Origin of the sequence: Methylobacterium sp. FF17 (assembly GCF_025813715.1) — a bacterium.
In the GTDB taxonomy this organism is placed as follows: domain Bacteria; phylum Pseudomonadota; class Alphaproteobacteria; order Rhizobiales; family Beijerinckiaceae; genus Methylobacterium; species Methylobacterium flocculans.
In genome coordinates, this window is the sequence record NZ_CP107532.1 from 57672 (window position 1) to 114208 (window position 56537).

The following is a 56537-nucleotide window of genomic DNA, read 5'->3' on the forward strand; positions in this document are numbered from 1 at the left end:
CCAGGGCGACCCTGTCGCGACGGACGTATGCCTCCGCGAGAAGGCATTCGACAGCTCCCTTCACCTCGGCGAGACGCTCGAGGGCTGCAGAGCCAGAAGCGTCCACCGCGAAGATCGTGGTGGTTTCGCTGCGCTGACGGAAGCGGCTGATCCGGACATCCGACGCCCGCAGCCGGATGGCCCCGCTGCCCGCCCCGCCAGCTCCGCGCAGCCGCTGCCAGGGTGCGGCGGCGCGCAGGGTCTCGATGAGCGCGAGCCGTCCTTCGCGCAGATGGCCCGGGCGCGTTCCGGCCGGACGACCCGACCGGGTCGCAGCGCGCGGCGCACCCGCCTTCCCGGCTTTCGGGGCTGGTCCCCGATCCGTCATGCCCTGCAATTGCGCAAGGAGGCCCGCCGGGATCGCCGCCCGGGCCGCCGCAACCACGCTCTCGGCCGAAGCTTCGAGGCGTTCGGAACCCTGCGCCGACGACCCGTCCCGCGCCTCTCGGGTCGCGTCATCGGCGCCGGCATCCGTGTCATTCTCGGCGCCGGGAGGCATCCGCGTTGCACGGGGCGCCAGGACGAGGCAGGCCGCCTCCCGGATGTCGTCGGCGTTGAACGCGCCGCGACCGGCATGGGCCGCGGCGAGGCGAGCGACGCGCAGGGCAAGGAGCGGTGCGCGCAAGGATGCAATGCCGAGATGGGCGGCCGCCGCGCACAGGTCGCTGACGGCAGCCTCGGATGGATGCATGATCCCCCCGGCCCCAAACATCTCCTCCGGTGCCCCCGCGCCGGTTTCGCCCCAGGCGATGCCGGTTAGGTCGAGGTGGAAGGCGAGGCGATCCATTAGCGCCTCCGGAGCCCCTTCATCGCCCTCGCCCTCGTCGAGGAGGATCAGGCCGATCCTGGCGGGCGCGAGCCCGCCGCCCAGACTCTGTATCCGCCCCGTGTCGAGGGCGCCCGCAAGACGGGCGGCGGTGCCGGGCGTCAGGCGCTCGGCCATGGGCACGACGAGGAACCCGCCATCGGCCTGCGCCAGAAGGCCGGACTGCGGCACCGGCCGCCCGGCGGCGAGGGTCGCGGCGAGGTCGAGGCCGCCCAGCAGCCGTTCGTCAGAGATCCCGGGCGGCATGCGCCAGAGGCGCCGCCCGGGCGCCAGATGCGCGCGCAGGTGTTCGAGCCAGCGATCCCGAACCGGCCCTGCCCCAGCTCGGACCACGATGCCGCCGCAGCCATGGGGATCGGTGGCGGCCAGGCGTGCCGCTCGCAAGGCCAGGAACCACGGCGCGCTCACGGGGCGAGGATGTCCGCTACGGCGCGTACGACCCGCGCGGTGGAGCCGGATTCATCGAGGGGGTTACGGCGCAGACGGTGGCGCAGGGCCGAGGGGGCGATCCGGGCGAGGTGGTCCCGGCCCACGGTTTCGGCGCCTTCGTAGGCGGCGAGCGCGCGCGCGGTGCGCATCAGGGTGAGTTCGCCGCGCAGGCCGTCCGTGCCCAGCGCCAGGCAGAGCCGGGCCGCCGCCTCCAGTGTGGCGTCCGGGACGGTGAGGCCGGGCAATCGCGCGCGGGCGGCGGTGAGGGTCCGGCGGATGGCGCGGTCGGCTCCCGCATGGGCGGCACAGAACCCGGCTGGGTCACGCTCGTAGGCGTCGCGCCGGCGCACCACGTCGATGCGGGTCGGCAGGTCCGTGGGGGTCGTCACCTCGACGGCGAGGCCGAAACGATCGAGGAGTTGGGGCCGCAGTTCGCCCTCCTCCGGATTGCCGCTGCCGACGAGCACGAACCGCGCCGGATGGCGCAGGCTCAGGCCCTCGCGCTCCACGGTGTTCACGCCCGAGGCGGCCACGTCGAGGAGCAGATCCACGAGGTGATCGTCGAGGAGGTTGACCTCGTCGATGTAGAGGAAGCCCCGATTGGCCCTGGCGAGCAGACCCGGCTCGAAGGCCTTCTCGCCACGGGTCAGGGCGCGCTCGAGATCCAGGGCGCCGACCACCCGGTCCTCGGTGGCGCCGAGCGGAAGGTCCACCACGGGCACGGGGATCCTTTCCGTGCGCAGGGTCGCCTGCTCGCGGCAGCGATCGCAGAGGTCCGCCGGACGACCGGGATCGCAGGAATACGGACAGCCCGCCACCGCTGCCATCGGCGGCAACAGGGCAGCGAGCCCCCGGATGGCCGTGGATTTCCCGGTGCCCCGATCCCCGAACACCAGCACGCCGCCGACCGAGGGGTCCACGGCGGCGATGAGGAGCGCGCGGCGCATCTCGTCCTGGCCGACGATGGCCGAGAAGGGGAAGGTGGCTGGCGCGTGTACGCCTGTCTCTCGGCGCGATGCCTTCGTGCGTCCGGCGGCCCGGAGAATCGGGGTGTTCGCGTTCGAGGATGCAATGGCGGCGGGTTCGCCGGACATCGCTCGGCTCGATCCGTTGGCGATCATGGGCTTGGACTCCCCCTCGGGTCTGCGCCTGCCTTCCCCGCCGTACGGGGGAAGGACGAATGCGTGTCCTACTCGGCGGCGGCGCGCTGCATGCCCATTTGGCCCCAGATCGCGGTGAGAGCCCCGACGAGGTGATCGATGTCGGCGTCCGAGTGAAGCGGCGAGGGCGTGATGCGCAGGCGCTCGGTGCCGCGCGGGACGGTAGGATAGTTGATCGGCTGGACGTAGATGCCGAACGCGTCGAGCAGGGTGTCGCTGATCGCCTTGCAGAGCACCGGGTCGCAGACCATCACCGGCACGATGTGGCTGTCGTTGGCGAGGGTCGGGATGCCGGCGGCATCCAGCCGGGCCCGCACGGTGGCCACCCGCTCCCCATGCCGGGCGCGCTCGGCGCCGCTGGCCTTGAGATGGCGGATGCTCGCCGTGGCCCCGGCCGCCACGGCGGGCGGCAGCGAGGTGGTGAAGATGAAGCCCGAGGCGAAGCTGCGCACGAAGTCGCAGAGCCGGGCCGAGCCCGTGATGTAGCCGCCATGGACCGCGAAAGCCTTGCCCAGCGTGCCCTCGATGACGTCGATGCGGTGGGCGAGGCCCTCCCGCTCCGAGATGCCGCCGCCGCGCGCACCGTAGAGCCCGACCGCGTGGACCTCGTCGAGGTAGGTCAGGGCTCCGTGCGCCTCCGCCACGTCGCAGATCTCGGCGATCGGCGCGATGTCACCATCCATGGAGTAGACGGATTCGAAGGCCACGATCTTCGGGCGCCCGGGGTCCACGAGCCGCAGCTTGCGGTCGAGGTCGTCGGGGTCGTTGTGGCGGAAGATGTGCCGCTCGGCGCGGCTCGCCTTGATGCCCTCGATCATCGAGGCGTGGTTGCCGGCATCCGAGAAGATTGCGCAGCCGGGCATCTGCGCGCCGAGGGTGCCCAGCGCCGCCCAGTTCGAGACGTAGCCTGAGGTGAAAAGCAGCGCGGCCTCCTTGGCGTGAAGGTCGGCGAGCTCGCGCTCCAGGAGCACGTGGTAGTGGTTGGTGCCCGAGATGTTGCGGGTGCCGCCGGCGCCCGCCCCGCAGCGGTCGAGGGCCTCGTGCATGGCGCCGAGGACCGCAGGGTGCTGGCCCATGCCGAGATAGTCGTTCGAGCACCAGACGGTGACGGCCTTCGTGCCCTCCGGCGTGTGGTGGGTGGCGTGCGGGAAGCGGCCCGCCTGCCGTTCGAGGTCCGTGAAGACGCGGTAGCGTCCCTCGCGATGCAGGCCGGCCAAAGCGGAGCCGAAGATCTCGTCGTAGTTCATGCCCGTCCCCTTCCCTCGGTGATCGGCGGGTTCTGACTGCCCGCTCGCGTCGCGTGACCGCCGTGGCGGCGTCTCGGTGGCCGATCCGCCGGAGCGGATCGGGGAACTCAAGGGTGCTCGCCTTCCCCGCCCGCCGACGGGACCGGTGCGGGTATCGGCCCGGTGCGCGCGAGCTTCGGCAGGCTCCACTGCCAGAGGGCGGCCGAGGGCAGCGGCAGCATCAGGAAGCCGTGCTCCAGGGTGGCCAGCGCCATCAGGGTGGCGAGGATGCTCAGGCCCGCGACCTCGTGGGCCGTCGCTCCATCGCTGAAGGCTGCCAGCGCCAGGGCGGCGGTACCAAGTCCGGCGAAGCTTACCGAGACCGGAAACAGCGGGTTCATCGCGCGCACCCGCAGGTAGCCTCGCAGATAGGCTAGGTGCGCGGGCAGGAACTCGGCGTTGAGGTTGCGCACCCCGAGGAACAGGTTGAGGCGGGCCGAGAGGTTCATCCCCCACAGGACACCGTAGGTCCACAGGGCGAAGGGGTTCGGCTCGCCCCAGGTCAGGACCAGGATTGCCAGGCCTCCAGCGATGATGGCCGCCTCGTGCCACAGGCTGGTGGCCGCTGCGGCCTGGAAGCGCGCGAAGCCCCGGGCGCCGGGGGGACACCCGAATGGACGCGGGCCGGAGACGAAACCCATGTAGTAGCTCATCTCCTGCCAGCCCCAGACGAGGAGTGCCGCCGTGAAGGCCGTGTAGGCGCCGGCCTCGCTCGCATCTCCGGCCGAAGCGCCGATCGCCCAGAAGGCCAGTCCGAGCACCCCCGTGCCCGCCACCATGCTGGCCGGGTGCGTGGCGCGCGGGCGATGGTCGAGGAGCAGGATCAGCCCGGTGGAGAACCACCAGACCAGCACCGCGTAGAGGGCGGGGAGCGCGTAGGCCGCCATCCTACCAGACCGGCTCAAGGCGGATCTGTGCCGGCATCGGGTTGTCGAGGGTCGGCAGGGCGTAGAGCCGGGCAAAGTTCACCGCCGAGGCGGCGATCCAGGCGCCGTGCTTGAGGTTGCCGAGAAGGCCGCCCTCGGCCTTGGCGTCGGCGATCTTCTCCGAACAGACCAGGAGCCGGTCCAGGGCCTGCTTGAAGCGCGGGTTCTCGAGGTCGAGGGTCAGCGGGAAGGTCTGCTTGGAGATTTCCGAGGTGATCCGGAAGACCTGGAAGTCGTAATCGGTCGGGTCGACGCCCAAAGCCTCGTGGAAGGCCGGGCGGCAATGGTCGCGGACATACATCGTCGCAAAAACCGCCAGGAGGAAGAACTTGATCCAGTAGCGGTTGACGCCCGAGGTCAGCCTGGGGTTCGCCCGCATCAGCAGGGCGAAGGCCTCGCCGTGCCGGAACTCATCGTTGCACCACTTCTCGAACCACTTGAAGATCGGGTGGAAGCGCCGGTCCGGGTTGCGCTCGAGCTCGCGGAAGATCGTGATGTAGCGGGCGTAGCCGATCTTCTCGGAGAGATAGGTGGCGTAGAAGATGAACTTCGGCCGAAAGAAGGTATACTTCTTCGACTTCGTCAGGAAGCCGAGATCCACGCCGATACCGAAATCCTTCAGCACGTCGTTGATGAAACCGGCATGCCGCGCCTCGTCGCGGCTCATGAAGCCGAACAGCTCGCGGATGTCGGGATTCTTCGCCCGCTTGCGCATTTCCGCATAGAGCACGCAGCCCGAGAACTCGGCGGTGATCGACGAGACCAGGAAGTCCATGAACTCCTTGCGTAGAGCCGGGTCGAGCCCGGACATGTCGCAATCGAACTCGTCGTTGCGCGTGAAGTGGCGCTTGTTCGGGTCGGCGCGCAGTTCCGCGATGAGCTTGTTCCACTCCGCCCGCACGGGCTCGACGTCGGTCCTGTCGAGTTCCTCGAAATTGGTCGTGTAGAAGCGCGGGCTCAGGAACGTGGTTTCCTGCGCGGCCTTGGTCCCCTCGTTCATGGGGAGCTTCGGGGACAGTTTCGGGACGGGCTGCTGGATCGCTGCGGTCACAGGCGCCTCCTCTCGGAAAAGCTGACTTCGTAGAGTTCGGTGAGTTCGAGGTGGCCCGCGAGCTTGGTCCAGAGTCGTTCGAGGCGCCCCGCGCGGGTCACGGTGGCGGTCCGACGCACCACGAGGCGTTCGCCGTAGGGCACAGAAGTCGGGGCATCGTGGACCTGCACGGCGTCGCCGGGCTCGATCTCGAAGGCGGCGTCGAGGACCACATGGGCATGCAGGCTCTCGGGCGTCTGTTCGATCTCGACGGTGCAGGGGACGTCGACGCTGCGGCGTCCGGTCAACCAGGCCATCATCGGGTGCCTCCGGGTTCGGGCATCAGGCGGGCGAAGGCGGCGAAGTTCGTCGGCCCGAAGGCGCCGAAATCGACGCTGCGCCCGGTTAGCGCGTCGTCGAGGCGTAAGGCCCCGTCGTCGTAGCGGGTGAGATGGAACGGCGCTTCGCGCGGCAGGCCGGCGCGAAGCCGCCCCTGCGCGAACCCCCGCAGGGTGGCGCGGATGAAGTTGTCCGCGCCCGGCCGTACGGTGGCGACGAGGTCGCCTCCCTCGGCATCCCGCAAGGTGATCGAGCCGTCGCCCGCATCGTCTACCCGGAGCGCCAAGCTCTGGACGGCGCGGGCCGGCTCCATCCGGGTCAGGCCGACGCCCTCGACGCGGCCGACCGTGACAGCGAGGACGGCGAAGCCGAGGAGGAGGCCGGTCCCGGCCACCAGACTCCGAGAGGTGCGCCCGGCGGCGCGGGCCAAGGGATGCGGAGGCATGCCCATTCCTCCTCAGCTCGCGGCGGCGAGGCGCGGGCCTCGCGCGACGCGGGGGCGCAGCAGGACCGGGCCGGCGGCCTCCTCCGGCGTCTCGCGATGGGCGGCGAGCGCCCGAGCGAGGATCTGCGCCACCGCGCCGCCATCCGCGACGGAGCGCAGCATCGGCTCGGGACGATTCAGGTGCCAGGGGCGGGCATGGGGCCAGAGGTGGAGGTAGGCGACGCGGTTGCCCGGGCGCAGGCGCAAGGGCAGGTCGGCGCTGCCATCCCCATGGTCCCGGCAGGCGGCGGAATCCACCAGGGCGAAAGGCAGGTTCAGGGTCATCGGCAGGGCGATGCCGACCCGCATCACCACCCGGCGGTTGGTGATCGTGTACGTGGTGGTGCGGGCCGAGAGCCAGCCGAGCAAAGCGAGAAGCGCGAGGGCACCGACCCCGACGGCGAGGGTCGGCAGCGCGACGCTCAGGGCCTCTTGGCTCTCGCCTGCCAGGGCCGGCGGCAAGGCGGCCCAGAGGGCGAGACCCGCGAACCAGAGACCGACGGAGCGCAGGTGCAGGGCCCGGAATGCGAGGCCGAACCCGCAGGGGCGACCCTGCCACAGGATGCGCTCGCCCTGGGGCAGCGGAGCCGGCAGGCCGGGGGGCGCGTCGAAGGCGTTGGCGGGAAGGAAGTGAGCGGGACCGGTCACAGGAAAGCCTCCTGTCGGGTCGGGGTTGCGTAGAGGGTACCGCCGCCGAAGAAGGCCATGATCCGCTCCTCCTCGTTGAGGGTGACGGAGTCGGGATCTTTGGTCGGCGGCACGTCGGCGAACTGGTGCGCCAGCAGCGCTTCGCAGGTGACCGTGCGGGAGAAGCGGCCCGTCCGGGCGAAGGTGGCGGGCATGAGGACCCGGCGCCCACCGGCCCCGAGCTCGACTTCGTAGTAGCGCATCAGCGACTCACCCCGGTCGACCCAGAGATCGCAGACCGTGCCCGCGATCTGCCGGTCGGCGCCGAGCACCGGCATGCCGATCGGGTTCGGTCCGTCCTCGTGCACCACGAAGTGATCGGCCACCCGCAGGGGAACGATGCGCTTCTCGCGGTCCCAGGTCTCGTCGTGGGTGTCATCGCGGTGGGCGTAGGAGGCGGGGCCGATGGCGTCGTGCAGGCCGTCCGTATCGGGCTCCAGCGGCGCGCCGGGCCAGACCTCGTGCTTGTGGCCGCGGTAGTTCCACGGCGTGCGCTCCCCGGTCTGCGGCGCGTGCTTCACGTGGCCGTTGGAAAGCAGGAACGCTTTCGGCGACGGGATCAGGAAGGGATCCGGTGGCATGGCTCGGCCGCGCGCGGCCTCCGATTCCAACGGGTAGCCCTCGCGGCGGTCCTCCCGGCGCAGGTAGAAGACGAGGCCGGCAAAGAAGATCCAGAAAGCGTAGAGCACCACCTGCGCGACGTCGACGTAGCCCGTGATTTCACCCTTCGGCATGGCCGGTCTCCTTCAGGCTGATCGGGGGAGGGATCGAGGCGCGGGCATCCCGATGTCGCGGACGAGGGGGCCGATGGCCACCAGCGTCGCGAACAGGAGGGCGATCTCGAGGTGGTAGACGATGAGGTAGCCCGTGGAGGGCAGGTTCATCGCCTCGCCGAGGGTGCCGGTCTCGGCCAGATGCGCGCCGAGATCCCGTAGGATTCCGCTCATTGCGATGGCGAACCCGGCGGCGCTCGACTGCACGGCTCCCCAGGCGCCGAGCGCCAGCCCGGTCTCCTCCGGGCCCGCCTTGGCCATCGAGGCCGTCAGCGTCCCATGGGCGAACAGGCCGCCGCCGAGGCCGATCAGGCCGACCCCCACGGCGAAGAGCCGGGCGGAATCGAGGGGTGCGGCGAAGATCACCGTCGAGAAGGCCGCGATGCCGACCACCGCACCCGAGGCGGCGACCCGGAAGGCGTCCCCGCCCCGGTCGAGCCAGCGCGCGGCGACCAGCAGGCCGAGGCCACCGCCTGCGGCGAGCAGGGCCGTCAGCGCCGTGGTGGCGGCGACCGGCAGGTGCAGGATCTGCCCGCCATAGGGCTCCAGCAGGATGTCCTGCATGGAGAAGGCGGCGGTGCCGAGACCGGTGGCGACGAGGCGCCGGCGCGCGCGGCCCCTGCCGGCATAGAGCGCCCAGGATTCCGAGAAGGCCGGGCGGGCCCGGTCGCGCGCCGTCCGCCCGGGGCTGCGGGGCTCCTGCTTCCAGAGCGCGATCCCGTTGAGCACGAGGGTGACGAGGGCGGCGCCCTGGATCACCTTGATGAGGCGAAGCGCAGAGAAGTCGGCGAGCAGCAGCCCGAAGGCCACCGCGCTCACCACCATGCCGGCGAGGAGCATGGCGCAGAGGAGCGCCACCACGCGGGGCCGCGCATGGGCCGGGGCGAGGTCGGTGGCGAGCGCCAGGCCCACGGTCTGAGTGGTGTGGAGACCGGCCCCCACCATCACGAAGGCGAGCGCCGACGCGACCTGTCCGGGCCAAGTCGGTCCGGTGGTGTCGCCCGAGAGGATCAGCAGGGCGAAGGGCATGATGGCGAGCCCGCCGAACTGCAGCAGCGTGCCGAACCAGATGTAGGGCACCCGCCGCCAGCCCAGCACCGAGCGGTGCGTGTCCGAGCGGAAGCCGACCAACGCCCGGAACGGCGCGAAGATCAACGGCAGCGACAGCATCACGGCGACGATCCAGGCCGGCACCGCCAGTTCGACGATCATCACCCGGTTGAGCGTGCCGATGAGGAGCACGGCCGCCATGCCGACCGTGACCTGGAACAAGGCGAGCCGCAGCAGGCGCCCCATGGGCAACTCCGCCGTCGCCGCATCGGCGAAGGGGAGGAAGCCGGGGCCGACGCGCTGGAGGGCGCGGGCCATGGAGGCGCCGAGGCGGCTCATGGGGTCCGCCGGAGTTCGAAGGACTGGGAGAGGTAGAACCCGCTGTTCACCCGGTGGGATCGGCCGATGCGGACACCCGGCAGGGCAGCGGCCCGGCGGCGCAGATCCGCCTCACCCACCGGCACGATGGCCGGGGCCCGGTCGCCGCGCGGGAAGATCCGTCCGGCCCTGTGCATCAGGGTGAGGAGCGGCGTGCGTGGTGCGACCGTGAACAGGATCGCGGCATCGGTGCGAGCCGCGAAAGTCGCCAGCGCCTGGACGATGTCCGCCGTGGCGTAGTGGATCAGCGAATCCATCGCCACGACGTGGTCGAAGCGGCCGAGGCTCGGGTCGAGCATGTCACCCACCCGGAAGTCGATGTGGCCGGGGCCGACCCGGGCGGTGCGCTCCCGCGCCAGACCGATCAGAGTCGGCGAGACGTCGATGGCGACGACCTCGGCGCCCCGGCGGGCGGCTTCCAGGCTGAGCGCGCCGGTGCCGCATCCGGCATCGAGCAGACGCGTACCGGTGAGGTCGGCAGGCAGCCAGGAGAGGAGGTTCGTCCGCATCGCGTCGCGCCCGGCCCGCACCGTGGCGCGGATCCGCGAGACCGGAGCGTCCGAGGTCAGGCGCGCCCAGGCCTCGACGGCGGTGCGGTCGAAGTAGGTGGTGAGTTGCGAGCGGCGCGCGGCGTAGCTGGGGCTTGTCATCGCGGAGCCCTCAATCGAAGCCGAGGAATTCGAACAGGTCGCGGTCCTTCATGGGGATCGCGTTCAGCGGCTTGCCGCCGGCCCAGAGATGGGCGGCGAGGCGCATGTACTCGGTGGTGACGGCAACCAACTCGGGCGTCGGCTCCATCTCGAACAAGGTCGACTTCTTCAGGCGCGAGCGCCGCACGACGTCGAGGTCGGGGAAATGCGCGATGCGCTCCAGACCGACGGCGGCGTTGAAGCGGTCGATCTCGTCGGTCTTGGCGGAGCGATTGGCGATGACCCCGCCGAGCCGCACAGGATAGTTCTTCGCCTTGGCGTGGATCGCGGCGACGATCCGGTTCATGGCGAAGATCGAGTCGAAGTCGTTGGCGGTGACGATGAGGGCCTGGTCGGCGTGCTGGAGCGGCGAGGCGAAGCCGCCGCAGACCACGTCGCCGAGCACGTCGAAGATCACCACGTCGGTGTCCTCGAGGAGATGATGCTCCTTGAGGAGCTTCACGGTCTGGCCGACCACGTAGCCGCCACAACCGGTCCCGGCCGGGGGGCCGCCGGCCTCGACGCACATGACGCCGTTGTAGCCCTCGGCCACGAAATCCTCGATGCGCAGCTCCTCGGAGTGGAACTGCACGGCCTCCAGGGCATCGATGACCGTGGGGGCGAGACGCTTCGTCAGCGTGAACGTGGAATCGTGCTTCGGGTCGCAGCCGATCTGCAGCACGCGCTTGCCGAGCTTGGAGAACGCCACCGACAGGTTCGACGAGGTCGTCGACTTGCCGATGCCGCCCTTGCCGTAGACCGCGAACACCTTGGCGGTGCCGATCTTGAGGTTTGGGTCGAGTTCCACCTGAACGCTGCCCTCGGGCTGGCGTGCGGCGACGGGATTGCGGATGGCGATGTTCATGCGGCGACCCCTGCGGTGATGCCTTCGACGCGGTCCTCGAGTTCCTCCTCGGCGCGGTCGAGCGCGTCGCGCGTCGCCGCGTCGGGGGTCCAGAAGCCGCGCTGGTGCGCCTCGATCAGCCGGTGTGCGACCTTGGCCGAAGCGGTCGGGTTGAGGGCCGCCATGCGCTCGCGCATGGCGGGGTCGAGGACGTAGGTCTCGGTGATGCGCTGGTAGACCCAGGGCGCGACGCCGTCGGTGGTGGCCGACCAGCCCAGGGTGTTGGTGAGGTGTGCCTCGATCTGGCGCACGCCCTCGTAGCCGTGGCCGAGCATGCCCTCCGTCCATTTCGGGTTGAGCATCCGGGTGCGGGTCTCAAGCGAGACCTGCTCGGTGAGCGAGCGCACCACGCCCTCGCCCCGGGTCTGGTCGCTGATGAATATCGGCACCGCCGCGCCGCGAGCCTTGGCCACTGCCCGGCCCATGCCGCCGAGGCCGTCGAAGTAATGGTCCACGGAGGTGACGCCGACCTCGACGGAATCGAGGTTCTGGTACGCGAGATCGACGGTGGCGAGCACGGCACTCATCAGGGCGCGCTGGGCGCTCGGCACGCCGGTGCGGCCATAGGCGAAGGATTTGCGCCGGGCGAAGGTTTCGGAGATCTCGTCGGCTTCCTGCCAGCGCCCGGATTCCACCAGCGCGTTGACGTTGGCGCCGTAGGTCCCCTCCGCATTCGAGAACACCCGGAGCGCCGCCGTCTCGAGATCGATGCCGTGCTCGACCTGGAGGGCCAGGGCGTGCTTGCGGACGAAGTTCCACTCGGATGGCTCGTCGGCGGTGGCTGCGAGATAGGAGGCCTCCGCCAGGAGCTTCGTCTGCAGCGGCAGCAGATCGCGAAAGATGCCCGAGAGCGTGACCACCACGTCGATGCGCGGGCGCCCGAGGGTGTCCAGGGGAATCAGGGTGGCGCCGCTCAGGCGGCCGTAGCCGTCGAAGCGCGGGGCTGCGCCGATCAGCGCCAGGGCCTGGGCGATGGGGCCGCCCTCGCTCTTCAGGTTGTCGGTGCCCCAGAGCACCAGGGCGATGCTCTCGGGCAGCGCCGCACCTTCGTCGCGATAGCGGGCGAGCAGGCGGGCGGCCTGCCGGGCGCCGTCGGCGAGCGCGAAGGCGGAGGGCAGCCGGTAGGGATCGAAGCCGTGCAGGTTGCGCCCCGTCGGCAGGATGTCCGGGTTCCGCAGCAGGTCGCCGCCGGCGACGGGCGCGATGAAGCGTCCGTCCAGCGCCCGGAGCAGGCCCTGGATCTCGTGATCCTGGGACAACAGGAGATCGGTCGCCCGGAGGGCCACGAAGGCCGCGCGATGCGCATCGGTGAGGGCAATTCCGCCCTGGGCCAGGGCGATATCGATGGTGGCGCCGCCCACGAGAGCCTCGATACCGGCGCGGGCGGGTGCGAGGCTGTGGCTGGACTCCGCGAGGGCGAGGAGGATGTCGGTCCGCTCCTCCGACGGCGTGCCCCGCCCCGCCACGTGCAGGCCGTGCGGGATCAGGCTGTGCTCCAATTCGTGCAGCGCGGCGCCGAGGCGCTGGACCTGGCCGGCGAGATCGGCGCTCCAGGCGGGCTCGGCGGGTACCAGATCGAGGCCGGCTCCCTGGGCTTGGATCAGTTCGGCGAGGTCGCGGCGCTCGGCCACGGCGGCGGGCTCCAGGGCACGCCAGCGCTCGATGGAGGCCTTGAGGTCGATCAGCCCGCGATAGAGGCCGGCCTGGGCCAAGCTCGGGGTCAGGTAGCTGACCAGGGTGGCGGCGGAGCGGCGCTTGGCGAGCAGACCTTCGGAGGGATTGTTGGCGGCGTAGAGGTAGACGTGCGGCAGGGCGCCGATCAGGCGCTCGGGCCAGCAATCACCGGAGAGGCCGGTCTGCTTGCCAGGCATGAATTCCAGCGCCCCGTGGGTGCCGAAATGCAGGACCGCGTCGGCGCGGAAATCCTCGCGCAGGTAGCGATAGAAGGCCGAGAAAGCGTGGGTCGGGGCGAAACCGCGCTCGAACAGCAGCCGCATCGGGTCGCCCTCGTAGCCGAAGCCCGGCTGGACCCCGACGAAGACGTTCCCGAACTGGGCGCCGAGCACGAAGATCTGCGCGCCGTTGCTGTTCTGGCGCCCTGGTGCCGGCCCCCATTGCGCCTCGATCTCGGCCAGATGCCGCTCGCGCCGGACATGATCGTCGGCCGGAATCCGGTGATGGACGTTGGCGGGCGTGCCGAACCGGGTCGCGTTGCCGGCGAGCACCGCCTCGCGCAACGCGTCGACGCTCTCCGGCACCGCCACAGCGTAACCCTCGTCCTTCAGCGCGGTCAGCGTGTTGTGGAGCGAGTGGTAGACCGACAGGAAAGCGGCGGTGCCGATGCTGCCGGCGTTCGGCGGGAAGCCGAACAGCACGATCGCGACCCGGCGCTCGGCCTTCGCCTTCCTCCGCAGGCTCACGAGGCGCTCGATGCGGGCGGCGAGCATGTCGGCGCGTTCGGGATGCACGACCATGTCGCGGGCGCTGGCGCCGAGCGAGCGGCTTGAGCGGCCGCCGAACACCATGGGCGCGGTGGCGCCGTCGAGTTCGGGGATCGCCACCATCATGGTGGCCTCGACCGGCGAGAGGCCCCGGTCGGACGCCTCCCATTGCTCCAGGGTCTGGAACTCCAGGGCGTGCGCGGCGAGGTAGGGCACGTCGAGCTCTGCGAGCAGCGCCTGCGCGCTCGCGGCGTCGTTGTAGGCCGGACCGCCGACCAGGGAGAAGCCGGTCAGCGAGACCAGGGCGTCGATGCTGGGCCGCCCGTCGCGCCGGAAGAAGGCGTCGATGGCAGGGCGGTTGTCGAGGCCGCTGGCGAAGGCGGGGACGACGGCGAGGCCTCGTGCCTCCAGGGCCGCGATGACGCCGTCGTAATGGGCGGTGTTCCCGGCCAGCACGTAGGAGCGCATGACGAGGAGGCCGACGCGACCCTTCACCGGTCCGGCGGGGGCCGGCACCTTCGCGGCGTCCTCGCCGATCCGGCCGGCCATGCGCGGATGGTAGAGGCCGGTCTCGGGATAGCTCAAGGGGGCCGGCGCAGCCGCGATCCGGCGCCAGCCCTCGCGCGGGCCGGCGGCGTAGCGGCCGACGAGGAAGCGCACGAGGTTGGCGATGTTCTCGTCGGAGCCCGAGAGCCAGTATTGCAGGGTCAGGAAGTAGGCCCGCACGTCCTGAGCCGAGCCCGGGATGAAGCGCAGGATCTTGGGCAGCCGGCGGATCATCGCCATCTGGCGGGCGCCGTTGCCCTGTGCGCCGGGCTTGCCGCGCAGCTTCTTGAGAAAATCGAGGGCGCCGCGCTTGGTGCCGTCCATGTCGAATCGGTCGAGGCGCGTCGTTTTCACAACCTCGGACGCAGAGAGGCAGCCGATCATCGCGTCACAATGGGGACGCCGGGCCAGCAGCGCCGGCAGGATCGCCCGCACGTGCTCGTCCATGAACAGCATGGTCGAGATCACGATGTCGGCGCGGGCGATGTCGGCCTTGCAGGCGTCGAGGGCGGCAGGGTCGGTGTCCCAGGCGGCGGCCGCGTGAAAGTCGAGGGCGAGGCCCGGCAGGTCGCGGGTGAGGCGCTGGCGGGCGCGCTCGAGCGCGCTCGCCACGTGATTGTCCATCGTCACGAGGACGACCCGGAGCGCCGGGCGCTCAGCGACCGAAATGCGCTTTGGCATCGTATAAGGTCTCGACGGTGATGAGCGGCAGGGCGCGGTCCCGCGCGAAGCGCTCGGTGTTCGCGCGGGCCTTGCCCCGCACGAAGAACGGGATCTTCTTCAGTTCCTTCTCGGCATCGCTCGCCCAGGTCAGGAGGATCGGTTCGGCCGGTGAAGGGACCGCCTCGACGGCGACCGCCGCTGCCTCGACCGCGTGCCGCGGCAGGTGGGAGGGTGCGGCTGCGCCGTGGAACTCGGCATCCTCGCGGAACATGCCGAGCAGGTGCTCCTCCAGCCCCATCATCAGGGGGTGGACCCAGGTGTCGAAGAGGACGTTGGCGCCCTCAAACCCCATCTGCGGCGCGTAGCGCGCGGGGAAATCCTGGACGTGGACCGGCGCCGAGATCACCGCGCAGGGCAGGCCCAAGCGCTTGGCGATGTGGCGCTCCATCTGGGTGCCGAGCACGAGTTCGGGCGCCGCCGCCTGGATCGCCGCCTCGACGTCGAGGTAATCGTCGGTGATCGTGGCCTCGATGCCGTGGAGCGCGGCCTCGGCCCGGACCTCGCGGGCGAATTCACGGGTGTAGGTGCCGAGACCCACCACCCGGAAGCCGAGTTCGGTGGAAGCGATGCGAGCGGCGGCGAGCGCATGGGTGGCGTCGCCGAAGATAAAGACCCGCTTGTCCGTGAGATAGGTCGAATCGACCGAGCGCGAATACCAGGGCAGGCGCGAGGGCGCGCCGGCGAGAACGGGGGCCGGATCGACCTGCGCCAGGGCCGCGACCTCCTCGACGAATCGGATCGTGGCCTGGACGCCGATCGGCACGGTCTCGACCATCGGCTGGCCGAACGCCTTCTGCAGGTGCAGGCCGGCGGCGCGGGCGATCTCAGGATAGAGCACGACGTTGAAGTCGGCCGCGCCGAGGCGCCCCAGATCGGCGGGCGCCGCGCCGAGGGGCGCCACCACGTTCACGTCGATGCCGAGTGCTGCGAGGATCCGCGTGATCTCCACGAGATCGTCGCGGTGGCGAAAGCCGAGGGCCGTCGGGCCGAGGATGTTGCAGAGCGGGCGGCGCCCTGCGCGAGGCGTGGCCGTGCCGCCGGCCAGGGCCCGGACGAGGCGGTAGAGGGTCTCCGAGGCGCCCCAGTTCTCCTTCTTCTGGTAGGCCGGGAGTTCGAGGGGAATGACCGGGATCGGCAGGTCGAGGGCGCGGGCGAGGCCGCCCGGATCGTCCTGGATCAGCTCGGCGGTGCAGGAGGCGCCGACGATCATCGCTTGCGGATGAAAGCGCGCATAGGCTTCCGAAACGGCGTTCTGGAAGAGTGCGGCGGTGTCGGCGCCGAGGTCGCGGGCCTGGAAGGTGGTGTAGGTCACGGGCGGGCGGGCGTCGCGCCGCTCGATCATGGTGAAGAGGAGGTCCGCGTAGGTGTCGCCCTGGGGCGCGTGCAGCACGTAATGCAGGCCCCGCATGGCGGTGGCGACGCGCATCGCGCCGATATGGGGTGGGCCCTCGTAGGTCCAGAGGGTGAGCTGCATGGCGCTACACCTCCAGCCGGGCGCGGCGCGTCAGCGGCCGTGCGAAGAGTTCGGCCAGATCGCCGGCCTGGTCGTAGCCCTGGATCGGGGTGAACAGCAGCTCGATGGACCACTTGGTGGCCAGGCCCTCGGCCTCCAGCGGGTTGGCGAGGCCGAGGCCGCAGACCGTCAGGTCGGGGCGGGCCGTCCGGCAGCGGTCCATCTGCGCATCGAGGTCCTGGCCCTCCACGACCCGCGTGCCGGCGGGAAGCTGCGCCAGTTCGGCCGCATGGTGCTGGCGGTGCAGATAGGGTGTGCCGACCTCGACCAGCGCGGCGCCCATCTCCCGCGACAGGAAGCGGGCGAGCGGCAGTTCGAGTTGCGAATCGGGGAAGAAGAACACCCGCTTGCCCTCCAGCCGCTGCCGGAAGGGGGCGAGCGCCGTGGCGGCGCGCCCACGCCCCGGCGCCGTGACGCGGTCGAAGCGCTCGCGCGCGACCCCGAACGCCGTCGCGGCGGCCCGGAGCCAGGCCGTGGTGCCTTCGGAGCCGAGGGGGAACGGTGCGGTCAAGCGCGTGGCGCCCCGCGCCTCCAGGGCCCGCGCAGTATCGCCGAGGAAGGGCTGGGCGAGGAGATAGCGGGTGTTCTCGCCGAGTGCCGGCAGGTCCCCGGCCCGGCGCGCGGGTAGGAACGACACGTCGTCGAGCCCGAGTTGCGCGAAGATGCGGGCGAACTGATCCTCGACCACGTCGGCGAGCGCGCCGACCACGAGGAGCGCTGGCGCCGCGTCGACCGGCGCGCGGGGCATCTCCGGTACCAGGGCGGCGAGGCAGGCATCCTCCCCTTGCGTGAAGGTCGTCTCGATGCCGCTGCCGGAATAATTCAGCACCCGCACGGCCGGATGGAGGGTCGTGGAGAGGCGCTGCGCGGCGCGCGAGAGATCGAGCTTGATCACCTCCGAGGGGCAGGAGCCCACGAGGAAGAGCAGGCGGATGTCGGGGCGTCGGGCGATGAGGCGCTGCACCACCCGGTCGAGTTCCTCGTTGGCGTCGGCGAGACCGGCGAGATCGCGCTCGTCGAGGATGGCGGTGGCGAAGCGCGGCTCGGCGAAGATCATCACGCCGGCGGCCGATTGGATCAGGTGCGCGCAGGTCCGCGACCCGACCACGAGGAAGAAGGCGTCCTGGATCTTGCGGTGGAGCCAGACGATGCCGGTGAGCCCGCAGAACACCGCGCGCTGCCCCCGCTCCTGGCGGATATCGCAGCCCGTCTCCAGGGTCGGAAGCGGCGCGTGGGCGTTCATCGCGCGGCCTCCGCGACGAGGCCGGCGGGGGCCGCCTGGAGGCGTGCGGTGCGGAGCTTGAGGACGAACTGCGCCGCGTTGACCGCGTAGGTCGCGTAGGCCGCCAGCGCCAGCACCATCAGGCCGGTCGTATCGAGGGCACCGGTAGCCAGGGCGGCGAGGTAGGCGCTGTGCAGGGCCAGCACCAGCATGCTGACCATGTCCTCCCAGTAGAAGGCCGGGGCGAACAGGTAGCGCCCGAAGACCGCCTTCTCCCAAACCGAGCCCGTGACCATGATCGCGTAGAGCACCAGGGTCTTGGCAACGACCGATGCGTTGGCGGCTCCGGCGCCCTCCCCGGTCGCCAGGGTGCGCAGCACGAGGCCGAGGCTGATGGCGAAGACAAGGAATTGCAGCGGGGCCAGGACGCCCTGCACCAGGGTCCAGGGGGAAGCGTCGCGACGCGCACGCTCGGCGGTGTCGTAGAGCGGTCGCCTGGGCCTGTCCGTTCTCCGGATCATGCGGTCCGCCCCCTCCTGTGCGCCGTTCCGACCGGGTCGGGTGGGCTCGTTGAAGGGAGATTAGGAACACCCTCGAAAAGTGTCAAGCACGCTTTACGTCAAAACACATTTACGAACTTAATGCAGAATAGTTACAGGGATGGCATTGATCTGACAATTTTCGGGCGTATCGTGCCGCTTGTTTTCAACGTCGGCGATGCCGTTTTCCCGGCACGCCAAATGTCTCAGACGAAGCTCAGAACCGTCCGGAATTCGACAGGCAAGATCGAACCGCTCACCCCGCCGTCAGCGACATTGGAGAGGGACCAATGGATGATGTGAGGTCGTTCGGTGATTGCTTGCGCTACGAATCACCCCATCGGGACGTCATCGATCTTCGAGAGTTCGGGATCGGTGCGCAGATCGCGGAATTCAGCCGGAGCCTGCGCCTGCAGGACGATCTGGCCCGGGTCGTCGAGGCCGAGATCATTCCGCGCCTCATGCTCGCCCACCGGGCCGAAGTCTCCCCGCCAGCCTGCAACATACTGCCGAGCCCTGAACAGGTCGCGGCCTTCGCGAGCCTGATGCTGGAGCCGGCCGGGGACGACCTCGATGCCCGCCTGACCGGCATCCTGGCGAGCGGCCTGTCGCCCGACAGCCTCCTCCTCGACCTGCTGGCTCCGACCGCGCGCCATCTCGGTACTCTTTGGGAAGAGGACCTCTGCGACTTCGTCGAGGTGACCCGGGCCATGGGACGCCTGCAGCGCCTGCTGCGCGAGATCAACCGGCGCTTCGGCGCCGAGCCGGCCTGTCCGCGCGAGGGCCGGCGCATCCTGCTCCTGCCCTGTCCGGGCGAGTCCCACAGCTTCGGACTCACCATCGTGGAGCGCTTCTTCCGGGATGCCGGCTGGGACGTGACCTGCATGGCGGCGCAGACGGAGAACGAACTCTTCGCGCGCGTTCGCGACGGCGGGTTCGACGTCGTCGGTCTCTCGCTCGCCTGCGAGGTCCTGCTGTCCCGGATGGCCGAGATCATTGCTGCGATCAGGCGGCATTCGCGCAATCCCACGATCCGTGTCATCGTGGGCGGCCCGGCCTTTACGGCCGATCCCACCGCCGTGGGCCGAGTCGGAGCCGATGCCGGCACCGGCAATGCCCATCAGGCGCTCAATATCGCGGAAAGTCTCCTTGATCTGCCGGCCCGACCCTGCTGAAAGACGATCCGCTCGAAAGGTTCGCCTCACGAAAAAGGCTCGTCCGTTCGGACACTCCCGCCCGACCTCATCACGACGTGGTGACCTGTGACCAGCTTGGCGCTTCCTGCCGCGAGTCAGGCGCTCGCGGCGCTTCAACACTCCCTCGATCCCCTCGACGCGCAGGCGGCGGGGCTGTTGGTGGCCGCCGCCACGGACCTCTCCCTGGTGATCGATGCCGACGGCGTGATTCGCGACGCCACCTTCGGCAACGCGGACCTGGAGGGCGAGGGCTGCGAGACTTGGCTCGGGCGTCCCTGGGTCGACACGGTCACGGTGGAGAGCCGGCCGAAGATCGCCGCCCTCCTGAAGGACGCCGCCCCCGGGGCCGTGACGCGCTGGCGCCAGGTCAACCACATCTCGCCCACCGGCACGGACCTGCCCGTGCGCTACGCCGCCATGCGGCTCGCCAAGGACGGGCAGGTTCTGGTGCTCGGGCGCAACCTGCGCGCCATGGCGTCGCTTCAGCGGACGCTGGTGGAGACTCAGCAGGCCCTGGAGCGCGACTACCTGCGCATGCGCGGCGCCGAGACGCGCTACCGCCTCCTCTTTCAACTCGGCTCCGAGCCGGTCCTGGTGGTGGATGCCGGCACCCGCCGGGTCACCGAGGTCAATCCCGCCGCCGCGCGCCTCATCGGCCGGGCGGACAAGCGCATCGTCGGGCACGATGCCGTCGACCTCTTCGACGCCGGCAGCCTGCGCGACCTCGAAGCGCTCTTCGCCGGCCTGCGCGCCACCGGGCAAGCGGCGGACCTCGAAGCGAAGCTCGGACAGGGGCGCGGCGGTGTCCGGGTCGCGGCCTCGCTGTTCCGCCAGGAGAACGCCACCAGCGTGCTCCTGCGCCTCGCCCCCGGCGAGACGCGGAATGCGGAGCCCGGCTCCACGAGCGCCAATGCCCTCGACGTTCTCCGCAGCCTGCCAGAGGGCTTCGTCGTCACCGATCCGGGCCGGCGCATCCTTACCGCCAACGCCGCCTTCCTCGACCTCGTCCAGCTCGCGACGGAGGAGCAGGTGCGCGGCCAGCCCCTCGAGCGTTGGCTCGGCCGGGAGGAAAGCGAGGCGGGCGCCCTGTTCGCCACGCTGGCGCTGCACGGCTCCGTGCGCCACTTCCCGACCCATGTCCGGGGAACCTACGGCACCCTGGAGGAGGTGGAGGTCGCCGCCGTCTCGGTGACGGGAGGAAGCCAGCCCTGCCTCGGCTTCACCCTGCGCGCGACCCCGCGCCGGGCCGCCACGGTGACGGGCGGACGGGAGCTGCCGCGCTCCGTCGAGCAGATGACGGAACTCGTCGGCCGCGTCTCGATGAAGACCCTGGTGCGTGAATCGACGGACCTGATCGAGCGCCTCTGCATCGAGGCGGCGCTCCGCATCACCCGCGACAACCGCGCCTCGGCGGCGGAGATGCTCGGCCTCAGCCGCCAGGGCCTTTACGCCAAGATGCGCCGCTACGGCATCGGCGACCTCGATGCCCCTGACGACCTGAGCTGACGGACAGTCGGGAGCTGCTGCATCGCCGTTGCCCTACGGCATACGTGTAAATCAAACTTGACACTCGGTGTTGTTCATCTTTAGCGTCGCGGTCATGGCAACGCCTGCACCCAGCGCCCTTGTCGAACTCCTGAAGCCGATCACATGGTTTGCACCGATGTGGGCCTTCGCCTGCGGGGTGATCTCGTCGGGGGCCTCGCCGAGCGGGCAGTGGCCGGTGATCGCCGCCGGGGTCATCCTGGCCGGTCCCCTGGTCTGCGCCACCTCGCAGGCGGTGAACGACTGGTACGACCGCCACGTCGACGCGATCAACGAGCCGCACCGGCCGATCCCCTCAGGACGCATGCCGGGCCGCTGGGGCCTCTACGTCGCCGCGGGCTGGACCGGCCTCTCCCTCCTGGTCGCGGCGGCCCTCGGGCCCTGGATCCTCGGGGCCGCCCTGGTCGGCCTCGTGCTGGCCTGGATCTACAGCGCGCCTCCCCTGCGCCTGAAGCGCAACGGCTGGTGGGGCAACTCGGCGGTCGCCCTCTGCTACGAGGGCCTGCCCTGGTTCACCGGGGCGGCGGTGATGGCGGCGGCGGTGCCGGACGGGCGCGTGCTCCTCGTCGCCCTGCTCTATTCCATCGGCGCCCACGGCATCATGACCCTCAACGACTTCAAATCCGTGGAGGGGGACCGGCGCACCGGCATCCGCTCCCTGCCCGTGCAACTCGGGACGCTGGGCGCCGCGCGCCTCGCCTGCCTCGTCATGGCGGTGCCCCAACTTGCGGTGATTCTCGCGCTGTTCGCCTGGCAGCGGCCCTGGCACGGCGCGCTCATCGGCGCCCTTCTCCTCGGGCAGTTCGTGCTGATGGGCCGGCTGCTCGCCGCGCCCCGTGCGCGGGCGGCCTGGTACAACGGGACCGGGACCACGCTCTACGTGCTCGGCATGCTGGTGGCGGCCTTCGCCCTGCGGCCCCTCGCGATGGGAGCCCCGTGATGGCCGCCGCTCCCTTCGGCTGGGCTTCCATCGTCCGCCTCGGCCTCGTGCAGACGGCGCTGGGCGCCGTGGTGGTCCTGATGACCTCCACCATCAACCGCGTGATGGTGGTGGAACTGGCGCTGCCCGCCATCGTGCCCGGTGGCCTCGTCGCCCTGCACTACGCCGTGCAGGTCCTGCGCCCGCGCTGGGGCTACGGCTCGGACCGGACCGGCCGGCGCACGCCTTGGATCGTCGGCGGCATGGCGGCCCTGGCGCTCGGCGGCTTCGGGGCGGCCGTCGCCACGGCGCTCGCCGAGACGCATCCGGCCGCCGGCCTCGCCCTCGCGGTGCTCGCCTTCCTCACGGTGGGGATGGGCGCGGGAGCCGCCGGCACCTCGCTCCTCGTCCTCCTCGCCACCGGCGTCGCGGCGCAGCGGCGGGGCGCGGCCGCCACCATCGTCTGGGTGATGATGATCGCGGGCTTCGCGATCACCGCGCCGCTGGCCGGGCATTTCCTCGATCCGTTCTCGGGCGCCCGGCTGATGGCGGTCTCCGGCACCGTCTCGCTCATCGCCTTCGCGGTCGCCGTCCTGGCGGTGCGCGGCGTGGAGCCGGCCCGGACGGACCGGGGCGAGGCCGGGACGCCGAAGCGCCCCTTCGCGCAGGTTCTGGCCCAGGTCTGGGCCGAGCCGGAATCGCGCCGCTTCACGGTCTTCATCTTCGTGGCGATGCTCGCCTATAGCGGGCAGGAGCTCATCCTGGAGCCCTTCGCAGGCCTCGTCTTCGCGATGTCGCCGGGCGTCACCACCAAGCTCGCGGGCCTTCAGCACGGTGGCGTGCTTGCCGGGATGCTGATGGTGGCCGGGCTGACCATGGGCATCGGCGGCCCCGTCCTCGGCTCGCTCAAGCTCTGGACGGTGCTCGGCTGCGCCGGCTCGGCCCTGGCGCTCCTCGGCATCGCAGGGGCCGGCCTCCTCGGCGCGGACTTTCCTTTGCGGGTGCCGGTGTTCGCGCTCGGGCTGTTCAACGGCATCTTCGCGGTGGCCGCCATCGGCTCGATGATGGCGCTCGCCGGGGCCGGGGGCGAGGCCGAGCGCGGCACCCGCATGGGGGTCTGGGGCGCGGCGCAAGGGCTCGCCTTCGGGGCCGGCGGCTTCCTCGGCACCGTGGCGGTCGATGCGGCGCGCCTCGCCACGTCCCGCGTCGTCGACGCCTATGCGGGCGTGTTCGCGGCCGAAGCCGTGCTGTTCATGTTCGCCGCCGTCCTGGCGCTGCGCATCGCCCATGCCCCCGCGACGCGGGGGTCCGGGACCCGCCGCGCCGCATCCGCTTTCGAGGCAACGCTCACCGCGAGGTAACGTCATGGCACGAGGTGAAGGGATGTTGGCCATCAGGGACACCGACCTCGAGACCTACGACGTGGTGGTGGTGGGCGGCGGCCCGGCCGGCGCCACGGCGGCGACCGACCTGGCCCGCGCGGGCCGGCGCGTCCTGCTCCTCGACAAGCCCGGCCGGATCAAGCCCTGCGGCGGCGCGATCCCGCCTCGCCTGATCCGCGACTTCGCAATCCCCGACCACCTTCTCGTCGCCCGCATCCGTTCGGCCCGGATGGTCTCGCCCAAGGACAGGCGGGTGGACATGCCCATCGGCGACGGCTTCGTCGGCATGGTCGACCGGGCCGATTTCGATCCCTGGCTGCGCGCCCGCGCGGCGGAGGCCGGGGCGGTGCTGCGGGCGGCGACCTTCCGGCACATCGAGCGCGACGAGGACGCCACCACGGTGCATTACCTGGAGGATGGCTTCCCGCGCGCCGCGCGGACCCGCCTCGTGATCGGGGCGGACGGGGCGAGTTCCCCCGTGGGACGGGCCGAGATCCCCGGCCACGCGCACATGAAGCAGGTCTTCGCCTATCACGAGATCGTCCGTCTGCCTGAGACGGGCGGCCACGACGTCGAGGCGACGCGCTGCGACGTCTATTACCAGGGCCGGCTCTCGCCGGATTTCTACGCCTGGGTCTTTCCCCACGGCGACACCGTGAGCATCGGTACGGGGAGCGCCCGCAAGGGCTTCTCCCTGCGCGGTGCGATCCGGACCTTGCGCACCGCGACGGGCCTGGAGGGCGGCGAGACCGTACGCCGCGAAGGCGCCCCCCTCCCCCTCAAGCCCCTGCGCCGCTGGGACAACGGCCGCGACGTGCTCCTCACCGGGGACGCCGCCGGCATCGTCGCCCCCGCCTCCGGCGAAGGCATCTACTACGCGATGCTGGGTGGCCGTCTCGCCGCCGAAGCGGCGGGCGCGTTCCTCGCGACGGGCCAAGCCCGGGCCCTCGGCCTCGCCCGGCGCCGCTTCATGCGCCTGCACGGGCGGATCTTCCTCATCCTGCGGATCATGCAGGGGGTCTGGTACCGCAACGATGCCCTGCGCGAGCGCTTCGTCGCGATCTGCCGCGACCGCGACGTGCAGCAGCTGACCTGGGATTCCTACATGAACAAGGAGCTGGCCCGGGCCAAACCGGTCGCCCATGCCCGCATCTTCTTCAAGGACCTCGCCCACCTCTTCAGCTGGGTCTCGCCGTGACGGGGGCCATGGACGATTGGGGGCCGACCCTGGTGGCGGCCGGCGCGGCCTTGCTCGTGGCCCTGGCCGGCGGCCTGCTGACCACCACCGGCCCCTGGTATCACGCCCTGCGGCGCCCCGCCTGGAAGCCGCCGGACTGGGCCTTCGGCCCAGTCTGGACCACGATCTTCACCCTGACGGCGATCTCGGCGGTGCTGGCCTGGAACGCCGATGCGAGCGCGTCCGCCCGCGCCGCCCTGGTCGGTGCCTACGTGGTCAACGCCGTGCTCAACATCGCCTGGAGCGGGCTGTTCTTCCGCCTGAGGCGGCCGGACTGGGCCCTCTTCGAGGTCGTGTTCCTCTGGCTGTCGATCGCGGCGCTGATCCTCGTCACCGCGCGGGTTTCGAGCGGCGCCGCGCTCCTGCTCCTGCCCTATCTCGCCTGGGTCGCGGTCGCGGCCCTGCTGAACCGAGCGATCGTCCGGCTCAACGGCCCGTTCCGGAGGGCCTGAGCGATGGCGGACCTGTTCGCAAGCGGACGCATCGTCGACGCCATCCTGATCCTCGTCGCGATCGAGGGGCTCGGCCTGATGCTGTGGGCCCGACGCGGAGGCTGGCCGATCCTGTGCAACCTGACCTCCGGCGCCGCCCTGATGCTGGCCGTGCGCGCGGCGCTGACGGGCGCGCACTGGACCCTCGTCGCCGCCTGCCTCGCGGTCTCCGGCCTCGCGCACGGCACCGAGATGGTGCTGCGCCTCGGCGCTCCTCGCCTGAACCCGCGTCCCTGACGATCCCGAGCCTGACGATCCCCGCCCCATCCGGAGAGCTGTCATGAGGAATCGCCGCACCACGCTTCCCCTGGGGGCCGGGTTCAGCCTGGCGCTCGCGGTCGGCCCCGCCCTCGCGCAGGACGCGGACCTGATCCGGCGCGGCGCGTATCTCACCACGGCCGGCGATTGCGTCGCCTGCCACACGGCCCCGGGCGGCAAGCCCTTCGCGGGCAACTACGTGCTCAACACACCGATCGGAAAGATCCGGACCCCCAACCTCACCCCCGACAAGGAGACGGGGCTCGGCGACTGGAGCGCCGACGATTTCTACCGGGCCTTCCACGACGGCATCACCAAGGATGGCTCCTACCTCTACCCGGCCTTCCCCTTCGCCTGGTACACCAAGGTGACCCGCGCGGATGCGGATGCGATCTTCGCCTACCTGCAATCGCTGCCGGCCGTGCGCGAGCCGCGTCAGCCCTCCGAGATCCCGTTTCCCTTCAATATCCGCACTGCGCTCATCACCTGGCGCACCGCCTTCTTCACGGCGGGCGAGTTCAAGCCGGACCTGGAGGCGAGCGCCGCGGTCAATCGCGGGGGCTACCTCGTGGAGGGGCTCGGCCATTGCGGCATGTGTCACAACGCCAACAAGATCGTCGGCAACAGCGGCCTGGCGGGTAAGCTCGGCGGCGGCGTCATCGACGGTTGGTACGCGCCCAACATCACCCCCGACGACCACAGCGGCATCGGAGCCTGGAGCGACGACCAGGTCGTGACCTATCTCAAGACCGGGACCGCGCCCGGCACCCTGCCCGGCGTCGCCGCCGGGCCGATGCGCCAGACCATCGAGGAATCCCTCTCCAAGATGACCGAGGCCGACCTGAAGGCGATGGTGGCCTACCTGCGCACGCAGAAGGCCAAGGAGAGCTACAAGGTCAAGGATCTGCAGGCGTTCAACGCGGCCGGTGCCCCGGGGGCCGGCACCTATCTCAGCTACTGCTCCTCCTGCCACAAGCCGGACGGCAAGGGCGTCGAGGGGGCGATTCCGGCGCTGGCCGGCAACAGTTCGGTCCAGGCGAAGGGCCCGGAGACGGTGATCCGCGTCATCCTGGGCGGGCTCGCCGCCCAGAACGGCTACGCTCCGATGCCTGCGATCGGCGCCGGCATGACCGACCGGGAGGTCGCCGACGTCACGGACTACGTCCGCAACGCCTGGGGCAATGCCGCCCCGGTGATCTCGGAGGGCGGCGTCGTCGCCACGGCGCGGACCACGACCGAGACGATGATGGCCGGAACCGCGCCCTGCGCCGAGATCGCCCAGCCCGAGATCGCGAAGGCGATCGCCGATGCGGGCAGCGCGCAGCGCCTCAAGGGCTTGTCGCAGGAGAACTTCATCGCGGTGATCGATGCCCTCCTGCCCCCGATCCGCGCGGCGGTGCCGGACGCCAAGGGGGACGATGTGGTCAACGGCCTGACCACCGCCTTCTGTCAGGCGGCGCGCGACGAGCCGGCCTACGAGAAGGCCGGCTGGCACACGGTGATCGGTAGCTTCTCGAGCATCGTCTACAGCCAGCTCAAGAACCCCGAGATCCGAGCCTCCGCCGGCACGCCCGCCCGGAGGCCGTAAGGGGCCGGGGCGGCCGCGCGGCCGGTCAGTGCTCGGTCCCGGGCCGGTTCTCGCGGGGCGGACCCCCATGCGTCTCGACGAACGCGGATCGCTCCGGGCTCTTCTTGCGGGCGGCGACGCGGATACGCATCACCAGAAGCGCCGCGATGGCGATGGCGAACGTCGCGAGGGCGAGGCCGAAGATCAGGGATTGATCCTGCATGGTGGTCTCCGAGTTCCGGGTTCAGGTCGGAAGCCGTTTCGGAGGATGCAGGTTCCAGCTTGAGCTTGAGGATTTATTTGGACGTTGATGTATTTGGAATGCGAATGCCCAGCGATGCTGGTCGAAGGCGGGAAAATGAGGATTTGATAATTCCGATGTGCCGGGCTGAGCCGTGTCACGCCCTCGGCAGCATCCGGTCGCTGATGATCCGGCGCTGGATCTCGCTGGTGCCTTCGAAGATCGTGGTGAGGCGGGCGTCGCGCCAGTAGCGCTCCACCCGGCGCTCCGTGGTGTAGCCGTTGCCCCCGTGGAGCTGCATCGCCTGATTGGTCACCCGCACCGCCATCTCGGTGGCCACCAGCTTGACCATCGCGGATTCGCTCTCCGCCGGCTCGCCGGCATCGAGGAGGTGGGCCACCTGGTTCCAGAAGGCGCGGGCCTGGGTCACGTCGGCCGCCATGTCGGCGAGCGCGAAGCGCAGGGCCTGGAAGTCACCGATCGGGTGGCCGAACTGCTCGCGCTCCTGAAGGTAGAGCTGGGTGTCCTCCAGGGCGGCGCGGGCGACGCCCACGGCCCGGGCCGCCGTGTGGACCCGCGCGATGTTGAGCCCGCGCTGGACCGAGGCGAAGCCTCCCGAATCCGCGTCGGCGCCCTGGTCGCCGTAGAGGCCGGTGAGGCGGTCGCTCTCGGGCACCCGCACCCCGTCGAGGTCGAGCTCGAAGGTGAGGAAGCCGTGATAGCCGATCTTGTCGATCACCCGGCCGGTCATGCCCTTCGGGAAGGTTCCGGGCTCCTTGACCACGAGGAAGGGTTCGAGCCCGGCCGAGCGCGGCTCGCCCGGCTCCGGGTCGCGGGTGCGGGCGAGAACTTCGATGAAGTCGGCGGCCTTGGCGAAGCCCGCCCAGCGCTTGGTCCCGGTGAGCACCCAGGTGTCGCCCTCGCGCACCGCGCGGGTCTGCACGCCGGCGAGGTCCGAGCCCGCCGTCGGCTCCGACAGGGCGATGCCGCCGATCCACTGGCCCCGGGCCGACTTCTCGAGGAGGCCGCGCCGGCGGCCCGGATCGAGGGTCTGGGTGCCGAGGCCCTGCCCCCGGGCCAGGATGCTGCCCACCGACAGCCAGGCTCGCGCCAACTCCTCCGAGACGAGGCAGTACTCGAACACGCCGAGCCCGAGGCCGCCCTGTTCGGCCGGGATCGTGATGCCGAACCAGCCCTTGGCGGCCATCCGGTCGATGAGGTCGCGCGGCATCTCGGCCTTCTGCGGGTCGAGGGTGTCCGCGAGCGGCATCACGACCTCGTGGGCGAAGGCACGGGCCTCGGCCTGCAACGCGATCCGCGCGTCCGTCCGCCACGGCGTCAGGAGTTCGGGCGGGCGCGGGGCCACGCGATCGGACTTCGGCATCGGTAACCCCCTGATCGCTCGACGCGGAGCGCCCGCGCGCCGCATCTGCGTCCGGCGAAAGCTAGGGCGCGGAGGGCCGAAAGCGAAGGCAGCGGCGTCGCCAGCGTGGTGTCGGAGGCCGCGATCCACGGTCTGTCCCAGCCTCCCGACCCGCGTTGCGCCGTCCGTCCGTTCGGCGTAGGCACGGCCCGGACAGCCCGTCCCGGCTGTCGGTACGCCAGGGGGAGCGGACGTCTTGACCTCGACCGCATGGTCTCCGCGCGAGGCGGAGCTGACCGCCTGCGACCGCGAGCCGATCCACCGCCTCGGCACCCTTCAGCCCCATGGTTTCCTGGTCGCCTATCGGTCAGAGGACCGGCGCATCGTGCAGGCGAGCGCCAACGCGCCGATCCTGGCGGGTCGACCCGAGGCGTCGCTCCTTGGCGCCGACGTGGTCGAGGTCTTCCCCGACCTTCACCTGCGCGCCGCCGCCGAACTGGTGGCCGAGCGCGACGGCGCCCAGTTCCTGCGCACCGTGACGCTTGCGACCGTCGAAGGCCCCCGCGCCTACGATCTGGCGGTGCACCGCTCCGGCGACCTCGTCGTCCTGGAATTCGAGGCGGTGGCCAGCGAAACGGTCTCCGAACACAGCCTCGACGCGCTCTATCCCCGTCTCAACCGTTTCGTGGAAGGTCTCCACGAAGCTGGCTCCGTGGAAGAGCTGTGCCACCTGCTGGCCATCGACATCCGCCACATCACCGCGTTCGACCGCGCTCTCGTGTACCGGTTCGACCGCGACGGGCACGGCACCGTCGTGGCGGAGGACGGCAACGGCGTGCTGCCGTCCTACCTCGACCTGCGCTTTCCCGCCTCCGACATCCCGGCCCAGGCGCGCGAGCTCTACCGGCGCAACCGCCTGCGCATCATTCCGGACGCGGCCTATGTGCCGGTGCCGATCCTGCGGGCGCCGGAGGCCGCGGGCGACGAAGCCCCCGACCTGCCCCTGGACCTCAGCCAGTCGATCCTGCGCAGCGTCTCGCCGGTGCATGTCGCGTACATGCGCAACATGGGCACCATGGCCTCGATGTCGGTGTCGATCCTCGTCGACGGTGCGCTCTGGGGACTGATCTCCTGCCACAACCGCACGCCGCGCCGCGTGCCGCTCCAGGCTCGCAACGCCTGCGATTTCCTCACCCGGATCTTCGCGCTCCAGCTCGCGGCCAAGGAGCGCGGCGCCGAGTCCGAGCAGCGCCTGGCGCTCGGGGCGATCCAGGTTCGGCTGCTCGGTCACATGGCGGAGGAGGAGAACTTCCTCGACGGCCTCCTCAACCATGCCGACGACGTGCTCGCCCTGGCGGGAGCGTCCGGCGCGGCGGTAGTCACGGCCGAAGGTTGCCGGCTGATGGGCGCGACGCCCAGCGCGGCGGAGGTCCGGGGACTGTACCGCTGGCTCTCGGACGGTCCCGGCGGGGCCGACCTCGTCGCCACCGACGCCCTGGGCGAGGCCTATCCGCCGGCTCGGGATTTCTCAGACCGGGCGAGCGGGCTTCTCGCCATCTCGATCTCGCAGAAATATGCGAGCTACGTGCTCTGGTTCAGGCCGGAGGTCGTCCGCACCGTCAAGTGGGGCGGCGACCCGACCAAGGCGGCGATCCCCGATCCCGCGGGTGGGCCGGACCGGCTGCACCCGCGACAATCCTTCGAGATCTGGAAGGAGACGCTGCGGGGTCGCGCCCTGCCCTGGTCGACCGCCGAGACGGAGGCGGTCAAGGAACTGCGGGCCTCGGTGCTCGGCATCGTGCTGCGGCGCGCCGAGGAACTCGCCGCCCTCAGCGAGGAACTGCAGCGTTCCAACAAGGAACTGGAAGCGTTCTCCTACTCGGTGAGCCACGACCTGCGCGCGCCCTTCCGGCACATCGTCGGTTATTCCGAACTGCTGCGCACCCGCGAGGGCGCACGGCTTTCGGAGAAGGGACGTCACTACGTCGACACCATCGTCAAGGCCGCGTTCTCGGCCGGGACCCTCGTCGACAACCTGCTGCGCTTCTCGCAGATGGGGCGCAACGCCCTGAACCCGGCCACCGGCGACCTGAACCTCCTGGTGGAGGAGGTCCGCCGGACCACATTGCGTGACGTGCCCCCCGAGCGCGTGATCCACTGGACGATCGGCCCCCTCGGACAGGTCCATGCGGATCCGGCGATGCTGCGCCTCGTCATCGAGAACCTGCTCTCGAACGCGGTCAAGTACACCCGCGACCGTGACGAGGCCCGGATCGAGATCGGTCGCCTCGACCCGGTACCGCCGCCGGACGGGAGCCCCGAGGGCGAGGCCGGGCAGGAGGCGGTGTTCTACGTGCGCGACAACGGCGTCGGCTTCGACATGGCCTATGTCGGCAAGCTGTTCGGCGTGTTCCAGCGGCTGCACCGGGTCGAGGAGTTCGAGGGCACCGGTATCGGCCTTGCAAACGTCCGGCGCATCGTCGAACGACACGGCGGGCGGACCTGGGCCGAGGGTATCCTCGGAGAGGGCGCGACGTTCTACTTCACGCTGCCGTCGTCCCGGGCGCTGGCGAACCCGAGGGCCGTGCCGCGACCGCGCCCACCGTCGACGCCGAAGGAGGCGCATTGAACGATGTCGGACCTGAAGCCGATCCTCCTCGTGGAGGACAACCCGAATGACATCGAACTGACCCTCGCCGCCCTGGACAAGAGCCAGCTCGCCAACGAGATCGTGATCTGCCGGGACGGCGCGGAAGCCCTCGACTATCTCTATCGGCGCGGCGTGCACGAGGCGCGCGATGCCCGCGACCCCGCCGTGGTGCTCCTCGACCTCAAGCTGCCCAAGGTCGATGGGCTCGAGGTGCTGGCCAAGGTGAAGGGCGACATCCGCACCCGGTCGATCCCCGTCGTGGTGCTGACCTCCTCGCGCGAGGAAACCGACCTGGTGCGCTCCTACGATCTCGGGGTGAACGCTTTCGTGGTGAAGCCCGTTGGGTTCACGGAATTCTTCGAGGCGATTCAGGAACTCGGGGTGTTCTGGGCGGTGCTGAACGAACCGCCGCCGCACCGGGGGGGAGGCTGGCCATCGAACTCGTGAGAGACGGTGCTTGGGAGTCGGGCGCGCGCGAAGGGTTCGGCCCGACGCCGCTGCGGATCCTGCTTCTGGAGGACAGCGACCTCGACACGGAGCTTCTCGGCGCGGTGCTCGATGACCTCGGACATCCCTACAGCCTCGACCGGGTCATGACGCAAGCGGCCTTCACCCAGGCGATCGCGGGCGGCGGGCACGACCTGATCCTGGCCGATTACGTCCTGCCGACCTTCGACGGCCTCAGCGCCCTCGGCATCGCCCGGGCGCAATGCCCCGCGATTCCCTTCGTTTTCGTCTCGGGAACCCTCGGCGAGGACGTGGCGGTCGAGGCCCTGAAACGCGGGGCCACGGATTACGTCACCAAGCAGCGGCTCGACCGCTTGCCGCGCACCATCATGCGCGCGCTTGCCGAGGCGAAGGCCCGGGCCGAGCGTGAGCGCGCCCAGCGAGACCTGCGCGCGCTGAACGAAACCCTCGAGGCTCGGGTCGAGGCACGGACCCGCGAACTCGCCGAGGCCAATGCCGAGCTGCACCGGCAGATCAGCGAGCGTACGCGCGTCGAGGAGGCCCTGCGCCAGTCGCAGCGCCTGGAGGCGGTGGGACAGCTCACCAGCGGTGTCGCGCACGACTTCAACAACCTGCTCACGGTGATCTCGGGCAACATCGAGTTCCTGGGCCGTGCGGTAACCGACGACCGCTCGAAGCGTCGCCTGGAGATGATGCGGGGCGCGGCCGACCGGGGTGCGCGGCTGACCGCGCAACTCCTCGCCTTCTCGCGGCGCCAGCGACTGGAGCCGACGCCGGTGGCGTTGAACCAGACCGTCGCTTCGATGCGCGACCTCCTGCAGAGCTCCATCGGTGGCGGCGTCCGCATCGAGACGACGCTGCAGCCCGATCTCTGGTCGGCTCTGGTGGATGCCACCCAGATCGAGCTCGTGGTCCTGAACCTGGCGATCAACGCCCGCGACGCCATGGCGGTGGGCGGGTGTCTCACCATCGAGACCGCCAACGTCACCCTGACGGACCCGCCGACCCGACCCGAGGAGCCGACCCCCGGCGCCTACGTGATGGTGGCGGTGAGCGACACCGGGACCGGGATCGCGCCGGAGGTGCTGACCCGGGTCTTCGAGCCGTTCTTCACCACGAAGGCGGTGGACAAGGGTTCCGGGCTCGGGCTCGCCCAGGTCTACGGGTTCGTAAAGCAATCGGGGGGCGGGATCCGGATCGACACCCGGGTCGGGGAAGGCACCTCCGTCCGCGTCTATCTCCCGCGCGCCGAGGCTGGCGCCTCCCTGAACGAAGTCCCCCCGCCGGAGGTCGATTGCGTCGCCCGGCGCGCGCCGGACGAAGCGCCCGTCCTCCTCGTCGTGGACGACGACAGCGCGGTCCGGGAGGTCACGACCTCGATCCTCGCGGAACTCGGCTACGCGATCCGTCAGGCGAGCTCGGGCCTCGCGGCCCTGCAGGCCCTGGAAGCCGACCCGTGCGTCGATCTCATCCTGCTCGACTTCGCCATGCCGGGCATGAATGGTGCCGAGGCGGCCTGCGAGATCCGCCGACACTGGCCGCACCTGTCCGTGATGTTCGTCACCGGCTACGCCGACACCGATGCGCTGATGCGGGCCGGCGATGTCGGGGCCGAGCGGATCGTGCAGAAGCCGTTCCGGAACGGCGAACTCCAGCGCAAGGTCGCGGCGGTCCTGGCCCGCTCGCCCGCCGCCCCGGGCCTACGCCTCGTCTCGAGCCGTGCCGGCGCCTGAGCGGCACCGGATTGCGTAGGGCGGGGTAAAGAGAGCCGCGTTCCTCCCGCGGGGCAGTCAGGCTCCGCCGAGTACCTGCCGGACGCTGGTCCAGGGGTGGGGGCCGTAGCGATCGTTGTCCAGCGGCGCGAGCTTGCCGCGGCCGCTCGACATGTCGCGCAGGTATTGCAGGCCCTGCCAGATTGGAAAGACCGCGTCATTTCCGGGCGTCAGCCGGCGCAAGATCCGGATGATGAGGGACAGGCGGCCGAGGCCGCCGGCCCGCCAGAGGCCGAACGGCGTTCCGGTGATGTCGCTCATCGTTGCCGCGAGGTCACGTGGGGTCGCCACGTCCCCGGCGATCCGCAGGATGCGCGGAGCGGCCGGGTCGAGGGCCGCTGCGGCGGTGTAGTGGGCGACATCGTCCCGCGCGGTAAAATCGAGGGGCTGGTCGGCGTTGCCCCAGTACAGGACCTTGCGCGGCGCCTTCAGGATGATCGGGGCCTGACCCGTCAGCAGGTCCGAAAAGGCGCCGTTGAGGATCGAGGTGGCTCGGATCGGCGCGCGGTCGACCCGCTCCATGAAGGTCCGGCGCAGATCGAGATTGCGGTTGCCCCCGGGTTCGGTCCCGGTGAAGTCGAGGGAGAAGTCGGACGGGATGAAGCGGGGCACGCCCGCCGCTACGGCTGCATCGAGCAGCCTCCCCTGCGCCTCCAGGATGACGGGGGCGAGGCCGTTCAGGGACGAGACGACGCAGGCCGCACCCCGGCACGCCTCGGCCAGGGTGGCGGCATTCCCGTAATCGACCGTGACCCGCGTGAGCCCCGGGATGTCGGGCGCATGGCGCGGGCCGTCGCCCGCCGCTCGCACCAGCGCGCGGACCTCGCTTCCCTGAGCGATCAACGCCCGGGCGATCCGGCCGCCGAGGTCGCCCCCGAGACCGGCGAGGACGATGGTCTGCGTCTTGGGATCCGGGCTGTCCATGGAATTGCGTGTCCTGTCCGCCGCGACGGCCGCGTCACCGCCGGGCCTCGATCGATCCCGGTGGGGGACAACACCGCGCGCCGGCATCGGTGCCGCCGGGCCGTCGCAACGATCAAGCCTCCGGCTGCTCCCAGTCGAAGGCGCGCTCGACCGCCCGCCCCCAGGCGGCGGTGATCCGCCGGCGCTCGACCGCGTCCATGTTCGGTTCCCAGCGCCGCTCGACGCCCCAGTTGCCCACGAGGTCGTCGGTGCCGCGCCAGTATCCGGTGGCGAGCCCTGCTGCGTAGGCGGCGCCCAGCGCCGTGGTCTCGGTGACGCGCGGGCGCAGGACCGGCACGCCGAGGATGTCGGCTTGGAACTGCATCAGGGTGCCGTTGGCGACCATGCCGCCATCCGTGCGCAGTTCGCGCACGGGGATGCCGGAATCCGCTTCCATCGCCTCCAGCACTTCGTGGGTCTGGAAGGCGGTGGCCTCCAGGCAGGCCCGTGCGATGTGTCCCCGGTTGGCGAACCGGGTCAGGCCGATGATCAGTCCGCGCGCGCCCTCGTTCCAATGCGGCGCGTAGAGCCCCGAGAAGGCCGGCACGAAATAGACGCCGCCATTGTCCGCGACGGTGGTGGCGAGGTGTTCGACCTCGGCGCTGTCCCGGATCATCTGCAGGTTGTCGCGCAGCCACTGCACCAGGGCCCCCGTGATGGCGATGGAGCCTTCGAGGGCGTAGACCGCCGGCTCGCCGCCGCGCTGGTAGGCCACCGTCGTCACGAGACCGCAGGTGGAGGGGACCGGAGTTCCGCCGGTATTCATCAGGGCGAAGCAGCCGGTGCCGTAGGTGTTCTTGGCCTCGCCCGGGCGGAAGCAGGTCTGCCCGAACAGGGCCGCCTGCTGGTCCCCGAGGATACCGGCGATCGGCACGCCGGCGAAGGGCGTCCGGGTCTCGCCATAGACTTCGGAGGAGGAGACGATCGTGGGCAGCATCGCGGGCGGGATGCCGAAGGCGGCGAGCATGCCCGGGTCCCAGGCCAGGGTGTCGAGGGCCATCAGCTGCGTGCGGCTCGCGTTGGTCACGTCCGTGAGGTGCAGCCCGCCCTCCGGTCCGCCGGTCAGGTTCCAGACGAGCCAACTGTCGATGGTCCCGAACAGGACGTCGCCCACCTGCGCCCGCTCCGCCGCACCCTCCACGTGGTCGAGGAGCCAGCGCAGCTTGAGGCCCGAGAAGTAGCTCGCCAGGGGCAGGCCGGTGAGCGCGCGGAAGCGGTCGCGCCCGCCCGCCCGGGCGAACTCCGCCACGAGGCGGTCGTTGCGGGTGTCCTGCCAGACGAGGGCGTTGTGCAGGGGCGCGCCGGTCCGGCGGTCCCAGATCACCGTCGTCTCGCGCTGGTTCGTGATGCCGATGGCGAGGAGGTCGGACGGCGCAAGGCCCGCCGCCTCGAGGGCTTCGCGCATCACGGCCTGGACGTTGCGCCAGATCTCCGCCGGGTCGTGCTCCACCTGTCCCGGACGGGGATAGATCTGCGCGTGCTCGCGCTGCCGGCAGGCGACGATGCGTCCCGCCTGGTCGAAGACGATGAAGCGGCTGCTCGTGGTGCCCTGGTCGATGGCGCCGACATACCGGGTCATGGTGATCGTCCTGCCTTGCGGTTTCGGAGCGGTCGTCAGGCGGGCTGCGTGGGGACCGGCCCGGCGACCGCGTGGCGGGCGAGGTAGTCCGCGAGCCGCGCCGAACCCTCGGGCGAGGTCCGCAGGCCGAGCTTCGAGCGCCGCCATAGGATGTCCTCGGCCGTGCGGGCCCACTCGGCGCGCACGAGGTAATCGACCTCCGCCGCCGTGAGCCCCCCGTCGAAGGCTTGCCCCAGGTCCGCGAGGCTCCGTGCGTCGCCGAGGATGGTCCGGGCCTTGGTGCCGTAGGCTCGGGCGAGACGTCGGGCGGTCTCCGGCGGCAGGAACGGCGCAACGCGGGCGAACTCTGCCAGGAAAGCCTCGAAATCCCCGTACGCGAAATCTCCGCCCGGCAGGGGCGCGTCCCCGGTCCAGGCTGGACCGAGCGAGCGCGTGCCGCGCGCGAGCCGTTCGAGGGCGTGCTCGGCCAGGCGCCGATAGGTCGTGATCTTGCCGCCATACACCGAGAGGGCGGGCGCCTGCCCGGCCGGCGCATCGAGGTCCAGGAGGTAGTCGCGGCTCACCGCCGAGGCGTCGGCCGCCGCGTCGTCGTGGAGCGGGCGGATGCCGGCATAGCTCCAGACCACGTCCGCGGGTCCGATCGTGGTCCGGAAGGAGCGGTTGATCGCCGCGCAGAGGTAGCGGACCTCGTCCTGCGCGATCGCCACCGGGCCGGGCGGCCCGTCATGGGGCACGTCGGTAGTCCCGATCAGCGTGAAGTCGCGCTCGTAGGGGATCGCGAAGATGATGCGCCGGTCGGGCTGCTGCAGGATGTAGGCCTGATCGCCCGCGTAGAGCGCCTTCACGACGATGTGGCTGCCCTTGACCAGCCGCACGGCCGCGCGGGCGTCGAGCCCCAGGTTCGTCTCCAGCGTCTGCCCGACCCAGGGGCCGGCGGCATTGACGAGGGCGCGGGCCCGGACGTGCGCGCGTCGGCCCGTCGCACCATCGCGCAACTCGGCGTCCCAGACGTTCCCGACCCTCCGCGCAGCGCGCAACTCGGTGCGGGTGCGGATCTCCGCGCCGCGTGCCTGGGCGTCCATGGCGTTCAGCACCACGAGGCGGCTGTCCTCCACCCAGCAATCCGAATAGGCGAAGCCCCGCGTCAGGCGTGCCTGCAGGGGCGCGCCGAGGCCGGATCGCGTCAGGTCGACCATCGCCGAGCGGGGCAACGTCCGCAGGCGGGCGAGGTGGTCGTAGAGGAAGAGCCCGAGGCGCAGCATCCAGGCGGGCCGCAGGCCGGCCTCGTGCGGGAGCACGAAGCGCAGGGGCCAGATGATGTGGGGCGCCAGGCGGAGCAGGCGTTCGCGCTCGGCCAGCGCCTCGCGCACGAGGCGGAACGCGTAGGTTTCGAGATAGCGCAGGCCGCCGTGGATCAGCTTGGTGCTGGACGAGGAGGTGAATTCGGCCAGATCCCCCCGCTCGCAGAGCAGGACCGTCAGCCCCCGGCCGGCGGCGTCGCGGGCGATGCCGGCGCCGTTGATGCCGCCTCCGATGACGAGGAGGTCGTAGGTCGGCACCCGCTCCCCGGCGGTCGCATCCGGCGCCATGCTTCGCTCCCGCCCCCGGCGATTCGACCGGATGCCGGAGGATAGCGCAGGCCAGATCATGCAGGAATGCCCGAGTGCCACAGGCGTGACCCGGTCGCCGTAAACGCGCTGGGGCGCCATGTCTGTGCTGGGGCGCCATGTCTGCGCGGGGGCGCCATGTCCGCGCGGCGCTGGCCCACGCGCCCGCAATCCCCTATGGCACCGCACGCGCCACGCCCGGCCCCTTGATGGCCTCACGACGCCGTGGCCCGTGCGCGGCCGATCGACGGCGCCGGGCGCCATCGACGACGCTTGAGGCTCGTTCCGTGAAGCCGCCCGAGGATTCCATGCCGTCCGCTTCCGACTCACGCCCGCGCGCGTTCCTGCGTGACGCCCTGGCCGGGCTCGTCTCCACCTTCGCGCTGATTCCCGAGGTCATCGCCTTCTCCTACGTGGCGGGGGTGCCGCCGCAGGTCGGTCTCTACGCGTCCTTCGTGATCGCCCTCGTGATCGCCTTCACGGGCGGGCGCACGGCCATGATCTCCGCCGCCGCCGGCTCGATCGCCCTCGTGGTCGGCAGCCTCGTGCGCACGCACGGCCTGGATTACCTCCTCGCCGCGACCGTGCTCGCCGGCCTGATCCAGGTCGTCTGCGGCCTCTGCCGACTCGGCATCCTGATGCGTTTCGTCTCGCGCTCGGTTGTGGCGGGCTTCCTCAATGCCCTCGCGATCCTGATCTTCGCCGCCCAGCTACCCGAGCTGATCGGGGTCGGCTGGTCGGTCTATGTCCTCGTGGCGCTCGGCGTCGCGATCATCTACGGCCTGCCCCGGATCACCAGCGCGGTGCCCTCCCCCCTCGTGGCGATCCTCGTGCTCACCCTCATCAGCATCGGGCTCGGCCTCGACATCCGGCGGGTCGGCGACCTCGGCGACCTGCCCACGAGCCTGCCCGCCTTCGCCCTGCCGGCGGTGCCGCTGACGCTGGAGACCCTGCGCATCATCGCGCCCTATGCCTTCGCCATCGCCTTCGTGGGCATCCTCGAATCCCTGATGACGGCGAGCGTCGTCGACGAGATGACCGGCACTCCCTCGAACAAGAACCGCGAGACCAGCGGCCTCGGGATCGCCAACGTGGCCGCCGGCCTGTTCGGCGGGATCGGCGGCTGCGCGATGATCGGCCAGACGGTCTCGAACGTGAAGTACGGGGGGCGCGGGCGGCTCTCGACGGCGTGCTCCGGGATCTTCCTGCTGCTGCTCATGGTGGTGCTGAAGCCCTGGGTCGCGCAGATCCCGATGGCGGCCCTGGTGGCGGTCATGATCACGGTCTCGATCGCGACCTTCTCGTGGTCGTCCCTGCGGGACGTGGTGCGCCACCCGAAGCTCTCCTCCACGGTGATGCTCGCCACGGTCGCCGTCGTCGTCGCCACCCACAACCTGGCGCTGGGAGTCGGCGTCGGCGTCCTGCTCAGCGGCCTGTTCTTCGCCTTCAAGGTGTCCCAGCTCGTGCGGGTGACCTCGACCCTCAGCCCGGACGGCGCGACGCGCACCGACACCGTCGTCGGGCAGATCTTCTTCGCCTCCGCCGATGCGGTCGCCGAGGCGATCGACGCGGCGCCGGCCGCGCCCGTGGTCCGGATCGATGTCGGCCAAGCCCACATCTGGGACGTTTCGGCGATCGGGGCCCTCGAACGGGTGGCGGGCCGCCTGCGCGCGCGCGGGTCGCGGGTGGAACTGATCGGCCTGAACGAGGCCAGCGCCAGCATCATGGGCCGTCTCTCGCCCGACATGGCGGGTCCGTCGGGACCGCTGGTCGGCTGAGTCCGGCCAGCCCGCTGGATTAAGCGACCACGAGATTGAGGGCGCGGGCGGCGGGGGCGAGCTCCACCCGCCGGCCCCACTCGAAGGCGAGGAAGTCCTGCTCGATCCCGTCGGCGAACACAACGCCGCCCTCGTTCATTCTTGAGGTGACCGCGAGCGCCGCCCCGGCGACCTTGCCCGCCCGCAGGGTCGTCCCGGTGGCCACGCTCGCGAAGGGCTCGCGCACCCAGTAGCCGACCGCCGGCTCCCCGGCCCCGATCGGAAGGGTGAGGTGCGTCGCCTCGCCGATCGAGCGGGCCCAGCCGGTCAGCCCCGTGCCGGACGCGACGATAAGCCCGCTCGACGACTGGTCCTCGGCCACACCATCCGCCTCGATCCGGTAGCGCGCGGATTGGTGGCTGCGGTGGCCGACGAAGATCTCGTTGAGGGCGACGAGGCGCTGCCCGGTATCGAGGACCGCCTGCACCATGGTGCGCCGCTCGATCGCGGCCGCGCCCGCGACGCTGGCGGGGAGCAGCGCGCCGAGCCGCTCCACCGTGACCCGCGCCAGCACGCCGTCGTGCAGGTCAGGGGCCGGATTGACGCCGATCACAGGCTGGTCGCCGAGGTATTTCGCCACGTTGGCGACGAGGCCGTCCTGCCCGACCGCGATGATGACGTCGTCGGGCGCGAACAGGAAGCGGTCGAGGTCGCCGCGCCGCGCCATCGTCTGGCGCCAGTCCGCCGGAACGGCGGCCCGGGCCTGCCCGAGCACCGCGTGGAAGCGCGCATGGCGCGCCTCGATCTCGGACAGGCTCTGGCCCCGGCTCTCCAGGAAGAAGCGGACCTGGCCGCGCGTGGCATGCCGGGCGACCAGCGCCTCGTAATCGGTGTCACGGGTCACGAACACGGCGCGCGGGGTCTGGGCCGGCATGGGAGCGTCTCAGCGTGGGGCTGCGAGCGGCGCCGTCCGGCGGAACTCGCCGAGGACGGAGGCCAGCAGGTCGGGCGTGATGTTGACGTGCTCGATCGTGTCGAGCTTGCCCGCGAGCTCGCGGGCGGCGAGCCCGAGGAGGACGGCCGGCGGAAGGTCGCGATAGATGCCGGCGCGCCGCTGCTCGGCCTCGGCCCGCGCACCCTCGACGAGGCGGATGCGTTCGGCGTCCGCCGCCGCCTCCAGCCCCTGCGCCTCGGCGAGGCCGGCCGCGCGGCCGCGGGCATTCTCCGCCTCCTGCGCGATGAGCAGCGTCTCCCGCCGCGCGAGCTCCGTGCGCGTCTCCAGCTCGTTCTCCGCGATGGCCCGCTCCTTCTCCACCGCGAGGGCGCGGCGGGCGAAGGTCGCCGCATCGGCCTTCTGCTGCAGACCCTCGAAGGTCGGCGTCTGCAGCGCGCGCTCCAGTTCGCTCGACGGCGCGAGGTGGTCGAGGCGGACCGAGACCACCGCGACGCCGATCTCGGCCAGGGCTGGGGCCGCCCGGAGGATGTCGTCGAGGATGATGCGCAGGGGCGCCGGCCCGGCATCCAGCAGCGTCCCGACCGGGCTCGCGCCGATCGCCTGCAGGACGGTCTGCCCCGCGATGCCGCTGAGGCGCGCCTCGATACGCTCGACGGGCTCGGCCCGCAGCCGGCCGGTGCGCAGGTCGATGGAGAAGTCGACGCGGCTCGCCAGCATCTCCGGATCGACGACGCGCCACCCGATCGTCCCCTGCGCAACGACCGTCTGGAAGTCCCGGCTGCGGGCGCGCACGAACAGCGTCATCTCGCGATCGTCCATCGGCACCTCGCTGATGCTCGCGGTCTCCGGCCGAAACCAGAAGACCAGGCCCCGGCCGCTCTGCCGGATCTGGCCGTTGCGGTAGCGGATGACGTGGGCGCTCGCCTCGCTCCTCAGCTGGGCGACCGGACCGAGATTGCGGATCGTGGCCATGGATTCTTCTCCAGGGTTCAGAGCGGCTTGGTGAAACGGAAGCGTTCGGCCGGGCGGAACGAGGTCCCAGCCTCGCGTTCGCCCGTGGGCGCGAGCCAGCCCCGGTCGAGCATCCGGCGGCGGAAGGCCGGCTTGTTGAGGGTGCTGCCGAGGATCGCCTCGTGCACGTCCTGCAACTGGCGCAGGGTGAATGCCTCCGGCAGCAGCGCGAAGCCGACCTCGGAATAGTCGAGCTTGCCTCGCAGCCGGAGGATCGCCTGGGCCAGGATGTCGGCGTGATCGAAGGCGAGGGACAGGGGGGCGCACCGCTCCCGGTCGCCCTCGGCGAACGCCGCGACCGGTCCGCCCGCCTCGCCGGACCAGGGCACCTCGATGATCGCCGCCGACAGCTCCGCCAGCCCTTCCAGGGCTTGGACGAAGGCGGCCTCCGGCATGAGCGCCAGATAGGCCACGGTGACGATGCGCATGCGCGGATCCCGGTCGACCGCACCGAAGGTGTAGAGCTGCTCCAGGTGCGCACCGGAGGAGCGCATGGGGACGAGGCCCGCCTTCTCGCGAAGGACGCGCTCGGCCGCTGCCTCGAGGGGCTCCTCAAGTCCGACGAAGCCACCCGGCAGCGCCCATCGTCCCGCATGTGGGTGCTCCCTGCGCTGGAGCAGGAGCACGGCCGGACGTCCCGCGCGCACCCCCAGGAGGACCAAGTCCACCGTGAGCGCCGGGCGCGCGAAGGCGTTCGGATCGTACGCGTCGAGAAAGTCGTCCTCGCCCATGGCAGCACCATATATCCAACTTGCATCTAACTAAGATGCAGGTTGGATATATGTCAAGCTCCGAGGTGGCCTCACATCCGCGGGGGCTCGCTGGGCAGCACCCGCGCCTCAGACCGGCAGCACGTTCGTGTACTTGACCTGTCCGAGGGCGAAGCTCGACTCGATCGATCCCACGCCGCTCAGGCGCGTGAGCTTGTCCTTCAGGAAGCGCTCGTAGGCGGAGAGGTCCGGGACCACGACCCGCACGAGGTAATCGTGTCGCCCGGTCATCAGGTAGCACTCGACGACCTCCGGCCAGCGCGCCACGGCTTCGGCGAACCGGTCGAGTTCCTCCTCCCGCTGCCGCTCCAGCTTGACCGACGCGAACACGCTGATGGCGAGGCCCACCTTGGCCTGATCGACTAGCGCGACGTAGCCCTTCAGGATGCCGGCCTCCTCCAGCATGCGCACGCGGCGCAAGCACGGCGAAGCCGACAGGCCGATGCGGCCGGCGAGATCCTGGATCGTCATCCGCCCGTCGCGCTGGAGTTCGGTCAGGATCTTCCGGTCGATCGTGTCGATCCGTCGTTCTGGCATGATCGTCCTCATAAAAGGGGTCGTGTTGGTGGATCCTGCCAAAGTCTTCCACCTCAGCGGCGAATTTGACAAATGGCGCCCCAGGACCGGTGGCAGGATCACAGCCTCTTCGACGAGGCCGACACGATGCACAGCGATCCGCGCCTGCCCTACCTGTCCGAGCTGGAGCGCAAGGCGCTGTGGCTCTCGACCTGGATGATCCACAACGCCAATCACGTCAGGCCGAACCCGGACGGCATGAAGGTCGGCGGGCATCAGGCCTCTTCGGCCTCGATGGCGACGATCCTGACGGCACTCTACTTCGCCGTGCTGCGTCCGGAGGACCGGGTCGCGGTCAAGCCTCATGCCAGCCCCGTCTTCCACGCGATCCAGTACCTCGCCGGCCAGCAGACGCGCGCGAAGCTCGAGAATTTCCGAGGGTTCGGCGGCGCGCAATCCTACCCGTCGCGGACCAAGGACAGCGACGACGTGGATTTCTCCACGGGCTCGGTCGGCCTCGGCGTCGCCCAGACGCTGTTCGGCGCCATGGTGCGCGACTACGTCCGCGCCCACGGCTGGGGCCTCGACCGGCCGGAGGGGCGAATGGTGGCGCTGGTGGGCGACGCCGAGATGGACGAGGGCAACATCTTCGAGGCGCTGATGGAGGGCTGGAAGCACGGCCTGCGCCGGACCTGGTGGATCATCGACTACAACCGCCAGAGCCTGGACGCAGTCATCCGGGAGGGTCTCTACACCCGCTTCGAGGAGATCTTCCGCTCCTTCGGCTGGGATGTCGTCGTCCTGAAATACGGAAGCCTCATGGACGCCGCCTTCGCGGAGCCCGGCGGCCCGCGTCTGCGGGACTGGATCGACACCGCCCCCAACCAGCTCTACGCGGCCCTGACCTTCCAGGGCGGCGCGGCTTGGCGCCGGCGGTTGGAGGCCGACCTCGCCGACGATGCGGAGGCGCTGGCGCTGATCGGCCGCCGGTCCGACGCCGACCTCGCGGCCCTGATGGGCAACCTCGGCGGCCACGACCTCACGAACCTGGTCCGCGCCTTTGAGGCGGCCGACGGCGACCGGCCCACCGTGTTCATCGCCTACACCGTGAAGGGCTTCGGACTGCCGCTCGCCGGCCACAAGGACAACCATTCCGGCCTGCTGACACCGGCCCAGACGGGCCTCTTGCGCGACAGCATGAACGTGAGGGCGGGCCACGAATGGGAGCCCTTCGAGGGGCTCGGGCGCTCGCCCGAGGACCTGCGGCGTTTCATCGAGGCTGCGCCGTTCTTCCGGGAGGGGCCGCGCCTGCGCGATGCGCCCGTATTGCCGGTGCCGGCGGACTTCCCCTGCCCGCGCCAGCCGCTGCAATCGACGCAGGCGGGGTTCGGGCTGATCCTGAACGAACTGGCTCGCTCCGATGCGCCGATCGTGGAGCGCATCGTCACGACGTCGCCGGACGTCACGGTCTCGACCAACCTCGGCGGCTGGGTGAACCGGCGCGGCCTGTTCGCCCGCGAGGAACTGCGCGACCTGTTCAAGTCCGAGCGCATCCCCTCGACCTTCACTTGGGATTTCTCGGCCAAGGGCCAGCACATCGAACTCGGCATCGCCGAGATGAATCTCTTCCTCCTGCTCTCCGGGCTCGGGTTGTCGCACAGCCTGTTCGGCGAGCGCCTGATCCCGATCGGTACGCTCTACGACCCGTTCATCAGCCGTGGGCTCGATGCGCTGAACTACGCCTGCTACCAGGATGCGCGCTTCATCCTCGCCGCGACCCCGTCGGGCGTGACCCTGGCGCCGGAGGGCGGCGCGCACCAATCGATCGGTACGCCGCTGATCGGGCTTGCCCAGGACGGCCTGTCGAGCTTCGAGCCGGCCTTCGTGGACGAGTTGTCCGTGCTGATGGCGCATGCCCTCGACCATGTGCAGGTCGAGGGGCCGGGGGGCGGTTCGGTCTATTTCCGCCTGTCGACGCGAAGCCTCGCCCAGCCGCAGCGCACGATGTCGCCGGCCCTGTCCGACGCCATCGTGGCGGGCGCCTACTGGCTGCGCGAACCCGGACCGAACGCCGAGGTCGTCGTTGCCTATACGGGTGCGGTGGCGCCCGAGGCCATCGAGGCCGTGGGGCTGATGGCGGAGGACCGGCGCGATATCGGGCTCCTCGCCATCACGTCGGCCGACCGCCTGCATGCCGGCTGGACGGCCGCGCAGCGCGCCCGCGAGGCGGGGCATCCGGGGGCCCGCAGCCATGTCGAGGCCCTCCTCGCGGGCCTGCCGCGGCATTGCGGGCTGGTGACCGTGATCGACGCGCATCCGGCGACCCTGGGCTGGCTCGGCGCGGTCGCGGGCCACCGCACCCGCGCGCTCGGCGTCGAACGCTTCGGACAGACCGGCACGGTCGCCGACCTCTACCGACACTACGGAATCGACGCACGTGGGATCGCCAACGCAGCCCACGCGCTGGCGCCCGAACGCCCGATCCGTCTGCGAGCCGTGTGACTGCGATTCCCGCCAGGTTCTCCGCCGATCCGCCCGGCACCCCGCACGGATCCGGCGGACGGTCCGTCTCCTCGGCGGCGGAGCGGCTGGCGACCCCGGTTGGGGCGCCAAGATGTCGATGCATCAAGCCCTTACGGAAAAGTTGGACCCGATTGACTCCAACGGGATTGCTAGGCTTTTTCGGCTTCAGTCCAACACACTTAGCCCGGCTTGCGTGCCTCGCCGGCCCTAGCAGCCCTCCCCCCGATCCCCCTATCCCGTCCGCCCCGCATCAGCCTCCGGACACCATGCCCGCCACGCCCAAGATCGTCCCCGCCGACCCGAAGCTTTGGCGCGAGGGCTTCCTCGCGCTCAGTCCTGGCGTGTCGCCCTGCCCTGGCCTCACGGGCACGAACTGAACCCCCATTCACGCGAAGGGCATCGAGTTTCTTGACCGGTGGGCGGATCAGGCCGTGCCACTCGGCTGGACGACGCTGGATTGCTGAGGCGTTCACCCCGATGCCGGCGCCATCCGCGGGGATTTCTGCGGCGCCCTGCTGATAAGCACCGAGCTTGTGACGGCGGTTGCCGATCAGCGGATGAGGCTCAAGAACACGACGTTCTACCGGAATACGCCTGCCCGGCCGGCGGGCGCGGTGCCGCTGTGGCAGCGCGGCCGGTGACGCGAGAGCGGCATCAGATCCGCCTGCCTCGTCTCCGAGAATGGCGCGATCGGTGCGATGTTCGGCCCGCCGGAAACGCGGCAGCCCTCGTCGATTGCGCGAATATGGCAGCACACGCCCATGTGTCGGCGCGGCTCGCGCCTGACGGCCGACGGTTCTCTCAAGGTTTCGCGAAGACCGGGACATCGCGGCTTGGAGTTACCGCTTCGGTTGGGCGTCGGAAGCTCGATCTTGGCGCAGCCAGGTCGAGATACCGTCGCTGCGAAAGGAAGCGCTGGCGTGAGGGGTGGCAAGCGCAGGATTGCTGCCGACGATGGAACTGCTGCCGACCGGCGAGCGAACTGCGATGGGGGTGGTCGATGACACGACGCCAGCGCGATCGTGCACCGTGACCACGGTTCCGGCGGGATACTGGTTCGGGTGCGAAAGGTTCACACGTCGCCCAGCCGAAAGGGGGTGAGCGGTGACGAGACGGGTGTTCGGAGGCGGCAGGGTGTAATCCGCATCCGGCATCGCGGTAAACACACCGGGCGCGTACCGGACATCCAGCTTTCCAGCGAGTCCGCGCGATGTCCCGAATCCCTGGTTGTGGATCGGATCGGTGACCGTCGCGTCATGGCGCAGGTCGTCGATCCGGTTCCCTCTGGTGCCCGCCGCGAGATCGCCGATCAGAACACCCATCGGTGCATCGGGAGCGCTCTTGGTGATGCTGACGCCCGTCACGGTGTTCTCGATCACGTTACCGCGGGTCACGCCGTCGGCCGTATCATCAAAGCGAATGGCCGAAGGTGGAAGGAAGCGTACCATCTTCCCTGTCGATGTATCACCCACGCGTCGGATATCGATATTCTTGATCAAGTTGTGTTGAGTGGGGGCTCGGGACTGACTGCCTCCGAAGACGACGGCGCCGCCGCCGCCAATCCCATCGACGGTAATGTCGTGCGCTTCATTGTACTGAGCACCGTGAACGTACTTCAGTGCCCAGAGCTGGATATCCTTGAAGCCCAAACCCACAATCTTCAGGCGGCAGCCGCTCGGATGGTCGACACCCTCATCGCATTCCGAAATCATTCCGCCGAGGATGAGACCACCGCCGGCATTCGGATCCTTCGGATAGCCGATGAAGGTTATCCCGTCGGTCTGATATCCCGGCCCTGTCGCGATCGTTGCGGCACTACTTTTCAGACGGTGGATCTGCGGGTTCCGAATGATGAAATTCTCCGAAACCGAATACCGTCCATCGATGGATAGCTTGTCGTCGTCGATACCGATGCCGGTCAGCTGACCGCTATTCGGATCCTTGGGCGACGGTACGTCGAGGGTGCAATCGTGGATGTGCGGGTTCTCGACGATCCAATCCCGGGCGCTGTCGATCTTGAGCACGAAGCCCGCGCAGAAGCCGGTGGCCTCGAAGCCGACGATGCGCTGGCCACGTCCTCCCCGGATGCACAATCCATGAACCCAGCTTCGCTGCTCGGCATGGAAGACGAGCTTGATGTTCTCCCAACGGAAGCCGTCGATACGCTCCACGTAGATCAGATGGCCGTCCGCAGCCGCGGGGTCCGTTGGACGCGTCTTGCTCGTGAAGGTGTCGGCGGCATGGAAATGGAACTCGCTGCCGTCCCCCGGATCGGCGACGAAGCCCGGAAAACCGGTGGGAGGGCGGATCTGCGCGCGCCAGCGATAGGCTTTCCCCGCCTCGAGCTTGATCGGTTGCGCAAAGCCCGCTGCCGCACGCATCGCCCGCGCAAGCCGCTCCATGTCGTCGAGCGAGCCGTCGCCCGTGAGGTATCCCGAAGCTTGGACGAAACCAAACTCCGAGCGAGGAGCAAGGGGCCTCGCCGGCGCGGGCTCCGCCCGAACCGTGCGCGCGTCCAGTCCGAGCAACGTTGCGGCGACCGCACCCGTGGCCGCTCTTCCGAGATCGCGCTTCGTAAGCCGTCCGCTCGCTATGCCAGCCTCCATCGATTCCGAACGCCGTCTCACCGAACGGCACCGGTCTCCCCTGTGCTGAGCGATAACGCGTCGGTAACGCATTCTGTCGAATGCGGACCGCTTATGTCAAAAGAAGGTGCTAGGTTCGAGCCGGTGGCAAAGCCACCAGAATAGTAGCTGATCACAGAAGTCTGAAGATGCCAGAAGCCCGTTCGTCTTACGGGTTCAGCGATCGTTCAGTGCCGCGTGAGGACATCGGACATATTTCGGGGACAATTAATATGAATAGAACTTTCATTTGCGTGAGTACGCTTGATTTCATGCTGTCTCTGAGTGGCGCACTCGCATCTCCCCTGCCTGTCGCCAAGGTTCCACCCCGGAAACCTGAGCTCGCACAGTTTTATGGCGGCTACGGGGGCTATGATCGCTACCGGGAGGAACGACGTATCGAACGTCGTATTTCCAAGGACCGTTGGAACGAAGAACGACGTATCGAACGTCGTATTTCCAAAGATCGGTGGAACGAAGAGCGAGCGATCCATAGGCGAATACAGAAAGATCGCTACAACGCCGAGCGTTCTCGATACAGATATTGAATTGCCAGTATTCGCGGGAGCAGCGGAAGAGACCGGCGCCGCAGCGAGCCAGGTGCTCGGCGCGGCCTCGGAGCTGTCGCGGCAATCAGAGCACCTCAACACCGAGGTGGACGTTTTTGGCCACGGTTCGTGCGGTCTGAGACGGCCCGATGAAGCAGGGGCAGCATTCTGCCGCCTCGCCTCACCGGCTCTCCCGGCGGACGCCTCGAGGAGCGTTCAGGCGTGCGCCGTCGGCAGCTCGGACACCTGCGTGGTGTAGCGCGGGTTGCGCATCTCGACCTTCGTTGACCCGTTGCTCTTCTCAATAAGCTCCGCCCGGGCCGGCACAATGAAGCCCCGGCCAAAACGTGCGTCGTAGGTATCCATAACCGACAGCGGTGCGGTACGCTCGCGGTCGAGTTGGCCGATCAGCGTACCGGGCGCCATGGCGAGCGTCATCGGGTCCGGTGTGACCACGGCCTTGCTGTAGCGCCAGGGCCGAGCAACGGGCGCCTCGCGTCAGATGGACGACACACCATGGGCGATTGATCCGAGCCGGTCCTTACCCTGGCCGAGCTTCTCGGTTACTGGCGTATCATGACGCCAGTGCATCGACGAACGCGTCCCACCCGTCGGAACTGTGCATCAGCCTGACCGCAACGAGGTCATGCCAGGACTGGTAGGGCCGCGACGCCTCAGCTGGCAGTACCTCACCGGTTCGGGTCTCAAGTTCGAGATAGCGCTGCCATTCCTGCCCGTTCTGAGCGTATTCCCGCCGGGCGATTTCCTCGCGAGCCCGGTCGAAGAAATCCGGGCGGAATTTGTAGTGAAGGAGTGCGCAGGACAGATCCGCTAGGGCCACTGGAGAGCATCGGTGAGATCCGAGCCGTTCGACCCGGCCACCGCCGCGAAGTCCCGGAACCTTGCCGAGCGTCTGCTGCTTCCCGCCGAGGCTCCGCGAGCGCACTCCACCTGCATACTCGCGGTAGGGAGGTGTCACCGTGGGGCAACGACTCACATCGGCATCGAAGTACCGGCTCGCTTCAACGTGATCCGGGAAGGAGCTGATCGTCGCGAGGCTTTCGGGAAACAGGTCGATCATCGGCCCCGCGATACCGTCAAAGCCTCGGCCCCGCAGGTAGGTCCAAAGATCCGACACCGTGGCACGGTCGCAATGGGGGTAAACAAACCGCTCATCGGCATCCAGCCGCAGGCACAGCGTGTCGGCGTACTCGGGGCGGCGCGCGATCGGATCCAGCCATTCCACGCCCGCGCCCGCACGACGATAGGACGCACGGGTCATGAGCAGTTCAACGTCGTTCATCGCGGCCAGATACTCGGCGGTACCATCTTCCGAGCCGTTGTCGACGATCACGAACCGGCGGACCCCAAGCTGGCGGTGATGATCGAGGAACGAGGGCAGGTTGGGCATCTCGTTGCGGACCTGCGTCAGAACAATGACGTCGGCCATCTCGGCGACGCGTGTCACCGGGGCCAGTTCGTGGCTGCGATCGGCCGTGTGCAGCCTGCGGCGACGGGTCCAGTACCGCGCTTGCGCACCGGCGACGTCTCCCAATTGAACATCGCGCCATTCCAGAACTGTGGAGAGTGTCTCCGGCACCGCAGGCCAGTCCTGCGTATCGCGCGCGATCGCGCCTACCTCCGCGAGCGCTTCTTCGCGGCGATCGAGGCGGACGAGGGCAGTGGCCCGCTGTGCTCGCAGGCGCAGTGCGTTCGGTCCTTGGGCGGGCAGTGAGCCGTCGGCAAGCTGCGCCTCAACCACCGCTATTTCTTCCGATAGTGTATGGGTTTGGGATGCGCGAAGCTCATTAATGAGGGTGGCTACCGCGGGGCGGTCCGTGAACAGGAGCGTCAAGGCGTTCCAGGTGTCGGGACTGAAATAAGCAGAGCGGTTGTGGAGTACGCGCCGCAGATGCGACCCGGCGCTCGCGTCATCTAAGCAATTCCGAGCGAGCATCTGACCGAAGGCCAGAAGACTGGGCACGTCGCCGGAGGCCCGCACCAGCGTCTCGTCCATCTGTATCAGAGCGTTGCTATCGAGGGATGGGGGTACGTGCACCGACAAGCGTGCAGCATCGTCCCGGACCGCACGGGCGGCACCGAAGGCCCGCATAGCGCAGAGCGCTCGGATCAGGCCGAGATGACCCGCTGGACTGCTGGGCTGGCGGAGACGCAACTCAAGGTAGTCTGAGCACGCATCCTCGAGCAGTCCGGCGCGCAGGTAGACGCTCCCTCGGGAGGCGAGAATGTCATCGAACCTCGGCGTGTCCCTGAACTCCTCCATTGCTTCGGTCCAGGTCAGGATCGCCCGCGGCCAGTCCTCGATCGTCTGATGCAGACGCGCGGTGTAACGGAAGAAGTGCCAGCGCCAGCGCGGTTTCTGCGAAAGCGCCCGGTAAGCGTCGAGCGCCTCGCCGATGCGGCCGCAAGCGAGCAGATGGTTTCCGTAGGCAATCCATTGCTGGGGATCGAGCGTGAAGGCGGAGGCGCAGCGCTGCCACAGCGCAGTCTCATCCTCCTGCCCAGCGATCAGATCGGGTAGGGGGCTTCCAAGTTCCGGGCGCACGGATGTTGGAGCCCCCTCAGCCTCGTGCAGGGCGGCCCGAAGCGCGTCGAGGTCGGCAATCACGATCCGTGTCAGCGCCCCTCCCGCGGTCACCGTCGTTTCCATGCTCGTTCCCATTCAGCCGTCCAGGGCGGCGTCCGCAGCGTCGAAGATGTGCCTGCCTGCGAAATCGCCTTCAAGGGCGCGGGTTACATCCAGGTCGGGCGCCGCACCGAAGACGCCGAACTGCTTCCGCCACCTTTCTGGGTGGCGGCTCGCAATGCAGAAAACGTAGACGGCGCAGCCCCGATCTGTGTTCCACGACAGGTAGAGCGGCGTGAAGCCTTGCTCGGCGAGCAAGCGGGCCGTCGCGTGCGGCGAGAAACGCCAATAGTCGCCGTACGTTGTGTGCAAGGGTTGTAGCCATGGCACAACCAGTATGACGGTGTCCCGCGACAACTCGGTGAGCGTCCGCACAGCGATGCGAAAATCCCATACATGCTCGAGCGTCGTATGGTTGAACACCACATCATAACGCAGCCGATGCTCCTCGGGGCTTGGCTTCTCCAGATTAAGGAAGATTTCGTTCTGCCAGCCCTGCAGGCCACCCTGATGACCATTGAAATTGCTGATCATGTAGCCAGCACAAGAGGAAAAATATTGACTATAGGTACTTCCCTCTTTGTCTTTGTCTTGCCACGCGCTAACCTTAATGACTTCGCCAGTATAGATCGATGCGAAGCGAGAGAGTTCGCGATTTGACCAAATTCTGGGAGTTCGGAACGCACGGGCTGCGAAATTCATTGGAAATGCATCCGCTTTAGGATGAGCCGGTTTAGAAACTATTGAATGCGGCAGCAAGCCCAGAGGCGATAGGCAGGGTGGGTTCGGGCAGATCATCGAACAGCGCTCATAGGGCATCGAACACGCATCCGCGACCTCATCGTCGCGGAAGGGGTGTGGCGAGGTCGCCTGTTCCGCCCGTGGATGGAAGGTTCAGCACGCTCGTGGACCGGCATCAACCGTGATCGGTCAGCATGTTGGAAGCATAAATTGATGCCCCGGCGTCTGCGTGCCGAGGCGCGGGCGAAAGCCGCGGGTCTGATTGAAGCCCGTAGTCCTAAGGCTGACGCCATCGCGGATGCGGAAGCCCGGAGCGAGTCGCTCGGGGCGCGGGATAGCCAAGACCAGTTCTGGACCGCGGTGGCGATAGCCATCGCTGAGGTCAAGGGCGAGGAGATCGGCGCCGGCGAGGCGCATCGGTGGCCTGATGCCTTGGCGCCTGCGCGACGAGGCTCGAGCGAAGTCCGCGGACCTAATCGCGTCCCATGGCCCCGAGGACTACGCCATCGCGCGCGGGCAGGCCCGAAGCGGAGCGCGAGGCGCGCGCGGCAGCCGCGACCGCTTCTGGACCGCCGTGGCCATCGCCATCGCTGACGCCGAGGGACGGGAGATCGGCGTGCGCGGAGCGGATCGTTGGCCGGGCCCGGAAACGCAAAAGCCCGGCGCGCCATGACGGCGGCCGGGCTGATTACCCTTCCGCACGTTAATTCTTCCTGCCAAGATCGTGGGAGAAATAATTAACGTGAGGCCCATTGAGATGGCTGTTGCCCGGATTGCCAGGGACGAATGGGAGGTCGAGCAACGCTTGGCCGAGTTGGGTACGAACAAGGCCGAGATGATCGACATCGCGCAGCGGGCTGTCGCCGCTCGTGCGGACTCGACGGAGGATGATCCCCTCGCTGGACCGGGATTGCTGTCGTGGATTTTTGGAACGCGCGCGATGCGGCGGACCTTCCGGGCGTAGGCATGGAAGCGCAACAGCGCTCACAACATCCCGTCCGTCGTGAACCGGGCCACTCGTATCAAACTGATCTTCCAGAATGCGGACAGCGCGTGCGACCCCCTGCGCGACCCGAGGTCGATCTCGGACAAGAAGAAAGCTTCGGAGCGGCTGGTAGCGGGGTCGCAACTCAACTTGTTCCCCGAGGACGAGGAGGCTGGCGAAGAGTTCGCCGACGTTCCGAGCACTGCCTTTTATTACTTCTTGGCGGTCGGCGAGGATGGGACGGTAACGGCAGAGCTTTCATCGCCGCGGGCGATCGAAGGTGGCCAGTTCGCCGGTTTTCATGAGCGGATCTTCATCGTCAATCCGGGCGATATTAATCGGCTTCAGATCTTCGATGACTCAGGCGACATTCCCGATCAAGACTTTGACGTAGTTGTAACCAGCAAGTGATATGTTCAATCCATCAAGACTGGTCATCGCACGGCATCGGCGGCGGATGTCGAGTAAGGGGCTGGCGGAGGCCGTTGGCCTCACGCTGGTTCATGTCTCGCGGCTTGAGAACGGGAACCATGAGCCTGAGCAAGAAACGTTGTCTGCCATAGCGAAGGCACTCGGCTTCCCAGTCGAGTTCTTCTGTGGCGACGAGATCGATCCCGTCACGAAGGAAGGGGTGAGCTTTCGCAGTATGACGGCGATGAAGGCTGCCGAGCGGGACGCGGCCATTGCCGCTGGGCATATCGCCTATCTCTTAGCGGATTGGACCGCCGCTCGATACAATTTGCCCGCGACTGATCTCATGGAGGCCTCCGAAGAGCGTGATCCTGCTCGCGCGGCACGGTGGCTCCGGCAACACTGGGGTTTAGGTGAACAGCCGATCAAGCACATGATCAAGATGCTTGAAGCCAAGGGCATTCGCGTATTCTCGCTGGCTGAGAACACTGCAACGCTCGACGCTTTTTCATGTTGGCGCGGCGATACCCCGTACATCTTCTTGAATACGGCCAAGTCAGCGGAGCGGAGTCGGTTCGACGCGGCACATGAGCTTGGGCACCTGGTGATGCACAAGCATGGGGGGCCACAGCAAGGGAAGTCGGCAGAGCACGAAGCACAGCTATTTGCTGCTTCATTCATGATGCCGCAGTCGGATATTGAAGCCAAAATCCCTCGTGCGCTCACGCTAGACCAGATTGTCGTAGCAAAGCGGCGCTGGGGTGTTTCCGGCGCAGCGTTGGCCTATCGTCTTAACAAAGTCGGCATCCTTTCGGATTGGCTCTATCGAGGCATGGTCATCGAGATGGGCCGGCGGGATTATAGAAAGAACGAGCCCAACGAGATGGAGCGCGAAGAGTCTGTGGTCTGGCAGAAAGTGTTTAGCGATCTGTGGTCGAAAAAAATTACTAAAGACACGATTGCTAAAGAACTTCACGTGCCGATATCCGAAATTGAGAATCTCATATTTGGGCTTGTGATCAGGAAGGGCGCCAATCCTGAACAGCGCAAGGAGAGCGGGCCGCCCCCTGGCTTGAAGCTGGTGGGCTAGGCGCAAACGAAGAACCCGCCACGGCCGGAGCCGGGCGGGTGAAGGCAGTGCAGATTAACTGCCCTGTCGGGCTACATGCCGCCGCCGGGGCTGCCGCCGCCCGCGCTGCCCGTGCTACCGGCGCGCGACGGCTGCGCCGCGTTGCCTCCTGCCGCTGAGTTCGAGGTGATCGTATCGGCGCCAGTGGCACCGCGTGATCTCACGCGTGTCGGACGGCCGCCCGTATTGTTCTGCATGCTGGTGACGACGCCGCCGCCCCGCTTCTTCGTGCGCGAGCGAGCATCAGCCTCTGTGCTCATTTGCACGAGGACGAAGGAGGACAGCGCCAAGGCGCATGTCGAAAGCATCAGCGTTTTCATGGTGGCTCCTGTGTTCGATAGGGAGAACTCGGATCGACGCTGAGAGTATCCGCGCCTCAGGAGCAATTTACGGCGGCTACGAAAAACCCGCCTCGGATTGCTCCGGGCGGGCCTGATCGGGATGGGTCGAGCCGAGGGCGACTGGAACGGTGTCCCCTCCACCCGGAAGCGGATCACCGTCTCGTTGCGGGAGAGCGGCCAGAGATACTGGGGCACGAGGTTGCAGGCGTAGACCGGCACGGCTCGGTATGAGGCAGCCCCGGGCTCGAAGTAGCTCGGCACGTCCTCCACGAAGGTGACCACGTGCTCGCCCAGGCCGCGCGGCGGGCGCTCGTAGTCGACATCGGCCAGCTACTTCCGGTGCGTGGCGCTGTCGTACATCACCCGGTCCACGTGCCCCCGGCAGTCCCGGGTGTAGCGGATCGTCTGCCGGATGATGAGCTTGCCGCCCGGCTTCACGATGGGGGTCACCACCTCCGTCTTGAGTACGTCGACCGGGATGTGCCGGTCGGCGAGCCACCAGCAGATCAGCGCCAAGGGGATCAGGATTCCGGCGCAGATGACCCCGAGGCAGGCATAGCCGATCACGCGCAGGCTCATTTGCCACCCCGGAAGATCTGGAAGAGGCCCATCCCGTTTTTGGCCGCCGTGACGACGTGGCCGAACGCCGTCGCGGCCGTCACGAAGCACCAGGCCAGGATCTTCGCGGCGGTCCGGGACGAGGTGACGAAGTCCACCGCGCCATCGAGGTTCATGAGCTCGCGCGGGTTCTTCTCGGAGATCCACGCGACCGTCTTCGGGTTTAGGCTCAGCAGCGCCTGGAGCTTTGCCGCGTCGGCCTCGTCGATTGAGTTCAGCAGGGACCGCAGGTGCTTCGGCAGCCGCATGGTCGGGGTCATGGCCGCCTACGAAGCAGGAATGGCTCAGACCGCCTCCGCGCCAAAGTGCGAATGCAGCGGCGCGGCTGAAGGCTCCTGGCGATGGCTGTGCCAGCAGTACTTCGCGTCTGTCGCATTTGGGGGGGTGGATGCGGCCACCAGATCGCGACGGCGCGCTTCACTTGAGGCAACGTTCGCTGAGCCCGTGCAACCTGGGTCAGCCCAAACCTATGCGCATTTTCCTCTGTCACGGATGACGGCGATGGCCATTCGCGTCCTTCGAGATCGAAAAGCCGCGACGCCAGAAGGGGCAAACAATCGGTTGAAGGCCATTCGAGGCGTCTTCAGATGGGCCACGTCGAAAGAGATCGAACTGGTCGCAACAAATCCGGCCCGCGACGTCAGCAAGATCATCGTCGCCACGGACGGTCACCACACTTGGTCAATCGCCGAGGTCAAGCATTACATCAAGCGCCACCCGAAGGGGACCAAGGCAAACCTCGCGCTCTGCTTGCTGCTGTTCGCGGGTGGCTGACGCTCGGACGTCGTCCTGTTCGGGCCTCAGCATTTTGAGGGCGGCTGGCTGCGCTACACGCAGCACAAGGGCCGCAACAAGAACCCGATGACTTTGGAGGTTCCGGTCCTGCCTGTCCTGGCTGCCGCGATCAGCGCCACGCCCGTGATCGGCACAACAGCCTTCCTCGTGACACACGCCGGCAAGCCGTTCACGTCAAACGGCTTCGGCAACTGGCTGAAGGATCGATGCGTAGAAACAGGTCTGCCGCACTGTTCTGCGCACGGCCTACGGAAGGCTGGCGCAACGATCGCTGCCGAGAATGGGGTGACCGTGAAGCAGCTCATGGCGATGTTCGGATGGCGCACATCGCAGATGGCCGAACTCTACACGAAGAAGGCCGAGCAGAAGCGCCTGGCGCACGGCGGCATGGCTTTCATCGACTTAGAGCGAACGGGCGACCTGTTCCTAAAATGAGAAGTACGGCGCCCCACTCCGAGCCCCTGCGTCCAATTCCGCTGTCCCACTGCTGAATAATGCAATAAGATCAACCACATAGCACAGTGGCTGGCGACCCCGGTTGGGCTCGAACCAACGACCTGCCGCTTAGAAGGCGAGTGGTCTAAAAGACGTTCCCGGCCCGTTCCACTCCCGCTTCACAGGGGAAAAGCCTCTCCCCTCGCCTCGCCAACTGACTGCGTCCCAAGGCGAAAGCGTAGGAATTGCCTGTTTACTTCCAAGCGCCCCTTAACCGTTTCGGGCAAAAACTGTTGCGCGCCAGATTCTTGTTCGGTTCTCTGATGTCGTCCTAGCGTCGTCCTAGCTCGGACGACCGGGAGGGCACCTTGGCCAGCGAGCGCATCGACATCCGCCAGACGACCATCGACAAGGCGAAGCGCGACGCCGCGGCCGGGGTGAGGCGAGAGATCAACGACACCGAGTGCAAGGGGCTCGTCCTGCGGGTCCAGCCGACGGGGTGCGTCTGG

Annotated in this window: 52 protein-coding genes (2 of these 52 cut by a window edge); 20 read left to right on the top strand and 32 right to left on the bottom strand. The window is 69.1% G+C overall.

The window, feature by feature from the left end:
• From OF380_RS00280 to bchF, 16 genes are all read right to left on the bottom strand, one after another.
• Positions 1-1273, bottom strand: the 5' portion of a protein-coding gene (locus tag OF380_RS00280) for a magnesium chelatase subunit D (RefSeq protein WP_264048793.1). The gene continues 425 nt to the left of window position 1, outside the view; the window shows 1273 of its 1698 coding nt (coding positions 1-1273); it begins with the start codon at positions 1271-1273; the stop codon falls past the left edge of the window.
• A complete protein-coding gene (gene bchI, locus OF380_RS00285; RefSeq protein WP_264051514.1) occupies positions 1270-2241 on the bottom strand; it encodes a magnesium chelatase ATPase subunit I in 972 nt (323 codons plus the stop codon). Before bchI ends, OF380_RS00280 begins: the two co-directional genes overlap by 4 nt.
• A gap of 242 nt (positions 2242-2483) precedes the next feature.
• Positions 2484-3701, bottom strand: a complete 1218-nt coding sequence (gene hemA, locus OF380_RS00290) for a 5-aminolevulinate synthase (protein WP_264048795.1) — start codon at positions 3699-3701, stop codon at positions 2484-2486.
• Between the two features lie 107 nt (positions 3702-3808).
• Complete coding sequence (gene puhE / locus OF380_RS00295; RefSeq protein WP_264048796.1) at positions 3809-4627, bottom strand: putative photosynthetic complex assembly protein PuhE; 819 nt, start codon at positions 4625-4627, stop codon at positions 3809-3811.
• Position 4628: 1 nt separating this feature from the next.
• Positions 4629-5666: a magnesium-protoporphyrin IX monomethyl ester (oxidative) cyclase gene (gene acsF, locus OF380_RS00300; RefSeq protein ID WP_264051515.1), complete on the bottom strand. Its 1038-nt coding sequence runs from the start codon at positions 5664-5666 to the stop codon at positions 4629-4631.
• Between the two features lie 47 nt (positions 5667-5713).
• Positions 5714-6016, bottom strand: coding sequence for a hypothetical protein (locus OF380_RS00305; protein ID WP_404810519.1), 303 nt, complete (start codon positions 6014-6016; stop codon positions 5714-5716).
• Positions 6013-6480, bottom strand: a complete 468-nt coding sequence (gene puhC / locus OF380_RS00310; RefSeq protein ID WP_264048797.1) for a photosynthetic complex assembly protein PuhC — start codon at positions 6478-6480, stop codon at positions 6013-6015. Before puhC ends, OF380_RS00305 begins: the two co-directional genes overlap by 4 nt.
• 12 nt (positions 6481-6492) lie before the next feature.
• Positions 6493-7167: a photosynthetic complex putative assembly protein PuhB gene (gene puhB / locus OF380_RS00315; RefSeq protein ID WP_264048798.1), complete on the bottom strand. Its 675-nt coding sequence runs from the start codon at positions 7165-7167 to the stop codon at positions 6493-6495.
• Positions 7164-7940 (bottom strand): photosynthetic reaction center subunit H, encoded by a 777-nt coding sequence (puhA, locus tag OF380_RS00320; RefSeq protein ID WP_264048799.1) that lies wholly within the window; start codon positions 7938-7940, stop codon positions 7164-7166. The genes puhB and puhA overlap by 4 nt, the downstream gene beginning before the upstream one ends.
• Positions 7941-7952: 12 nt before the next feature.
• The gene (locus tag OF380_RS00325; RefSeq protein WP_264048801.1) at positions 7953-9368 is read right to left on the bottom strand and encodes a PucC family protein; all 1416 of its coding nucleotides are present in this window, start codon (positions 9366-9368) and stop codon (positions 7953-7955) included.
• Positions 9365-10057, bottom strand: coding sequence for a magnesium protoporphyrin IX methyltransferase (gene bchM, locus OF380_RS00330; RefSeq protein ID WP_264048802.1), 693 nt, complete (start codon positions 10055-10057; stop codon positions 9365-9367). The genes OF380_RS00325 and bchM overlap by 4 nt, the downstream gene beginning before the upstream one ends.
• A gap of 10 nt (positions 10058-10067) precedes the next feature.
• On the bottom strand, positions 10068-10961 hold the full coding sequence (gene bchL, locus OF380_RS00335; protein ID WP_056479443.1) for a ferredoxin:protochlorophyllide reductase (ATP-dependent) iron-sulfur ATP-binding protein: 894 nt from the start codon (positions 10959-10961) through the stop codon (positions 10068-10070).
• A complete protein-coding gene (locus tag OF380_RS00340; RefSeq protein ID WP_264048803.1) occupies positions 10958-14668 on the bottom strand; it encodes a magnesium chelatase subunit H in 3711 nt (1236 codons plus the stop codon). The genes bchL and OF380_RS00340 overlap by 4 nt, the downstream gene beginning before the upstream one ends.
• Entirely contained in the window at positions 14643-16184 is a 1542-nt protein-coding gene (gene bchB / locus OF380_RS00345) for a ferredoxin:protochlorophyllide reductase (ATP-dependent) subunit B (protein ID WP_264048804.1), read from the bottom strand. The genes OF380_RS00340 and bchB overlap by 26 nt, the downstream gene beginning before the upstream one ends.
• Before the next feature lie 4 nt (positions 16185-16188).
• On the bottom strand, positions 16189-17466 hold the full coding sequence (locus OF380_RS00350) for a ferredoxin:protochlorophyllide reductase (ATP-dependent) subunit N (RefSeq protein WP_264048805.1): 1278 nt from the start codon (positions 17464-17466) through the stop codon (positions 16189-16191).
• Positions 17463-17966: a 2-vinyl bacteriochlorophyllide hydratase gene (gene bchF, locus OF380_RS00355; RefSeq protein ID WP_264048806.1), complete on the bottom strand. Its 504-nt coding sequence runs from the start codon at positions 17964-17966 to the stop codon at positions 17463-17465. Before bchF ends, OF380_RS00350 begins: the two co-directional genes overlap by 4 nt.
• A 338-nt stretch (positions 17967-18304) precedes the next feature.
• On the opposite strand from bchF, the gene OF380_RS00360 reads away from it, so the two are divergent.
• From OF380_RS00360 to OF380_RS00395, 8 genes are all read left to right on the top strand, one after another.
• Complete coding sequence (locus tag OF380_RS00360) at positions 18305-19159, top strand: cobalamin B12-binding domain-containing protein (RefSeq protein ID WP_264048807.1); 855 nt, start codon at positions 18305-18307, stop codon at positions 19157-19159.
• 87 nt (positions 19160-19246) lie between these two features.
• Complete coding sequence (gene ppsR, locus OF380_RS00365; protein ID WP_264048809.1) at positions 19247-20686, top strand: transcriptional regulator PpsR; 1440 nt, start codon at positions 19247-19249, stop codon at positions 20684-20686.
• A 94-nt stretch (positions 20687-20780) separates the two neighbouring features.
• Positions 20781-21665 (top strand): chlorophyll synthase ChlG, encoded by an 885-nt coding sequence (gene chlG / locus OF380_RS00370; protein ID WP_264048810.1) that lies wholly within the window; start codon positions 20781-20783, stop codon positions 21663-21665.
• Positions 21665-23005 carry a BCD family MFS transporter gene (locus tag OF380_RS00375; protein ID WP_264048811.1) on the top strand — a complete coding sequence of 447 codons (1341 nt, stop codon included), beginning with the start codon at positions 21665-21667 and terminating at the stop codon, positions 23003-23005. Before chlG ends, OF380_RS00375 begins: the two co-directional genes overlap by 1 nt.
• 22 nt (positions 23006-23027) lie before the next feature.
• Positions 23028-24224 carry a geranylgeranyl diphosphate reductase gene (locus OF380_RS00380; RefSeq protein WP_264048812.1) on the top strand — a complete coding sequence of 399 codons (1197 nt, stop codon included), beginning with the start codon at positions 23028-23030 and terminating at the stop codon, positions 24222-24224.
• Between the two features lie 8 nt (positions 24225-24232).
• On the top strand, positions 24233-24715 hold the full coding sequence (locus tag OF380_RS00385; protein ID WP_264048814.1) for a TspO/MBR family protein: 483 nt from the start codon (positions 24233-24235) through the stop codon (positions 24713-24715).
• Positions 24716-24718: 3 nt separating this feature from the next.
• Positions 24719-24991, top strand: a complete 273-nt coding sequence (locus tag OF380_RS00390; RefSeq protein ID WP_264048816.1) for a hypothetical protein — start codon at positions 24719-24721, stop codon at positions 24989-24991.
• A gap of 43 nt (positions 24992-25034) precedes the next feature.
• Positions 25035-26600: a c-type cytochrome gene (locus tag OF380_RS00395; protein WP_264048817.1), complete on the top strand. Its 1566-nt coding sequence runs from the start codon at positions 25035-25037 to the stop codon at positions 26598-26600.
• A gap of 25 nt (positions 26601-26625) precedes the next feature.
• Here the strand turns inward: OF380_RS00395 and OF380_RS00400 are convergent, their stop codons facing one another.
• Positions 26626-26802 (bottom strand): hypothetical protein, encoded by a 177-nt coding sequence (locus OF380_RS00400; RefSeq protein ID WP_264048818.1) that lies wholly within the window; start codon positions 26800-26802, stop codon positions 26626-26628.
• Positions 26803-26977: 175 nt separating this feature from the next.
• The gene (locus tag OF380_RS00405; protein ID WP_264048819.1) at positions 26978-28204 is read right to left on the bottom strand and encodes an acyl-CoA dehydrogenase family protein; all 1227 of its coding nucleotides are present in this window, start codon (positions 28202-28204) and stop codon (positions 26978-26980) included.
• 235 nt (positions 28205-28439) lie between these two features.
• On the opposite strand from OF380_RS00405, the gene OF380_RS00410 reads away from it, so the two are divergent.
• Genes OF380_RS00410 through OF380_RS00420 form a run of 3 tightly spaced genes read left to right on the top strand, consistent with a single transcriptional unit; the run spans position 28440 to position 33034 of the window.
• Positions 28440-30812, top strand: coding sequence for an ATP-binding protein (locus OF380_RS00410; RefSeq protein WP_264048820.1), 2373 nt, complete (start codon positions 28440-28442; stop codon positions 30810-30812).
• A gap of 3 nt (positions 30813-30815) precedes the next feature.
• The gene (locus OF380_RS00415) at positions 30816-31280 is read left to right on the top strand and encodes a response regulator (protein WP_264048821.1); all 465 of its coding nucleotides are present in this window, start codon (positions 30816-30818) and stop codon (positions 31278-31280) included.
• Positions 31277-33034 carry a response regulator gene (locus OF380_RS00420; RefSeq protein WP_264048822.1) on the top strand — a complete coding sequence of 586 codons (1758 nt, stop codon included), beginning with the start codon at positions 31277-31279 and terminating at the stop codon, positions 33032-33034. The genes OF380_RS00415 and OF380_RS00420 overlap by 4 nt, the downstream gene beginning before the upstream one ends.
• A gap of 57 nt (positions 33035-33091) precedes the next feature.
• Here OF380_RS00420 and OF380_RS00425 read toward each other — a convergent pair whose 3' ends face one another.
• The 3 genes from OF380_RS00425 to glpD form a co-directional block, all read right to left on the bottom strand.
• Positions 33092-33997 carry an NmrA family NAD(P)-binding protein gene (locus OF380_RS00425; protein WP_264048823.1) on the bottom strand — a complete coding sequence of 302 codons (906 nt, stop codon included), beginning with the start codon at positions 33995-33997 and terminating at the stop codon, positions 33092-33094.
• Between the two features lie 112 nt (positions 33998-34109).
• A complete protein-coding gene (glpK, locus tag OF380_RS00430; RefSeq protein WP_264048824.1) occupies positions 34110-35615 on the bottom strand; it encodes a glycerol kinase GlpK in 1506 nt (501 codons plus the stop codon).
• A gap of 35 nt (positions 35616-35650) precedes the next feature.
• On the bottom strand, positions 35651-37204 hold the full coding sequence (gene glpD / locus OF380_RS00435; protein WP_264048825.1) for a glycerol-3-phosphate dehydrogenase: 1554 nt from the start codon (positions 37202-37204) through the stop codon (positions 35651-35653).
• A 326-nt stretch (positions 37205-37530) separates the two neighbouring features.
• Here glpD and OF380_RS00440 point away from each other — a divergent pair, with 326 nt between their 5' ends.
• On the top strand, positions 37531-39000 hold the full coding sequence (locus tag OF380_RS00440) for a SulP family inorganic anion transporter (RefSeq protein WP_264048826.1): 1470 nt from the start codon (positions 37531-37533) through the stop codon (positions 38998-39000).
• Positions 39001-39019: 19 nt separating this feature from the next.
• Here the strand turns inward: OF380_RS00440 and OF380_RS00445 are convergent, their stop codons facing one another.
• From OF380_RS00445 to OF380_RS00460, 4 genes are all read right to left on the bottom strand, one after another.
• Complete coding sequence (locus OF380_RS00445; RefSeq protein WP_264048827.1) at positions 39020-39913, bottom strand: NAD(+)/NADH kinase; 894 nt, start codon at positions 39911-39913, stop codon at positions 39020-39022.
• Positions 39914-39922: 9 nt separating this feature from the next.
• Positions 39923-40906 carry an SPFH domain-containing protein gene (locus OF380_RS00450; RefSeq protein ID WP_264048828.1) on the bottom strand — a complete coding sequence of 328 codons (984 nt, stop codon included), beginning with the start codon at positions 40904-40906 and terminating at the stop codon, positions 39923-39925.
• Positions 40907-40923: 17 nt separating this feature from the next.
• Complete coding sequence (locus OF380_RS00455; protein WP_264048829.1) at positions 40924-41676, bottom strand: NUDIX hydrolase; 753 nt, start codon at positions 41674-41676, stop codon at positions 40924-40926.
• A 108-nt stretch (positions 41677-41784) separates the two neighbouring features.
• Complete coding sequence (locus OF380_RS00460; protein ID WP_264048830.1) at positions 41785-42252, bottom strand: Lrp/AsnC family transcriptional regulator; 468 nt, start codon at positions 42250-42252, stop codon at positions 41785-41787.
• A 126-nt stretch (positions 42253-42378) separates the two neighbouring features.
• On the opposite strand from OF380_RS00460, the gene OF380_RS00465 reads away from it, so the two are divergent.
• A complete protein-coding gene (locus tag OF380_RS00465) occupies positions 42379-44733 on the top strand; it encodes a transketolase (protein WP_264051517.1) in 2355 nt (784 codons plus the stop codon).
• A gap of 860 nt (positions 44734-45593) precedes the next feature.
• Here OF380_RS00465 and OF380_RS00470 read toward each other — a convergent pair.
• Positions 45594-47360 carry a hypothetical protein gene (locus OF380_RS00470; protein ID WP_264048831.1) on the bottom strand — a complete coding sequence of 589 codons (1767 nt, stop codon included), beginning with the start codon at positions 47358-47360 and terminating at the stop codon, positions 45594-45596.
• Between the two features lie 167 nt (positions 47361-47527).
• On the opposite strand from OF380_RS00470, the gene OF380_RS00475 reads away from it, so the two are divergent.
• Positions 47528-47926: a hypothetical protein gene (locus tag OF380_RS00475; protein WP_264048832.1), complete on the top strand. Its 399-nt coding sequence runs from the start codon at positions 47528-47530 to the stop codon at positions 47924-47926.
• A 216-nt stretch (positions 47927-48142) separates the two neighbouring features.
• Here OF380_RS00475 and OF380_RS00480 read toward each other — a convergent pair whose 3' ends face one another.
• The 3 genes from OF380_RS00480 to OF380_RS00490 all read right to left on the bottom strand — a co-directional run bounded on the left by OF380_RS00480 (position 48143) and on the right by OF380_RS00490 (position 51392).
• Positions 48143-48364, bottom strand: a complete 222-nt coding sequence (locus OF380_RS00480) for a DUF4113 domain-containing protein (protein ID WP_264048833.1) — start codon at positions 48362-48364, stop codon at positions 48143-48145.
• A gap of 136 nt (positions 48365-48500) precedes the next feature.
• Positions 48501-50597 carry a glycosyltransferase family 2 protein gene (locus tag OF380_RS00485; protein ID WP_264048834.1) on the bottom strand — a complete coding sequence of 699 codons (2097 nt, stop codon included), beginning with the start codon at positions 50595-50597 and terminating at the stop codon, positions 48501-48503.
• A 12-nt stretch (positions 50598-50609) separates the two neighbouring features.
• The gene (locus OF380_RS00490) at positions 50610-51392 is read right to left on the bottom strand and encodes a hypothetical protein (RefSeq protein ID WP_264048835.1); all 783 of its coding nucleotides are present in this window, start codon (positions 51390-51392) and stop codon (positions 50610-50612) included.
• A gap of 679 nt (positions 51393-52071) precedes the next feature.
• Between OF380_RS00490 and OF380_RS00495 the strand changes: the two genes are divergently transcribed.
• Genes OF380_RS00495 through OF380_RS00505 form a run of 3 tightly spaced genes read left to right on the top strand, consistent with a single transcriptional unit; the run spans position 52072 to position 53800 of the window.
• Positions 52072-52278, top strand: a complete 207-nt coding sequence (locus tag OF380_RS00495) for a hypothetical protein (protein WP_264048836.1) — start codon at positions 52072-52074, stop codon at positions 52276-52278.
• 39 nt (positions 52279-52317) lie between these two features.
• Complete coding sequence (locus OF380_RS00500) at positions 52318-52710, top strand: hypothetical protein (protein WP_264048837.1); 393 nt, start codon at positions 52318-52320, stop codon at positions 52708-52710.
• 1 nt (position 52711) lies between these two features.
• Positions 52712-53800 carry a helix-turn-helix domain-containing protein gene (locus tag OF380_RS00505; RefSeq protein ID WP_264048838.1) on the top strand — a complete coding sequence of 363 codons (1089 nt, stop codon included), beginning with the start codon at positions 52712-52714 and terminating at the stop codon, positions 53798-53800.
• Between the two features lie 71 nt (positions 53801-53871).
• Here OF380_RS00505 and OF380_RS00510 read toward each other — a convergent pair whose 3' ends face one another.
• The 3 genes from OF380_RS00510 to OF380_RS00520 form a co-directional block, all read right to left on the bottom strand.
• Positions 53872-54159 (bottom strand): hypothetical protein, encoded by a 288-nt coding sequence (locus OF380_RS00510; protein WP_264048839.1) that lies wholly within the window; start codon positions 54157-54159, stop codon positions 53872-53874.
• A gap of 351 nt (positions 54160-54510) precedes the next feature.
• Positions 54511-54759: a hypothetical protein gene (locus OF380_RS00515; protein ID WP_264048840.1), complete on the bottom strand. Its 249-nt coding sequence runs from the start codon at positions 54757-54759 to the stop codon at positions 54511-54513.
• Positions 54756-55046, bottom strand: coding sequence for a hypothetical protein (locus OF380_RS00520; RefSeq protein ID WP_264048841.1), 291 nt, complete (start codon positions 55044-55046; stop codon positions 54756-54758). The genes OF380_RS00515 and OF380_RS00520 overlap by 4 nt, the downstream gene beginning before the upstream one ends.
• 253 nt (positions 55047-55299) lie before the next feature.
• Between OF380_RS00520 and OF380_RS00525 the strand changes: the two genes are divergently transcribed.
• From OF380_RS00525 to OF380_RS00535, 3 genes are all read left to right on the top strand, one after another.
• Positions 55300-55572: a hypothetical protein gene (locus OF380_RS00525; RefSeq protein ID WP_264048842.1), complete on the top strand. Its 273-nt coding sequence runs from the start codon at positions 55300-55302 to the stop codon at positions 55570-55572.
• Between the two features lie 87 nt (positions 55573-55659).
• Positions 55660-56028 (top strand): site-specific integrase, encoded by a 369-nt coding sequence (locus OF380_RS00530; RefSeq protein ID WP_264048843.1) that lies wholly within the window; start codon positions 55660-55662, stop codon positions 56026-56028.
• Positions 56029-56396: 368 nt separating this feature from the next.
• Positions 56397-56537, top strand: the 5' end (the start) of a protein-coding gene (locus OF380_RS00535) for a tyrosine-type recombinase/integrase (protein ID WP_264048844.1). It continues 1437 nt past the right edge of the window; 141 of the gene's 1578 nt are visible here — the first part of the coding sequence; it begins with the start codon at positions 56397-56399; the stop codon falls past the right edge of the window.

Bases quoted from the DNA above. Each gene is read 5' to 3' on its own strand.
- OF380_RS00305 (WP_404810519.1), bottom strand. From the start codon at position 6,016: ATGATGGCCTGGTTGACCGGACGCCGCAGCGTCGACGTCCCCTGCACC.
- acsF (WP_264051515.1), bottom strand. From the start codon at position 5,666: ATGAACGAGGGGACCAAGGCCGCGCAGGAAACCACGTTCCTGAGCCCG.
- OF380_RS00325 (WP_264048801.1), bottom strand. From the start codon at position 9,368: ATGAGCCGCCTCGGCGCCTCCATGGCCCGCGCCCTCCAGCGCGTCGGC.
- glpD (WP_264048825.1), bottom strand. From the start codon at position 37,204: ATGGCGCCGGATGCGACCGCCGGGGAGCGGGTGCCGACCTACGACCTC.
- puhC (WP_264048797.1), bottom strand. From the start codon at position 6,480: ATGCCTCCGCATCCCTTGGCCCGCGCCGCCGGGCGCACCTCTCGGAGT.
- OF380_RS00465 (WP_264051517.1), top strand. From the start codon at position 42,379: ATGCACAGCGATCCGCGCCTGCCCTACCTGTCCGAGCTGGAGCGCAAG.
- bchF (WP_264048806.1), bottom strand. From the start codon at position 17,966: ATGATCCGGAGAACGGACAGGCCCAGGCGACCGCTCTACGACACCGCC.
- glpK (WP_264048824.1), bottom strand. From the start codon at position 35,615: ATGACCCGGTATGTCGGCGCCATCGACCAGGGCACCACGAGCAGCCGC.
- OF380_RS00390 (WP_264048816.1), top strand. From the start codon at position 24,719: ATGGCGGACCTGTTCGCAAGCGGACGCATCGTCGACGCCATCCTGATC.
- puhA (WP_264048799.1), bottom strand. From the start codon at position 7,940: ATGCCGAAGGGTGAAATCACGGGCTACGTCGACGTCGCGCAGGTGGTG.
- puhE (WP_264048796.1), bottom strand. From the start codon at position 4,627: ATGGCGGCCTACGCGCTCCCCGCCCTCTACGCGGTGCTGGTCTGGTGG.
- OF380_RS00425 (WP_264048823.1), bottom strand. From the start codon at position 33,997: ATGGACAGCCCGGATCCCAAGACGCAGACCATCGTCCTCGCCGGTCTC.
- bchB (WP_264048804.1), bottom strand. From the start codon at position 16,184: ATGCAGCTCACCCTCTGGACCTACGAGGGCCCACCCCATATCGGCGCG.
- OF380_RS00515 (WP_264048840.1), bottom strand. From the start codon at position 54,759: ATGAGCCTGCGCGTGATCGGCTATGCCTGCCTCGGGGTCATCTGCGCC.
- OF380_RS00530 (WP_264048843.1), top strand. From the start codon at position 55,660: ATGACTTTGGAGGTTCCGGTCCTGCCTGTCCTGGCTGCCGCGATCAGC.
- OF380_RS00470 (WP_264048831.1), bottom strand. From the start codon at position 47,360: ATGGAGGCTGGCATAGCGAGCGGACGGCTTACGAAGCGCGATCTCGGA.
- OF380_RS00495 (WP_264048836.1), top strand. From the start codon at position 52,072: ATGGCTGTTGCCCGGATTGCCAGGGACGAATGGGAGGTCGAGCAACGC.
- OF380_RS00450 (WP_264048828.1), bottom strand. From the start codon at position 40,906: ATGGCCACGATCCGCAATCTCGGTCCGGTCGCCCAGCTGAGGAGCGAG.
- OF380_RS00490 (WP_264048835.1), bottom strand. From the start codon at position 51,392: ATGCCCTATGAGCGCTGTTCGATGATCTGCCCGAACCCACCCTGCCTA.
- OF380_RS00445 (WP_264048827.1), bottom strand. From the start codon at position 39,913: ATGCCGGCCCAGACCCCGCGCGCCGTGTTCGTGACCCGTGACACCGAT.
- OF380_RS00395 (WP_264048817.1), top strand. From the start codon at position 25,035: ATGAGGAATCGCCGCACCACGCTTCCCCTGGGGGCCGGGTTCAGCCTG.
- OF380_RS00340 (WP_264048803.1), bottom strand. From the start codon at position 14,668: ATGCCAAAGCGCATTTCGGTCGCTGAGCGCCCGGCGCTCCGGGTCGTC.
- OF380_RS00380 (WP_264048812.1), top strand. From the start codon at position 23,028: ATGTTGGCCATCAGGGACACCGACCTCGAGACCTACGACGTGGTGGTG.
- OF380_RS00475 (WP_264048832.1), top strand. From the start codon at position 47,528: ATGCCAGAAGCCCGTTCGTCTTACGGGTTCAGCGATCGTTCAGTGCCG.
- OF380_RS00505 (WP_264048838.1), top strand. From the start codon at position 52,712: ATGTTCAATCCATCAAGACTGGTCATCGCACGGCATCGGCGGCGGATG.
- OF380_RS00400 (WP_264048818.1), bottom strand. From the start codon at position 26,802: ATGCAGGATCAATCCCTGATCTTCGGCCTCGCCCTCGCGACGTTCGCC.
- OF380_RS00525 (WP_264048842.1), top strand. From the start codon at position 55,300: ATGGCCATTCGCGTCCTTCGAGATCGAAAAGCCGCGACGCCAGAAGGG.
- chlG (WP_264048810.1), top strand. From the start codon at position 20,781: ATGGCAACGCCTGCACCCAGCGCCCTTGTCGAACTCCTGAAGCCGATC.
- hemA (WP_264048795.1), bottom strand. From the start codon at position 3,701: ATGAACTACGACGAGATCTTCGGCTCCGCTTTGGCCGGCCTGCATCGC.
- OF380_RS00520 (WP_264048841.1), bottom strand. From the start codon at position 55,046: ATGCGGCTGCCGAAGCACCTGCGGTCCCTGCTGAACTCAATCGACGAG.
- OF380_RS00485 (WP_264048834.1), bottom strand. From the start codon at position 50,597: ATGGAAACGACGGTGACCGCGGGAGGGGCGCTGACACGGATCGTGATT.
- OF380_RS00350 (WP_264048805.1), bottom strand. From the start codon at position 17,466: ATGAACGCCCACGCGCCGCTTCCGACCCTGGAGACGGGCTGCGATATC.
- OF380_RS00375 (WP_264048811.1), top strand. From the start codon at position 21,665: ATGGCCGCCGCTCCCTTCGGCTGGGCTTCCATCGTCCGCCTCGGCCTC.
- bchM (WP_264048802.1), bottom strand. From the start codon at position 10,057: ATGACAAGCCCCAGCTACGCCGCGCGCCGCTCGCAACTCACCACCTAC.
- OF380_RS00510 (WP_264048839.1), bottom strand. From the start codon at position 54,159: ATGAAAACGCTGATGCTTTCGACATGCGCCTTGGCGCTGTCCTCCTTC.
- OF380_RS00460 (WP_264048830.1), bottom strand. From the start codon at position 42,252: ATGCCAGAACGACGGATCGACACGATCGACCGGAAGATCCTGACCGAA.
- bchL (WP_056479443.1), bottom strand. From the start codon at position 10,961: ATGAACATCGCCATCCGCAATCCCGTCGCCGCACGCCAGCCCGAGGGC.
- OF380_RS00415 (WP_264048821.1), top strand. From the start codon at position 30,816: ATGTCGGACCTGAAGCCGATCCTCCTCGTGGAGGACAACCCGAATGAC.
- bchI (WP_264051514.1), bottom strand. From the start codon at position 2,241: ATGCGCCGCGCGCTCCTCATCGCCGCCGTGGACCCCTCGGTCGGCGGC.
- OF380_RS00440 (WP_264048826.1), top strand. From the start codon at position 37,531: ATGCCGTCCGCTTCCGACTCACGCCCGCGCGCGTTCCTGCGTGACGCC.
- OF380_RS00405 (WP_264048819.1), bottom strand. From the start codon at position 28,204: ATGCCGAAGTCCGATCGCGTGGCCCCGCGCCCGCCCGAACTCCTGACG.
- OF380_RS00480 (WP_264048833.1), bottom strand. From the start codon at position 48,364: ATGACGCTCGCCATGGCGCCCGGTACGCTGATCGGCCAACTCGACCGC.
- OF380_RS00385 (WP_264048814.1), top strand. From the start codon at position 24,233: ATGGACGATTGGGGGCCGACCCTGGTGGCGGCCGGCGCGGCCTTGCTC.
- OF380_RS00455 (WP_264048829.1), bottom strand. From the start codon at position 41,676: ATGGGCGAGGACGACTTTCTCGACGCGTACGATCCGAACGCCTTCGCG.